Origin of the sequence: Exiguobacterium sp. J17977 (genome assembly GCF_018616375.1) — a bacterium.
In the GTDB taxonomy this organism is placed as follows: Bacteria; Bacillota; Bacilli; order Exiguobacteriales; family Exiguobacteriaceae; genus Exiguobacterium; species Exiguobacterium mexicanum.
Genome location: NZ_JAEQBB010000001.1, coordinates 516,491 through 573,960, shown reverse-complemented (window position 1 = coordinate 573,960; position 57,470 = coordinate 516,491). Strand labels below are relative to the sequence as shown.

At 50.7% G+C, this 57,470-nt stretch carries 56 protein-coding genes, 1 tRNA gene and 1 other RNA gene (2 of these 58 running past the window's edge); 9 read left to right on the top strand and 49 right to left on the bottom strand.

Translation table 11 applies throughout. The features are described 5' to 3' along the window. Nucleotides 1–48 carry the 5' end (the start) of an accessory Sec system translocase SecA2 gene (secA2, locus tag KNO58_RS02870; protein ID WP_214751781.1) on the bottom strand. Its footprint begins 2,322 nt before the window's first position, so only the first 48 of its 2,370 coding nucleotides appear in the window; the start codon lies at nucleotides 46–48; its stop codon lies beyond the left edge, outside the window. A gap of 237 nt (nucleotides 49–285) precedes the next feature. On the opposite strand from secA2, the gene KNO58_RS02865 reads away from it, so the two are divergent. Beyond that, nucleotides 286–1,581: a Y-family DNA polymerase gene (locus tag KNO58_RS02865; protein ID WP_214751780.1), complete on the top strand. Its 1,296-nt coding sequence runs from the start codon at nucleotides 286–288 to the stop codon at nucleotides 1,579–1,581. Further along, nucleotides 1,578–1,907, top strand: coding sequence for a YolD-like family protein (locus KNO58_RS02860; RefSeq protein WP_214751779.1), 330 nt, complete (start codon nucleotides 1,578–1,580; stop codon nucleotides 1,905–1,907). Before KNO58_RS02865 ends, KNO58_RS02860 begins: the two co-directional genes overlap by 4 nt. On the opposite strand, the gene KNO58_RS02855 is transcribed toward KNO58_RS02860, so the two are convergent. Continuing rightward, nucleotides 1,904–3,460, bottom strand: a complete 1,557-nt coding sequence (locus KNO58_RS02855; RefSeq protein ID WP_214751778.1) for a SulP family inorganic anion transporter — start codon at nucleotides 3,458–3,460, stop codon at nucleotides 1,904–1,906. The two genes, KNO58_RS02860 and KNO58_RS02855, sit on opposite strands and share 4 nt — an antisense overlap. A gap of 219 nt (nucleotides 3,461–3,679) precedes the next feature. Here KNO58_RS02855 and KNO58_RS02850 point away from each other — a divergent pair, with 219 nt between their 5' ends. Continuing rightward, complete coding sequence (locus KNO58_RS02850; RefSeq protein ID WP_214751777.1) at nucleotides 3,680–4,051, top strand: hypothetical protein; 372 nt, start codon at nucleotides 3,680–3,682, stop codon at nucleotides 4,049–4,051. 79 nt (nucleotides 4,052–4,130) lie between these two features. Here the strand turns inward: KNO58_RS02850 and KNO58_RS02845 are convergent, their stop codons facing one another. Continuing rightward, a complete protein-coding gene (locus KNO58_RS02845) occupies nucleotides 4,131–5,543 on the bottom strand; it encodes an NAD-dependent epimerase/dehydratase family protein (RefSeq protein ID WP_214751776.1) in 1,413 nt (470 codons plus the stop codon). Between the two features lie 139 nt (nucleotides 5,544–5,682). On the opposite strand from KNO58_RS02845, the gene KNO58_RS02840 reads away from it, so the two are divergent. Further along, nucleotides 5,683–5,874: a hypothetical protein gene (locus KNO58_RS02840; protein WP_214751775.1), complete on the top strand. Its 192-nt coding sequence runs from the start codon at nucleotides 5,683–5,685 to the stop codon at nucleotides 5,872–5,874. Nucleotides 5,875–5,921: 47 nt separating this feature from the next. On the opposite strand, the gene KNO58_RS02835 is transcribed toward KNO58_RS02840, so the two are convergent. The 7 genes from KNO58_RS02835 to KNO58_RS02805 form a co-directional block, all read right to left on the bottom strand. Next, complete coding sequence (locus tag KNO58_RS02835) at nucleotides 5,922–6,569, bottom strand: hypothetical protein (protein ID WP_214751774.1); 648 nt, start codon at nucleotides 6,567–6,569, stop codon at nucleotides 5,922–5,924. A 177-nt stretch (nucleotides 6,570–6,746) separates the two neighbouring features. After that, on the bottom strand, nucleotides 6,747–7,706 hold the full coding sequence (locus KNO58_RS02830) for an HNH endonuclease signature motif containing protein (protein WP_214751773.1): 960 nt from the start codon (nucleotides 7,704–7,706) through the stop codon (nucleotides 6,747–6,749). 72 nt (nucleotides 7,707–7,778) lie between these two features. Continuing rightward, a complete protein-coding gene (locus tag KNO58_RS02825; protein ID WP_214751772.1) occupies nucleotides 7,779–8,387 on the bottom strand; it encodes a hypothetical protein in 609 nt (202 codons plus the stop codon). Nucleotides 8,388–8,588: 201 nt separating this feature from the next. Beyond that, nucleotides 8,589–8,747, bottom strand: coding sequence for an alcohol dehydrogenase (locus tag KNO58_RS02820; RefSeq protein ID WP_214751771.1), 159 nt, complete (start codon nucleotides 8,745–8,747; stop codon nucleotides 8,589–8,591). 486 nt (nucleotides 8,748–9,233) lie between these two features. Then, nucleotides 9,234–9,923, bottom strand: coding sequence for a hypothetical protein (locus KNO58_RS02815; protein ID WP_214751770.1), 690 nt, complete (start codon nucleotides 9,921–9,923; stop codon nucleotides 9,234–9,236). Between the two features lie 61 nt (nucleotides 9,924–9,984). Continuing rightward, nucleotides 9,985–10,953, bottom strand: coding sequence for a hypothetical protein (locus KNO58_RS02810; RefSeq protein ID WP_214751769.1), 969 nt, complete (start codon nucleotides 10,951–10,953; stop codon nucleotides 9,985–9,987). Nucleotides 10,954–11,191: 238 nt separating this feature from the next. Then, nucleotides 11,192–12,226: a hypothetical protein gene (locus tag KNO58_RS02805; RefSeq protein ID WP_214751768.1), complete on the bottom strand. Its 1,035-nt coding sequence runs from the start codon at nucleotides 12,224–12,226 to the stop codon at nucleotides 11,192–11,194. Nucleotides 12,227–13,361: 1,135 nt separating this feature from the next. Between KNO58_RS02805 and KNO58_RS02800 the strand changes: the two genes are divergently transcribed. Continuing rightward, nucleotides 13,362–13,931, top strand: a complete 570-nt coding sequence (locus tag KNO58_RS02800; protein ID WP_214751767.1) for a tyrosine-type recombinase/integrase — start codon at nucleotides 13,362–13,364, stop codon at nucleotides 13,929–13,931. A gap of 89 nt (nucleotides 13,932–14,020) precedes the next feature. On the opposite strand, the gene KNO58_RS02795 is transcribed toward KNO58_RS02800, so the two are convergent. The 22 genes from KNO58_RS02795 to KNO58_RS02690 all read right to left on the bottom strand — a co-directional run bounded on the left by KNO58_RS02795 (nucleotide 14,021) and on the right by KNO58_RS02690 (nucleotide 37,612). Further along, nucleotides 14,021–14,383: a hypothetical protein gene (locus KNO58_RS02795; protein ID WP_214751766.1), complete on the bottom strand. Its 363-nt coding sequence runs from the start codon at nucleotides 14,381–14,383 to the stop codon at nucleotides 14,021–14,023. 425 nt (nucleotides 14,384–14,808) lie between these two features. Beyond that, entirely contained in the window at nucleotides 14,809–16,110 is a 1,302-nt protein-coding gene (locus KNO58_RS02790; protein ID WP_214751765.1) for a DEAD/DEAH box helicase family protein, read from the bottom strand. Between the two features lie 187 nt (nucleotides 16,111–16,297). After that, complete coding sequence (locus KNO58_RS02785; RefSeq protein ID WP_214751764.1) at nucleotides 16,298–17,275, bottom strand: tyrosine-type recombinase/integrase; 978 nt, start codon at nucleotides 17,273–17,275, stop codon at nucleotides 16,298–16,300. A 160-nt stretch (nucleotides 17,276–17,435) separates the two neighbouring features. After that, nucleotides 17,436–17,791, bottom strand: a transfer-messenger RNA (tmRNA) gene (gene ssrA, locus KNO58_RS02780). Nucleotides 17,792–17,840: 49 nt separating this feature from the next. Then, on the bottom strand, nucleotides 17,841–18,311 hold the full coding sequence (gene smpB, locus KNO58_RS02775) for an SsrA-binding protein SmpB (RefSeq protein WP_029595066.1): 471 nt from the start codon (nucleotides 18,309–18,311) through the stop codon (nucleotides 17,841–17,843). A 49-nt stretch (nucleotides 18,312–18,360) separates the two neighbouring features. Further along, complete coding sequence (gene rnr / locus KNO58_RS02770) at nucleotides 18,361–20,775, bottom strand: ribonuclease R (protein ID WP_214751763.1); 2,415 nt, start codon at nucleotides 20,773–20,775, stop codon at nucleotides 18,361–18,363. Nucleotides 20,776–20,791: 16 nt separating this feature from the next. Further along, nucleotides 20,792–21,532, bottom strand: coding sequence for an alpha/beta hydrolase (locus KNO58_RS02765; protein WP_138859079.1), 741 nt, complete (start codon nucleotides 21,530–21,532; stop codon nucleotides 20,792–20,794). A 102-nt stretch (nucleotides 21,533–21,634) separates the two neighbouring features. Further along, complete coding sequence (secG, locus tag KNO58_RS02760; protein ID WP_012726902.1) at nucleotides 21,635–21,859, bottom strand: preprotein translocase subunit SecG; 225 nt, start codon at nucleotides 21,857–21,859, stop codon at nucleotides 21,635–21,637. Nucleotides 21,860–21,932: 73 nt separating this feature from the next. Beyond that, nucleotides 21,933–22,820: a YitT family protein gene (locus KNO58_RS02755; protein WP_131472337.1), complete on the bottom strand. Its 888-nt coding sequence runs from the start codon at nucleotides 22,818–22,820 to the stop codon at nucleotides 21,933–21,935. 55 nt (nucleotides 22,821–22,875) lie between these two features. Then, on the bottom strand, nucleotides 22,876–24,216 hold the full coding sequence (locus tag KNO58_RS02750) for a glycosyltransferase (protein WP_214751762.1): 1,341 nt from the start codon (nucleotides 24,214–24,216) through the stop codon (nucleotides 22,876–22,878). Further along, nucleotides 24,213–25,421 (bottom strand): glycosyltransferase family 4 protein, encoded by a 1,209-nt coding sequence (locus KNO58_RS02745; protein WP_251026058.1) that lies wholly within the window; start codon nucleotides 25,419–25,421, stop codon nucleotides 24,213–24,215. The genes KNO58_RS02750 and KNO58_RS02745 overlap by 4 nt, the downstream gene beginning before the upstream one ends. Before the next feature lie 21 nt (nucleotides 25,422–25,442). Beyond that, on the bottom strand, nucleotides 25,443–26,324 hold the full coding sequence (gene galU, locus KNO58_RS02740) for a UTP--glucose-1-phosphate uridylyltransferase GalU (RefSeq protein ID WP_021065453.1): 882 nt from the start codon (nucleotides 26,322–26,324) through the stop codon (nucleotides 25,443–25,445). 320 nt (nucleotides 26,325–26,644) lie between these two features. After that, nucleotides 26,645–27,778: an RNA-guided endonuclease TnpB family protein gene (locus KNO58_RS02735; protein ID WP_214751760.1), complete on the bottom strand. Its 1,134-nt coding sequence runs from the start codon at nucleotides 27,776–27,778 to the stop codon at nucleotides 26,645–26,647. 222 nt (nucleotides 27,779–28,000) lie between these two features. After that, nucleotides 28,001–28,798: a phosphotransferase gene (locus KNO58_RS02730; protein WP_214751759.1), complete on the bottom strand. Its 798-nt coding sequence runs from the start codon at nucleotides 28,796–28,798 to the stop codon at nucleotides 28,001–28,003. A gap of 285 nt (nucleotides 28,799–29,083) precedes the next feature. After that, complete coding sequence (eno, locus tag KNO58_RS02725; RefSeq protein ID WP_214751758.1) at nucleotides 29,084–30,376, bottom strand: phosphopyruvate hydratase; 1,293 nt, start codon at nucleotides 30,374–30,376, stop codon at nucleotides 29,084–29,086. 37 nt (nucleotides 30,377–30,413) lie between these two features. Further along, on the bottom strand, nucleotides 30,414–31,952 hold the full coding sequence (gpmI, locus tag KNO58_RS02720; RefSeq protein ID WP_214751757.1) for a 2,3-bisphosphoglycerate-independent phosphoglycerate mutase: 1,539 nt from the start codon (nucleotides 31,950–31,952) through the stop codon (nucleotides 30,414–30,416). Continuing rightward, nucleotides 31,953–32,705 (bottom strand): triose-phosphate isomerase, encoded by a 753-nt coding sequence (tpiA, locus tag KNO58_RS02715; protein ID WP_131437841.1) that lies wholly within the window; start codon nucleotides 32,703–32,705, stop codon nucleotides 31,953–31,955. Nucleotides 32,706–32,723: 18 nt separating this feature from the next. After that, a complete protein-coding gene (locus tag KNO58_RS02710) occupies nucleotides 32,724–33,908 on the bottom strand; it encodes a phosphoglycerate kinase (RefSeq protein ID WP_214751756.1) in 1,185 nt (394 codons plus the stop codon). 98 nt (nucleotides 33,909–34,006) lie between these two features. Then, nucleotides 34,007–35,014 (bottom strand): type I glyceraldehyde-3-phosphate dehydrogenase, encoded by a 1,008-nt coding sequence (gap, locus tag KNO58_RS02705; protein WP_214717731.1) that lies wholly within the window; start codon nucleotides 35,012–35,014, stop codon nucleotides 34,007–34,009. 58 nt (nucleotides 35,015–35,072) lie between these two features. Then, complete coding sequence (locus KNO58_RS02700; RefSeq protein WP_251026025.1) at nucleotides 35,073–36,101, bottom strand: sugar-binding transcriptional regulator; 1,029 nt, start codon at nucleotides 36,099–36,101, stop codon at nucleotides 35,073–35,075. A gap of 109 nt (nucleotides 36,102–36,210) precedes the next feature. Beyond that, nucleotides 36,211–36,468 carry a glutaredoxin family protein gene (locus tag KNO58_RS02695; protein WP_214751755.1) on the bottom strand — a complete coding sequence of 86 codons (258 nt, stop codon included), beginning with the start codon at nucleotides 36,466–36,468 and terminating at the stop codon, nucleotides 36,211–36,213. Between the two features lies 1 nt (nucleotide 36,469). After that, entirely contained in the window at nucleotides 36,470–37,612 is a 1,143-nt protein-coding gene (locus KNO58_RS02690; protein ID WP_214751754.1) for an RNA polymerase factor sigma-54, read from the bottom strand. A 123-nt stretch (nucleotides 37,613–37,735) separates the two neighbouring features. Here KNO58_RS02690 and KNO58_RS02685 point away from each other — a divergent pair. Continuing rightward, a tRNA-Arg gene (locus KNO58_RS02685) sits at nucleotides 37,736–37,808 on the top strand. Between the two features lie 154 nt (nucleotides 37,809–37,962). Beyond that, complete coding sequence (gene clpP, locus KNO58_RS02680; RefSeq protein ID WP_024370422.1) at nucleotides 37,963–38,538, top strand: ATP-dependent Clp endopeptidase proteolytic subunit ClpP; 576 nt, start codon at nucleotides 37,963–37,965, stop codon at nucleotides 38,536–38,538. Between the two features lie 42 nt (nucleotides 38,539–38,580). Here clpP and KNO58_RS02675 read toward each other — a convergent pair whose 3' ends face one another. From KNO58_RS02675 to hprK, 13 genes are all read right to left on the bottom strand, one after another. Further along, on the bottom strand, nucleotides 38,581–39,276 hold the full coding sequence (locus tag KNO58_RS02675; protein ID WP_214751753.1) for a MerR family transcriptional regulator: 696 nt from the start codon (nucleotides 39,274–39,276) through the stop codon (nucleotides 38,581–38,583). A 57-nt stretch (nucleotides 39,277–39,333) separates the two neighbouring features. Continuing rightward, entirely contained in the window at nucleotides 39,334–39,774 is a 441-nt protein-coding gene (locus KNO58_RS02670; RefSeq protein WP_214751752.1) for a hypothetical protein, read from the bottom strand. A gap of 63 nt (nucleotides 39,775–39,837) precedes the next feature. Next, entirely contained in the window at nucleotides 39,838–40,353 is a 516-nt protein-coding gene (locus KNO58_RS02665; protein WP_214751751.1) for a DUF2179 domain-containing protein, read from the bottom strand. Between the two features lie 95 nt (nucleotides 40,354–40,448). Beyond that, entirely contained in the window at nucleotides 40,449–40,685 is a 237-nt protein-coding gene (locus KNO58_RS02660; protein ID WP_021065439.1) for a hypothetical protein, read from the bottom strand. An 87-nt stretch (nucleotides 40,686–40,772) separates the two neighbouring features. Continuing rightward, nucleotides 40,773–41,726 carry a DNA-binding protein WhiA gene (gene whiA / locus KNO58_RS02655; RefSeq protein ID WP_021065438.1) on the bottom strand — a complete coding sequence of 318 codons (954 nt, stop codon included), beginning with the start codon at nucleotides 41,724–41,726 and terminating at the stop codon, nucleotides 40,773–40,775. A gap of 31 nt (nucleotides 41,727–41,757) precedes the next feature. After that, a complete protein-coding gene (locus tag KNO58_RS02650; RefSeq protein WP_214751750.1) occupies nucleotides 41,758–42,753 on the bottom strand; it encodes a gluconeogenesis factor YvcK family protein in 996 nt (331 codons plus the stop codon). Nucleotide 42,754: 1 nt separating this feature from the next. After that, nucleotides 42,755–43,627, bottom strand: a complete 873-nt coding sequence (rapZ, locus tag KNO58_RS02645) for an RNase adapter RapZ (protein ID WP_128124256.1) — start codon at nucleotides 43,625–43,627, stop codon at nucleotides 42,755–42,757. A gap of 125 nt (nucleotides 43,628–43,752) precedes the next feature. Then, entirely contained in the window at nucleotides 43,753–44,706 is a 954-nt protein-coding gene (trxB, locus tag KNO58_RS02640; protein ID WP_214751749.1) for a thioredoxin-disulfide reductase, read from the bottom strand. A gap of 68 nt (nucleotides 44,707–44,774) precedes the next feature. After that, the gene (locus KNO58_RS02635) at nucleotides 44,775–46,247 is read right to left on the bottom strand and encodes a tetratricopeptide repeat protein (protein ID WP_251026024.1); all 1,473 of its coding nucleotides are present in this window, start codon (nucleotides 46,245–46,247) and stop codon (nucleotides 44,775–44,777) included. A gap of 295 nt (nucleotides 46,248–46,542) precedes the next feature. Beyond that, nucleotides 46,543–47,025 (bottom strand): acyltransferase, encoded by a 483-nt coding sequence (locus KNO58_RS02630; protein WP_214751748.1) that lies wholly within the window; start codon nucleotides 47,023–47,025, stop codon nucleotides 46,543–46,545. Then, entirely contained in the window at nucleotides 47,018–47,668 is a 651-nt protein-coding gene (ppaX, locus tag KNO58_RS02625) for a pyrophosphatase PpaX (protein WP_214751747.1), read from the bottom strand. The genes KNO58_RS02630 and ppaX overlap by 8 nt, the downstream gene beginning before the upstream one ends. Continuing rightward, nucleotides 47,668–48,486, bottom strand: a complete 819-nt coding sequence (gene lgt / locus KNO58_RS02620; RefSeq protein ID WP_214751746.1) for a prolipoprotein diacylglyceryl transferase — start codon at nucleotides 48,484–48,486, stop codon at nucleotides 47,668–47,670. Before lgt ends, ppaX begins: the two co-directional genes overlap by 1 nt. Further along, a complete protein-coding gene (gene hprK, locus KNO58_RS02615) occupies nucleotides 48,486–49,424 on the bottom strand; it encodes an HPr(Ser) kinase/phosphatase (RefSeq protein WP_214751745.1) in 939 nt (312 codons plus the stop codon). The genes lgt and hprK overlap by 1 nt, the downstream gene beginning before the upstream one ends. A gap of 153 nt (nucleotides 49,425–49,577) precedes the next feature. Between hprK and KNO58_RS02610 the strand changes: the two genes are divergently transcribed. Continuing rightward, entirely contained in the window at nucleotides 49,578–49,934 is a 357-nt protein-coding gene (locus KNO58_RS02610; protein ID WP_214751744.1) for a hypothetical protein, read from the top strand. A 49-nt stretch (nucleotides 49,935–49,983) separates the two neighbouring features. Here KNO58_RS02610 and KNO58_RS02605 read toward each other — a convergent pair whose 3' ends face one another. The 4 genes from KNO58_RS02605 to uvrB form a co-directional block, all read right to left on the bottom strand. Continuing rightward, entirely contained in the window at nucleotides 49,984–50,340 is a 357-nt protein-coding gene (locus tag KNO58_RS02605; protein ID WP_214751743.1) for a hypothetical protein, read from the bottom strand. A gap of 63 nt (nucleotides 50,341–50,403) precedes the next feature. Continuing rightward, a complete protein-coding gene (locus KNO58_RS02600) occupies nucleotides 50,404–51,582 on the bottom strand; it encodes a DUF4097 family beta strand repeat-containing protein (protein WP_214751742.1) in 1,179 nt (392 codons plus the stop codon). Nucleotides 51,583–51,648: 66 nt separating this feature from the next. Next, nucleotides 51,649–54,522 carry an excinuclease ABC subunit UvrA gene (gene uvrA / locus KNO58_RS02595; protein WP_214751741.1) on the bottom strand — a complete coding sequence of 958 codons (2,874 nt, stop codon included), beginning with the start codon at nucleotides 54,520–54,522 and terminating at the stop codon, nucleotides 51,649–51,651. Then, nucleotides 54,523–56,493 carry an excinuclease ABC subunit UvrB gene (gene uvrB / locus KNO58_RS02590; protein ID WP_214751740.1) on the bottom strand — a complete coding sequence of 657 codons (1,971 nt, stop codon included), beginning with the start codon at nucleotides 56,491–56,493 and terminating at the stop codon, nucleotides 54,523–54,525. A 110-nt stretch (nucleotides 56,494–56,603) separates the two neighbouring features. On the opposite strand from uvrB, the gene KNO58_RS02585 reads away from it, so the two are divergent. Then, on the top strand, nucleotides 56,604–57,470 hold the 5' portion of the coding sequence (locus tag KNO58_RS02585; protein ID WP_214751739.1) for a sulfite exporter TauE/SafE family protein. Its footprint extends 18 nt past the window's final position; 867 of the gene's 885 nt are visible here — the first part of the coding sequence; it begins with the start codon at nucleotides 56,604–56,606; its stop codon lies beyond the right edge, outside the window.

The following is a 57,470-nucleotide window of genomic DNA, read 5'->3' as shown; positions in this document are numbered from 1 at the left end:
CAATCGTCGTGCCTGATCATTGGTCAATTGCTTCACAAAATCAATCACAGGATAGCCTCCATCGTCCGAAACCATATTTGTCTAGCTACCCTCTCATTATACCGGATTTTGTTTCCGTCTCGCTTTATTATTTCGGTAAATCCCAAAAAGTTGGAATTTCACCATTCATCCCACCCTTTTTTTGACTTCTTTCAAATTTCTTTTCATTTTTCTATTTGAGACGGCGTGAGACCGTGATACGATGAAAAAAACAGAACGTTTGTTCGTAAAAAAGGAGAGGTGGCTATGCGACGTCGGATTTTTTGTATCGACAGCGTCTCGTTCTACGCCAGCTGCGAGTGCGCCGCCCGAAAGTTGAACCCGTACAAGACGAAGCTCGTCGTCTTATCGAACCTGCAAGACCACGGTGCCCTCGTCCTCGCCGCGACACCGCCGATGAAGCAGCTCGGCATCAAGACCGGCTCCCGGCGCTTCCACATCGACCGCTTGCCGTGGCACGAGCGGCGGCACGTCATCTACGCCGAGGCCCGGATGAGCCATTATTTGAACGTGTCCGTGCAAATCGTTCATATTTTGCATCAGTTCGCGCCTCCGGAGGCGATTCGCGTCTACTCAATCGATGAGACGCTCGTCGATTTGACCGGCACGGAGCGGCTGTTCGGGAACGATGCACACGTCGCCCGGCTCATCCGCTCGACCGTCTTCCGCTATACCGGCATCCCGGTCACGATTGGCATCGGTCCGAACAACGTCCTCGCCAAGCTCGTTCTCGACCTGCATGGGAAGAAGACAGGCGTCGCCAGCTGTTTCCTACACGATGTCGAACGATTAATTCACCCGGCCCCAATCGGCAAGATGTGGGGCGTCGGTGCGAAGATGGAAGTCCATCTCCATCGGCTCGGCATCGACACGATTGGCGACCTCGCCCGCTATCCGCTCGAGACGCTCCATGAGAAGTTCGGCGTCATCGGTGCCGAGCTGTGGCATCACGCCTGGGGCATCGACGAGTCGCCGACGATCCTCCCGCCGAGTTCCCTGTTCGGGGCGAAGCGGCAACGACCCCGGACGATCGGCCACGGCATCACGCTCATGAAAGACTATGCGACGTATGCGGCCATTCGGCTCGTCTTACAAGCCATCGCCGTCGAGGTCGGGATGCGGACGCGACAGGCCGGTCTCGTCGGCGGCAGCGTCCATCTCGGCGTCCGCTACACCCGGACGAGCGAGCGGCGCGGGTTCAGCAAACAAAAAAAGCTCGCCCGCTTCACAGCGGACGAGCGCGAGTTCTTGCCGGTGTTGTTGACGCTTTTCCTCGACGCCTGGGACGAGACGGAGGCGGTCCGTTACGTCTCGGTCGCCCTCGGCAAGCTCGAACCCCGGAGTGACCACGTTCAGCTCTCCTTCTTCGAGGACGAGTGGGCCCGGGCGCGCCGGTTCGACTTCCTCGACCTCGTCGATAGCTTGAACGTCCGCTTCGGACGCGGCACGATCCGCCCGGCATCGAGTTTATTGAAAGACAGTCCGCTCCGGACGCGGCAACGCCTCATCGGTGGACATAAACAAGGAGGTGAATCGTCATGAGCCAGACCCGCTACAAAGACCGCGGTGAATTGAAATGGATTCCGTTCCTCATGCCCGAGCACGTGGCGCTCCTAAAGAAATATTACGCCCACGTCCAAAAGATCGAGCTGCCCGATTTGGATGAGCAGCTCCTCTACTTGTGGCAGACCGAACTCGAACGCGCCATCCGTGAAGGTGACGCCGTCGAGCTGACGCTGTTTGACAACGGCATGACCCATACGGTGCACGGTTACGTCCACGCCATCTATTACGCCGAGCGCGAAGTCGAGCTGTTCGACACGGACGTGCGCCGCATCCCGTTCGGTCAGATTCTGTCCGTCCGTTAAGACGCGTCAATCGCTTCCTGCGTCGTCTCGAACGTATCGACGTGGTCGAGCACGCCGTAATGCGTGAGCGTCTGGCGCACCGGTGCCGACAAGTGGGCGAAGACGACACGACGGTCGGCCGCTTTCAACTCGCGGACGACGCGGCGAATCTCTTCGACGGCCGTCACATCGATGACCGGACAGCGGTGGAAGTTGAAGATGAACACGTCAGGCTCGTCATGGATATGATGCAGGACGTGCTCGAACATCTCGATCGCCCCGAAGAAGAGCGGCCCCTCGACGCTGAAGACGACCTGTCCGTCGCGCGTCACGTACCGTTCCGTCTGTTCGCGGACGTCAATCGTATCGGCCATCCGTTTCGCAAACAAGGCGAGCGCACAGATGACCCCGACCTCGACGGCGACGACAAGGTCGACGAACACGGTCAGACCGAGCGTGATCAGCAGGACGAGCGACTCGGCCGACCGATGCTTGAGCATCTCGAAGACGTGGTGCCGCTCCGACATGTTCCAAGCGACGCGCATCAAGATTGGGGCGAGCGCGGCCAGCGGGACGTAGCTCGCGAGCGGTGCCAACACGAGCACGGCGAGGAGCACCGTCAATCCGTGGATAACACCGGAACGGCGGCTGACCGCTCCCGCTTGAATATTCGTCGCCGTCCGGGCGATGGCGCCGGTCGCTGGAATCCCACCGAAGAACGGGACGACGACGTTGGCGAGCCCTTGCCCGAACAGTTCCTTGTCCGGGTTCATCTTCGTGCCGGCCATGCCGTCTGCGACCGCACCCGACAATAGCGACTCGAGCGCCCCGAGGAAGGCGATGGCGAACGCCGACGGCATGAGCGTCGCAATCATATCGAGGTCAATCGCGAGCCAGTTGAACTCCGGCAGTCCGCTCGGGATGCCGCCATAGGCACTACCGATCGTCGCGACTTCCCCTGGGATGACGAGACTGACGAACGTCGGCACGAGCATCGCCATCAAGAGGAGCGGCAACTTGACGGGCAGCTTCGGCACGAGCCAGAGCGTCAAGAAACCGATGGCCGCAATGAAGACGGGCCAAAGACTCGCCTCCGGCAATGACGTCACGAGCTGAAGGAAGTTCTCGTGGAAGTGCGGCGCCTTCTCGAACGTGATGCCGAACAGTTCATCGAGCTGATCGACGAAGATGACGACGGCAATCCCAGCCGTGAACCCGATTGTGACGGCGCGCGGCATGAAGCGGATCAGTCGTCCGACGCGGAGCACGCTCATGAGGAATAAGAGCAGGCCGGCAAGGAACGTCGTCACGAGCAACCCTTCATAGCCGTGTGCGAGCATGACGCCCGAGACGATCGGGATGAAGGCGCCGGTCGGTCCGGCGATTTGAAACGTCGAGCCCCCGAACAGGCTGACGAGGATACCGGCGATGATGGCCGTGTACAGGCCGTACACCGGTCCGACGCCCGAGGCAATCGCGAACGCCATCGCGAGCGGCACGGCGACGACCCCGACAGTGATTCCGGCCGAGATGTCTTTCTGCCATCTTTGGCGTGGTGTCATGAAGTTGTCCATTCTTGTATTCCTTCTTTCCATGATGTCGAAAACGAGTTCAGTGTACGCCTGTCCCTGCCCTTTGTAAACGACTCCGGCGAAACGTTAACACAATCGACAAAACAGAAGAATATTAGTAACTAGACAAGTAGTGAAACCAACTATATCTATCAATCGTAATAATACTTTAAAAATGTTTTCATGGAGGAATAAATAATTATGAAACTATCGAGGAATCGAATGGAAAAAACATTGCGTTGGTCAGTACTAAGAACAGTGTTATTTTGTGCGTCTCTGACCTACATTTTCGGTATGCCATATTATCTCGGATTTATTTTTTATAACCAATTTTCCATAGAGTTAAAAGATTCATTGGCTCTCGGTATTGCACTCTTCGCCATTCTCACACCAATCATCATAAAAATAAATAATGATTTAGATCGTATTATCAAATCGAAGATATATAAGCCTATGAACCTTCGAATCAAACGAGTAAAAGAAAATTCATTCCCAAAAGAGGTTGAATTAATGATTAATAATAAAGACATAGAAATCGTAGATTATATGTACGTGGGTAAAACAGAAATCGCAATTAAATATTATAAGAATTAATTTCATTCTAGATTAATTTTAGTAAGGTTCAATTCAAAACTAATAAAGACGCATCCATCATGCGATGGATGCGTCTTCGTTAATTCGTCGGTGCCTCGACGACTTGATCGCCCTCATCCGCATCTTCACCAAGCAGACGGACGTGACGGCCGAACAGCCACATGACGACAAGGTGGGCTTTCGCCTGCGTCTTCGTGTAGAACCACCACGGCAGCGCCGGCACAAACTCATGGATGGCGACAAGCCCTTCTTCCGACTCCGGCAGCCGTCTGAACTCGAGCCGTCCCGTCTTGTCGTCCTCACTCAGCTTCGTGAACAGACCACCATCGATTTCATACGATGCCATATCATCCGTCGCCTCGTCCTCGAGCGACAGATGGAGCGCGACGAGTGATGGTCGCAGGAGCGCAATCTCCCAGTCATCGTCTTCTTTCGTCGTCTGGATAAGCGGATACGCGAGCCGGCCGAGCCACTCGAAGTACGTGTCGGCCATCCAAAGCGCCGATTTGTTCTCGGGCAGACCGAACCGTTGAATCGAGCGGACGGTATACTGTTGCGGTGCATTTTTCTTCTTGCCGCTACCTGACTTCTGTTTCTCTTCTTCCTCGAGCGCGTGCTCGACCGCTTCCTTGAACGGGATTTCCCCTTGTTTGACGCCGGTCGTGTCTTTCGCGACCATGGCGTGGCCCATGCTCTCGACGAGCGGATAGACGGTGTCTTTCGGCTCGCCCGTCACGGCCATGACCCAAAGGCGGGACAGCTTGATTGTCGGGAACGGGAAGTCGATCATGACGCGGCGTTTACCCATGACGTCAGCCGTATCTTCAATCATCTTGCGATACGTCATTACTTCGGGTCCACCGATATCGATATGATGGTCGTACAGCGCCTCGGCCCCGACGACCGAGATGAGCGCTTGGACGGCTTCACGCAAGTCGATCGGATGCGTCTCCGTCTTCGTCCAGTTCGGAAGAATCATGACCGGCAACCGTTTGACGAGTTTCGCGAGAATCGGAAACGACGAGCCTTCCGGACCGATGATGAGTCCAGCTCGAATTGTCGTCACCGGCACCCCTTGGCCACCGAGAATCCGTTCGACCTCAAGCCGGCTCTTCAAGTGACGGGACAACGTCTTCGACTCTTTCGGTATGATGCCGCTCAAGTAGACGATCTGTTCAATGTCGTTCGCTTTCGTCGCCCGGGCGAAGTTGTCGGCGATGAGCGCGTCCATGTCTTCGAACGTTGCCTGCGTCAATCCGCCGTCCGGAATCATCGAGTGGACGAGGAACATGGCGTAGTCCGCCCCCTCGCACGCCTCGCGTGTCTGTTCATACGAGAACAAGTCACACGACCGCCACGTGATGTGTTCTTCGTCTTCCTTGTTCTTCGTCGAGCGGGATAAGGCGATGATGTCATATTCTTCTTTTAAATGGTCCATCACGTTCGAGCCGATATAGCCGCTCGCGCCCGCGATGACGATCGTTTTCCGCATAGTGGTCACTCTCCCCTTTATTTACACATAAAGGTACTGTACCCGTCTTGGGCTTAGATTAAATCAGTCTCACGCCCTACAGTATGTATTGGAAAATTTATGTAAACTAGATTCAACTACAGGCGGAGGAGGAATGGCTATGGGGTTTTGGTATTTCTTGATGCTATTGATCGGTGGAGGGCTCGTGATTCGCGGTCTATTCAAAAAGAACACGAACGGACTGATGCGGTTCGGCACACTCATCATCGGAGGTCTGTTAATCGCCCTCGGCTTGTTCATGTTCCAAGATGGCAGTGATGCGATTGTGGCGGATTTGTTTAACTTGTGGTGACGATGAACCAAACAAAAACACTTTCTGCGCGCAGAAAGTGTTTTTCATTAGAACGATAGAATTAACGGGGTCCTATCATTAAGAATCTCCCCGTTTTTAGCGACATAGTCGACATGAACTTCCGCATGGCGTAACATGTCACTCTCTTGTAGCGCCGTCATCCAAGTACGGACGAGTGCCTCATCCCCTGACACTGGCTCCCGATGAATCGTCACTAAGATTGTCGGTACGACGTCGGCTGTTTTATAGGCGAGCGGGTTCGCCGCCGAAACATCGAGTTCTCGCACGGCTACTTCATCGTAAAAAACATCGAACGTGACGTCGCGACCAAACGCCGTCATGACCGAATCCTCGATGACATCCGTCACGTCATCTTCCCATTTCGATGCCAGGAACGTGTCGACGACCTCCCCTGTCGTCTCGTCCGCGTAGACAAAGAACTCGGTCCCTGTCACGGAATCAACTGCAGTCGCTGCATATTCGAATGGGAAATTGCCCATGTTGTCGAACGTGACCTCTGTCATCAATTCGGCATTTTTAAAACGCTCCGCTACGTACGGTTCAGCGAGTTTGATTGCTTTAGCTTCTTCATCCGGATCGGACTGCATCGACTGATTGAACGCAAAAACAAGTCCTCCTATCCCGACGACAAGCACTCCGATCACAATTAATGCCCATTTCCAAAAGCGCTTCACACCAATACCTCCTCTAAACCGTCTATGTACCACCAAAAAAAGTATCTCAGCTTCTTTCTATCAGTGTATCAGACAATTTATGGAAGGGTTTATTTTATTCAAAGGTATAGTTTTAAGGGTAATGAGTTTCTAGTTTTCTAAGCTCCCGAATTTTTGAACATCACCTATCCCACAAATCTATCCCTTCGGTGCCCAATTGGCTTCAAACCCGTTCTGTACCGCATACTCGTACAGGTGAATCAATTTCGTCTCTTTGTATGTCCCCATCTGCTCTGCCACTCGCAATTCATCATTTCTTTCCACGAGTGCATAAAGATAATCCACCTTCGCCATCCGATTATTCTTGCTGGTGTTGCAACTCGGGCATGCCAATACAAAGTTCCATAATACATCGTTCTGCATATACGACCACGGAATGAAGTGATCGACGTGAGTCTGTCTCAACGGTTTTATGCAATAAAAACAGACGGAATGACCGTGACTCAGTAAAATCTGCTTGAACTCATCGAGCGATTGCCGGGACGAGACAAACTCGAGTTTGCTCAAAATTTGCTCCATCGCATCACGTGTATTGTATTTCTCTAAAAAGACAGCGAGTTGGTAGTTCGTGACGTTCATCAGTACCCGCTTGTACTTCTCAAAAAAGACGATATAACCAGGCACGAGTTTGACCCACTCTTCTTTCCGGTTGAATGAATAGACGGTCCCCTCGAACGAAGCATAGAACGAGCCGTACACATACTTCTTATAGAACTGATTCACGTTCCGAATCAATTGTTGTTGCTGAGAAACAGGCAGACGGTCAAAGTTCCATGTGGACGGAATCTCATGTGTCGCTTGGAATGTAAGCATCATTTTCTCGACCGAACTCAATTTTCCGAGTTGATTCACTTGTCGTAAGCCGTGCGTCACAATCAAATTCCAATACATCTTCGTCACATGTCTCGCAATTTGCTGGAACGTCAATATACCAGAATCACTCAGTTCGGTCGTACATTCGAGCAACGCCTTCATGAGCATATGCTTGTACGTCGTCGTATGTGTCGCGTTCATTAAAAATTGTTGTGTATAGCGCCATAAGTCAGTTTCTGTTAAGTAGACGTCTTTTGCCTCAGCAACACTCAAATCCCACCCCAATGACCTCACCCCCCACTCATTCGTCACATCATCGATTATAACGAATGAGGAACAAAAACGGATAAAGGTGAATCAAACAGGAGCCGAAAACTCTTTTTTGATTTGTTCTATATCGATATTTGTTTTTTCATGAATATAACGAACTAACTTATCATACTGTTCAACAGTATTTAGCTTTTTAAATTTCTCAACATCGCCTTCAAAGTCTTTAAAGTACTCACTTTGATATTCAGGATTGTTAAAGAGCTTTAGATATTCCATATAATCTTTTACGGTCATCTGGCTCACGATTTGAGAAAGGATTGCATCCCACTCTTTTATCCGACTCTCATGAAGCTGTTTTTTGATGACGCTGTCCTGCGCCTGTTCGAATTTGATTTGTTGAATGCATTGCTCCACTTCCAGCTTATACTGGAACAGTTCATCTCGATTTTGAGTGTTTAACGAGGGAACAACCTCTGCTAAATAATATTGGTATCTCTTCTTTCGAGGATGCATAATTTTGTCTTTTGGTTTTTTAGGGTTCGATTCTTTATTCGAGCGATTTTTGAGTCGTTCCGTTACACCAAATGCACCAATTGCTCCAACAATTTCTTTTTTATGTTCAAGTGCAAACTTTCCTACTGCCGGACCATACTTCTTGACTCCATTTATAATTAATTCCGTAGATTTTTTTGACATGAGGATTCCTCCTATGATAGTTATGTACATTTTAATGGTGATTTTTTAAAAACAGCTCATAATTTATATTCAACAAAGTAATATTCAATCCTTTGATTCCGTTCAAAAACCCAAATAATGGTGTCGTCCATTCAAGTTATCCATTCACAAAGAAAGGATTATTGAGCAAACACTCAATAATCCTTTTACTATAATGCTTCCTTATCCTTGACCAGATTGCTTCTTCCCATTTTGCTTCTGCAAATATGCTTCTCGAAGCTGATTGATCTTATCTTTTTTATTCGACACAGCTGGCTTCTTACCGTCTTGATACTTGGCAGCAGCCACTTTACTTTTCGTATCCAATTGATATTTCCCCATTTGATTCACCTGCTTTCATTTCATTGTGGTTGACCTACTCCGTTAACATCAAAAGACCTTCTAATCTCAATGAAATTAGAAGGTCTTCATTAAAAATCATTGATTGCAGTCGTTGTAGACTGCTTAAAAATGGAGACGGCGGGAGTCGAACCCGCGTCCGAAGGCATCGTAACTTCCAAATAATTTAAATGGAGGTTTACATTTCAAGGTTTACTCAAAAGGGAGTCCTACAAATTTATGAACTCGGTTCAAAGACCTTCTTTCAAGAATTATACCTTAATATTCATAGTAATAATATAAGAAACTGTTTAACAATCCCTTATTCAAGGTGTTATAAACTAATACCATCTTAAACAACCAAATTCGTAATTATTTATTTTATAGTTGAGGGATTTTACAACTGGACTCAATTGTTTTAGCATTAGTTAAAGTAGCTTAGCACTTCAACTTACATACAAAGTATGACTAACGATATTGAAGCTATTCTTATATCTCACTTTCACGATATTTTATCATTTTAAAGATTGCTTCATACATATTAACGTCACTAGCATTTTCAGCATATCTATACTTATCAGTTTCGTTTAGTTCTTGCCACTCTGGCAAAGTCGAAGCATCAATACCTTTAAAATTTAATAATTGTTCAGGAGTAAACTCTACAATATTGATTTCAATGGTTTGGATTTCTTTATCCAAGTCTATCTCAATTGGTTCTGAGAAACTATAACTTACTAATCTTAGTATCAAGTTAAAAAGAACATTTGACACGTTTTCGTAAAGTTTTAAGCAGTTTTCATTTTCTGTTAAAGGATAATAAATTTCTCTTCCATCTTCAATCATTGAAAAGCTAAACTTTGATAGATTCGCATGTGCTAACAAATTTCGTAGTTTTCTTATACTATTATTCTTATCATTAAGAAATCTATATTCTATCTCAGTAATTACCTTTTGAGTTCTAAGTTCGTTAATCACATTCATAAAACTCGCTTCATAGTTTTTTGTTCTATCTTTAAAAATATTTTCTGTGAGATTGAATAGAAAAATCAATGCTACGAAACCATTCCCAGATTTTCCCCCTGCTATTTGATCACAGTATGAAAGTAAGTTCCCATGATATCTAGAATGAAGCCATACCTTTTCAATAACTTCTCCTTTTGAATATAAATAGCCCTCCATAAATCACCCTTCTATATAAAGAGAATAATTCTTATACTTTCTATTAAGATTCAAAGAACTCTTATTCATAATTTTTCATTGCATTTCGAACTTTATTTTTCCAATTACCCGTGTGTGTGACTCTTTCAAAATTCCTATTTTCACTATTAAGAAGTTCTGTTCTACTCATCTTACTAAGTTCCTCCCACTCTTCAAAAAGAATGTATATAGCATTACCATAACTCGCACTCTCTAGTACAACTAAGTTTTCAGTTATTTGAGCCCCAAAATATGAACTAAAGCTATTTGTTCCCGAGATATATCGTATAGGTTTCAGTTCTTCAAAAAACTCCATACGATCAGAATAAATATCTATAATTTTTTTTAACGGGTTTCTATGCTTGCTAATCAATCGTTGTATATTCTTTTCAAAATTCTTTTGACCGGGAGGAAAAATTTCCCACTCTACTTGTAATGTTTCTATGTAATCTTTATCTGTAGCTTCTTTTGTAAATACATCACAATGACCAGTATTCTCCATAAGAAGATTACATTGGTACAATAATTTATCCATAAATTTTTCATCGTTTTTTAAAAGATGTACATCTATTGAAAACTTAAAATCAAAGGCTTCTTCTTTTTCTCCTAATAAGTTTATTTTGATTGTATAGTTTTGGGGTAACCAATATTCTTTAGGGAAGACAAGAATCGTTCTAGTTACATCAACAGACCCTTTTCCCCAATCCCCAAAAATAGGGACAGTGTTTGTAAAAGATTTTGGAACTTTAGGTAAGCCTTTTTTTGTAATAGTTCGACCGTTAGCATTATAGTTTGAATATCTACCAACAGAGGGATTTGGAAAAACCTCATCCTCATATGAAAGTTCACCATCATATGAGATCAACAAGTGTTTGTATTTACCTTGAATAATTTCATCTTTTGTAATTTCTATTACTGTAGCTACTATTACTGATTCGGACTGCATTTCCTCAATTTTTCTTATGATTTTTTCAGGTACTTTTCGTACATTCTTTTTCCACGGCATTTTCATTTATATTCCCTCCAAAATTAGTGTACGTATTGATAATTACTTTAAATCTCTTTTATAAATTTAATAATTACATTATTTCTAATTCATTCTCGTTTTAATTATATCCTATTTTTACTTTTAAATGTATCTTATACCCTTTTAGAAAGTTAATTATTCGATATGGAAATTCTTTAGGAATATGCATGTATGTAAAAAGAGAAACCCTTTGGGTTCCTCCTAGAAATTTTAGTACACTCAATTATTTGTTTTCATGAAATTCTTTATGCCATTCAAAATAACTCTTGGTGTCACTTGTCCAATAGCTACATTGCTTCCCTTCTATTGCCGATACTAGTTCTTCTATTCTAGTGGTAAGAGTGAGACTATTATTTTTTAACTTTTTGAATTTCCCGGCTTCAACTCCAATATAACCGTCCTCAAACATTACATCACATCCATATTTACACATGGGCATAACAATTCTAGTATCTAGCTTTTCTTCTACATTACAAAACTTTCTCTTTTTGATGTGGGCTGCATAAAGTTGGGTTACAGGATAGTCGAAACCACAACAAGCACACTTTTCGAACAACCTTTTTCCAAATAACTTATTCCTAAGATATCTTTGTTCAACTCGACCTTTACTATTTGTTGAAGTATCTAATGAACCTTCAATATTAAGCCGAACTGCTTCTTCAAATTCATTTGCACTAACTTCTACAAAAGGATTAGTATTTTCGATATCTAAAAAATCAAGTGCAGCTTGACTTTGCTTTTCTTTTAACACTCTAACTCCAAACAAGGGATAGTCATAGTTTGAACTCATCTTCTCAATATCGATAACTTCATTCATCATGATATTTGAAATGTTTATTGATTCAATCCAACCTATAAAATAGATGTTTTTAAACTCTAACGTACCCCAAAGATCTTCAGACAATTTTTCACTAACAGCTTTAAAAGTGACAACACCTTTGGCGAAGTAATTTTTGGATTTATTGAATAAGACTACATCGCCTACTTGCATATCTTTATAACTAACTTTAGTACGCTTAGTGTCTGTTATTCCCCAAACTTGAGGTGAAACACCATTGTAAATTTCTTTAAGTTTCTTAACTTCTTCTTTAGTCAACCTTTTTTCTATTAAGTTAAATGGTACTGATTTTTCAATTGTTTTTTTATAGTTAGATTCATCGATGGGTTGAAGAATCACACAAGAAGTACGTGCTAAAGGATTCGTTGTTGCTGAAGACCCTTTAAGAACATCTTTAATATCGGATTGATTCTCAATCATTTTAATAACACCTCCGCTACTTCACTAAAACTTCTACCTTGGTGTCTACTTAAATATTCTAAAATTGTCATATAACCACTCCTAATTAGTATAATTTTATTTTTAAAACCACTATAATTACATCTTATACCAAATTATTATTTTTTTACAATATTGAAAAAAATAATTGTTATATTTTATAATTTAAACTTAAAATTTTACGGAGTATTATATTATGCGGAATTTTCTTACGTTAAAAAGCACAAAATGAAATTGAATAATGAACTTTAAAAATAAGGTTTACCTCCACTAAAGAGTATCTTTGGCTAGAGAAGTGATTCGAAGTAAATCAACTAATTTCCTCCAACAAATAATAAAAACCGCTTATGTCACTAAAAGATATAAGAATAATTTTTTCTTCACATTAAGAATTTATAGTAACTCAATAATCTTTTCTGATACGTACATTTTAAACTAGTAAGTTGGATAACATATCCTTACTTGTTTTCTTTTAGTGGAATAAAGAAGGTTAATTAAATCATTTGATTCAGTGTTAGAATGCAAAGTATGTTCGCATATCTTTTATTGACTTAAAAATCTATAAATCATTATTACAAAAAGTTTCTAGATCACTGCTTATATATTCTTGATAACGGATGGAGGATAGGACACCACCTATCCCCCTTGTGTACCCTTCCTACTTCTGTATAATCTTTCTTTTTAAATACTATTATTCTTTTTGACTACGATTCTCTATATCAGAAGTCAATTTAATCTGATATTACTCTTCTTAATCTTTGCCAACGCTTATATTACTATCGGTCTTTTTAATCTGTCGTATTTCTTTCAGCGTTTATTTCCTTATTTATTTCTACAGTATCCTAATGATGGTTCATTAAACTGTTTAGTTCTTTTCTTCATAGAAACACCAATCAGTGATAATCGAAAATACTAGTTGTGATCAGCTTAAAGGTGCATTTTATAGATATGGTTTTCTTAACTATGAATAAATTTAAAGTAGAAAAATGTAACAAAATACATATAAAGTTACATTCATTTCTTTTAAAATGAAGCATTCTTCATATATCCATGATATATTTAAATCAGATTAAAAAATGTTACATTCAAAACACCTAAAATAAAGGGGTTAGAAACCATGAAAAGCGAAAAGCAACTAGAGATAAAAGACGTACAACCAATTCGATCAAAGGAAAAAATAGAAGATATGAAATGGTCTCTAAAAAAATGGTGTAGTGAACGAGACTATATCATGTTTCTTTTAGGTATTAACACGGGGTTGTGTATTAGCGATATATTGAAACTAAAGATCAATGATGTAAAAGGGAAAAAATCGTTCATTATTTTCGAAGGTAAGACGAAGAAAAAGAGGACTGTTTACTTAAATGGCATCTATGATGAATTAAATTCTTACATTAAAACATTAGAAGAAACTGAATGGCTGTTCCCAAGTCGCAAAGGCAATCAACCTATTAGTCGTATTCAGGCATATCGACAACTTAATAAAGCTTCATACATGGTAGACATTCCTGATGGGATTGGTACACACACGCTAAGGAAAACATATGGTTACTGGCACTACAAACAGTTTAAGGACATTGCAGAACTACAACTAATTCTTAATCACTCGCATCCTAGAATCACTTTAAAATATATAGGCATCACTGATGAACAGATTGAGAATAACCTTAAGAATTTCTGTCTATGATTTTTCCCAAATTGAATAAAGCTAGCGGTCATTCAATATCTCTCTATTCACTTTAAGAGATAAATTAGACTGCTAGCTTTTTTTATACCTTAGCTTGCTAAAACTTTTCGATTCTTTCCGTTCTGTAATGCAATTTTATGATCCTTTGATAAAACACGCTTTCGCTTAAAAAAACTACTGTTAAAAAGGTAATCTGGCACTGACAACTTGATACTAGAAGGTTTATCTTCATAGACTGTAAGCACCTCTAGATTCTCCTTCTGTAGAAGCGGATTATTGAGTAAGCGTTTGATATGTGATGGCACACAAGTATAAATTGACCATGTAGACGTTACTGGATCAAAATTTATAGTAGTTTCTTGTTCCCATTTAGAAATCTTCATTGTCACTACTTTCTTCATTCCATATTCTTTAATACCATTTGATGATTCATTTTCTAATTTCTTCAACATTATTTCTTCCTCCTAAATGTATGTCACAAAGTTGATTTAGAATTTTATTCGTCTTATCACTCATTGTGCATAGTTTTATTTAATAAACTAATTACTCTTAGATGTTGTTGAAACTCAGTGTTGGTACTATGCCATTTATAAGCTATTTAAAGAGAAGTCGTATGCACTAACTCCCTTTTACAAATAAAAATAACGAACAAATTTGCATAATATATTTCGCTTATATACTCGGCATTCGCCTCGTGTGAGGGAAAATCGCCCTCACTTAATAGGACAAATAGACAATCTCTTAAGTTGTCTAAGTAACATGGAGAGGGATAACGTTTTTTAAGTTATCCCTTGTAGTGTTGCTTAGGGTATATCTTTACTCCTTGTTATCTTTCTTATAAGGAAAAATCCTTGAAATCCAGTCGTACCAATGCTTTTCAGCCCTCTTTACTAAGTTTAAACAGTAGTGGATTTTCATTTGAACCTTCAAGATAGCCCTCAAGTAAACTTCTCATTCTCTCAGATGGAATATACACATCGATTGGTTCTCCTTTTCTCACTCTACTTCTAAACAGCCATTGCAATAGTTCTGATAAGGCAAACAGATCTTCATCGACAGTTATACCTTTTGAAGCAAAAAACTGTTTTGTGACAGGATTCATATAACGATTAGCTATATAGATACAAACGGACTTATCCGCATAATCGTTTGTAGCCCTAGCATTTACTGAAACAAATTCTTTTTTCAAACCTATCGGTGACACCTTAGTCCGAAATTCTTTGAATGTTGTCCACATTACTTGATCAGATTTAACTTGTACTTTGTTTCGATAGAAGTTGTACGCATTGTTTTTAAGGATTTTTCGGGTTGTATTCCTCCGTGTCAAATCTTTTAAATTACTTTTACTTAAGGCATATCTCCCTTCACCCATACGGTTCAAATCAATCTTGTCGGATGATTTAGAGTAATGGATTTTAATCAAATCTTTTAAATGTGTTCTATCCTCAGTTTGCAATTCCACATAATCTACTAATGTGTATTTGCCATTAAGATTAGAAACTGAACGGTACTCATAAGTCAGATTAAACAAATCATAATAATACTTCTGAATCTGTCCACTAAACATATAAGTCATAATAAACACTTCATCGAATCCCTTAAAAGCTTCAATCGGAAATAGCCAGTACATAGCAACGTTATTGAAAAGCATTAAGTTACCCGCTTTAGCCACGTTACGAATATTTGTGAAGTTTCCTTCCGAATAAGTTTCGTCATTCCAACGTACAAATCCGTTTTCGTTGACTGTGATTATACTCTCCCCTCTTTTATTTTTTGCGGATAAAAGAACTTTCAAGTCATCACTTGATAACTTCACTGGTTCTAATACATCCATGACTTCGTCTAAAATTAACGTATAGCCTTGAAGCTGAATCAGAGTAATCAATTCTTTATCCATTCTCTGAAACAGTGCGTGTGTTGAGACAATATCTTTTCCTTCAGTAATTAGTTTTTTCAAAGATTCGAGTTTAGTGCCATCTTTAGTATTCTCTGGTTGTACAAAATCTCTGCTTAGAGAACCTATGACCCGTTCAATTTCTGATTTAAAAGGCGTAATATAAATAAACCTGTTACTTGAAGAAGCTTCATCCATATGTTGAATCGCCCAACTGGTCTTTCCACTTCCCATAATAGAATTCACTACTGTGATCTTCGTTTTCTTTCTACAAATTGTTTTCATCTAAAAATCTCCTAAAAGTTTTTATTTGTAACGGTGTGTTACAAAGTAGTACTAGCAAAGGTAGTTACTTTTAGGACAAGTTAGCGAAATTTATTTTGAGAAGAAGAAATTTAAATCCGCAAAATAAAAAAGCACTTAATTAACTAACAATTAAGCACTTAAAAAAAATCTCTATACATCAAACCTTTTATAAATAATTTCTTAAGTCCGTCGCAACTTCCTCTACATCTAAATCTAGGTATTGGGTCGTGACAGCTAAATCAGAATGCCCTAATGCTTTACTGATAAGAGTTACACTCGCACCTTTCTTCAAAAGATTCTTTGCAAAACCTCTTCTGATAGCATGTGCATTGATGTTCTTTAAATTGTATCGTTTAGAATACTTGTGTAGTTGCTTAGATACAGCACAGTTAGACGACTTCGTATTGTTCATAGGATGCCCATTTTGAGTGATAAATACATGAGTGTTCTCTACCTCAAAGTGATCGCGAATTCCGTTATTAAGTTGAACCAATACTCTTAAGATCATAGCAATTTCTTCAGTTATCGGTAACTTCAAAAATTTATGGTTTTTAAGCGTAGAACCGTCTAAATTTAAGCAAAGATTTTCGAAGTCAATGTGTCTTTCCCTTAACTCTCCAAGGGTACGAATACGAATCCCTGTAGCATACATTAGACGGACAGCGGTTGCATCACGAAAACCAATAAAAGTGCTTTGATCAATCAATGACAGCAAGGTTACGATATCAGTTTCTTCCGCACCTTGCTTTACTTCCTTATCAATTTTGATATGGATGTTACTCCAAAACTTCTCATGAATCCATCCATTATCAAAGAATTTACTCAACACTGCTTTCAAAGTCTTGAGTCTTATCAATTTCGTATTAGCTGAAACATTTAATGAATCCAAATAATGATATATGGAATCAATAGAAATATCTTCTACGAATTTTATAGAACTAGTTTCTTTAAATTGATTAAATACGTATTTGTAACTCTCAATAGTACGGGGGCGGTTCCCGCTAATTCTCATTTGTTGATAAACCGTATCAAGTGCTTCCTCAATCTTTGGTGAATCTTTCTGTATAGCAACTTTATTGATTGATACTGGAACAATCAAACTTTCATCTACAGCAAATACCCCGTGCTTTCTACTCTTGAACATAAAAAAGTCCTCCAACTCATCATTTGAATTAGAAGATTTAAGAACAAAGTTGAATAAATATGTAGGGATGCAAAAAGGGATATTCAACAAGAGTTTAACTCCCGTTCAATACCCCTAATGTCGTAAAACCTTGATATAGCTACGTTTCCAGCCATTTCATAAATGGAGACGGCGGGAGTCGAACCCGCGTCCGAAGGCATCGTAACGTATGCTTCTACGTGTGTAGTTTATCTATTGAATCTCAATGTGACACTGCCGATAAACAGGCGTTGTCGCATCCAGTCTGATTCATCTCTTCTTCGCGCCCTCAGACGGCGAGGTTGAAGCGTAGCTTGCTTAGTTTGAGACCCTGATAATCATCCACACAAGCGATGGATGTCAGGATCCGCAGGGCACTTAGGCTGCTGCGAGTTGTGTGTTAGTTTTGCCAGTTATAGGCGTTTGCGTTTTAACGAGGCCGACCCCTCGACACGCCACATACGACCGACCTACCCCCGTCGAATCCATAACGTCCCCGAGGTGGTAATTGGTACTACAACAACTATACCACAATCAGGTCTCGCTGTCAGTATTTTTGCCGGTCCCGGAGTGCCCGGTCGACATCGCGCTTCGCATCTTTCTTCTTCAAGTCGTCGCGCTTGTCATACTTCTTCTTCCCGCGCCCGATGCCGAGGAGACATTTGGCGAAGCCGTTCTTCAAATACACTTTGAGCGGGATGATCGTATACCCGTCACGGCCTTGCGCGCCGATGAGCTGATTGATTTGCTTCTTATGCAACAATAGCTTTCGGACACGGAGCGGCTCATGGTTGAACCGGTTCCCTTGCTCGAACGGGCTGATATGACAGTTGTGAAGCGTCGCCTCGCCACCGTCAAAGCGCACATACGCATCGGCGATGTTGATTTTTGACTGGCGCACCGATTTAATTTCGGTCCCCGTCAACACCATACCGGCTTCAATCGTATCTTCGATCGCATAATCGAAGGACGCTTTTCGGTTTTGTGCGAGCGCGTTCGAATCTTTCTTCTTGGCCATAGACATTCAGTCCTTTACTTCAATATAGAGGAGGGGTCGCCCCCTCCCGTCAGCGACGTTTCTTCGCTCCGCGTTTCGCGTCGCCTGTTCGTTTTTGACCGTCTTTCTTTTTCAAGTCGAGTGCCGAACGTCCTTGCGACGACTTCGGCTTCTCGCCTGGTTTAGACGGTTTCCCGGCTTGGCCAGGTTTCCCTGGTTTGCCTGGTTTGCCCGGCTTGCCACGTTTCGGACGTTTGTCATCGCGACCGCGTCCCCCACGCTTGTCATCTTTCTTCGGACGACCTTCCGTCGCTTTAATCGTCGTCGGTTGGCGACGGCGCGACTGTTCCCGTTTCGGCATGCCGACGACGGTGAAGTCGATCGTGCGCTCGTCCAAGTTGACGGCGTCGACCTTGACGCGCACCGCGTCACCGATCCGGAACTGACGTTTCGTCCGCTCGCCGAGCAACATGAGCTGCGACTCGTCGAAGTGGTAGTAGTCATCCATCGACTGGAGACGAACGAGCCCTTCAATCGTGTTCGGAAGCTCGATGAACATCCCGAAGTTCGTGACACCGCTGACGACACCGTCGAACTCTTCACCGAGACGTGATTCCATGTACTCGGCTTTCTTCAAGGCTTGCGTCTCGCGCTCGGCATCGACCGAACGACGCTCGCGTTTCGACGCCTGTTCGGCAATCGAGTCGAGACGGTCCTCGTACTTGGCAATCGTCTTCTCTGACACGTCGCCGTTGAAGACGTACGTGCGCATGAGACGGTGGACGATCAAGTCCGGGTAACGACGGATCGGCGATGTGAAGTGCGTATAGAAATCGGTCGCGAGGCCAAAGTGACCGAGCGAGACATCATCGTACTTCGCCTGTTGCATCGAGCGGAGCATGATCGTGCTGATGACCGGCTCTTCCGGTTCACCTGAGATTGCCTTCAAAATCTTCTGCAGCGTCTTCGGTTCGACCTTTTGGCCTTTGAACCGCTCGATGTGCACGCCGAAGTTCGCGACGAAGTCGAAGAAGAAATCGAGCTTGTCCGGTTTCGGGTTATCGTGGACACGATAGATGAACGGCACGTCCATCTTGTGGAAGTGTTCGGCGACCGTCTCGTTGGCCGCGAGCATGAACTCTTCAATCAACTTCTCGGCGACCGAGCGTGGACGTAAGACGATGTCGGCCGGTTTGCCTTCCTCATCGACGACGACTTTCGCCTCGGCGAAGTCGAAGTTGATGGCACCGCGCGAGTTGCGGCGCTTACGGAGCACTTCCGCAAGTTCGGCCATGAGGTCGAATAACGGGATGTACGGCTCGTACCGTTCGAGCGTCGCTTCGTCATCACGTTCGATGATTTCACGGACGTTCGTATACGTCATCCGCTCCGTCGTCTTGATGACACTCGGGAACAGCTCGTGGTGGACGACCTTCCCGTTTTGCGGGGAGATCTCCATGACACAGCTGAGCGTCAACCGGTTGACGTGCGGGTTGAGTGAACAAATCCCGTTCGAGAGACGGTGCGGCAACATCGGGATGACGCGGTCGACGAGATACACACTCGTCCCCCGTTCGAACGCCTCGACGTCGAGCGGTGACCCTTCCGTCACGTAGTGTGACACGTCAGCGATATGGACGCCGAGCTCATAGTTGCCGTTGTCGAGTTTTTTGACATGGACGGCATCGTCCAAGTCTTTCGCGTCTTCGCCATCGATTGTGAAAATCGTCTCGTTACGAAGATCGACGCGGCCCATGAAGTCTTTCTCGTCGGCCTCGTCCGGTACAGCGTTCGCCTGATCGATGACATCTTCCGGGAACTCCGTCGGGATGCCGTGCTTATAGACGATCGACAGAATGTCGACGCCTGGGTCGTTCTTGTGTCCGATGATGCGGACGACGTCACACGCTCCGGCGAAACGTCCGTCCGGATATTTCGTGATGCGGACGACGACTTTATGGCCATCGACGGCACCGAGCGATTTGTCCGGGTTGACGACCGGCCAGAAGTTGATGCGCTTGTCATCCGGCTCGATGAAGGCGAACTGGTCGAGGCGTCCGCTCGGGAGCGTATACGTCCCGACGAACTCCGACAAGCCGCGCTTCAAGACTTTGAGGAGCACGCCCTCGGTCTTGCCGCGGTTGTCCTCACGTTTTTTGACGAGAATCGTGTCCCCGTGGTAGACGTCTTTCAATTGGTCGGGCGGAAGGAACACGTCCTCCGTCTCCCCTTCGACCGATAAGAAGCCGAAGCCGCGTTGGTGAATCGAGATGATTCCCGCTGCTTGGCCGAGCACGGCGAGCGTCCCGTAACGGTTCGTCCGTGTGCGGCCGATTAAGCCCTCTTCTTCGAGGGTATTCAAGGTGCGGATGAGCTCTTTAAAGGCATCCGTCGACTCGAGCGCAAGACGCTCAGTCAACTGGTCCACTGTCAGTGCTTTATCACTGGCTTGGATCATTTCTAGTAGTTGGTCACGTAAATTCAACGTGACACCTCCTTTTTCAAACTGACCAGTCTAACGTTTCGAGAAAATCGAGCACGTCCTGGTGCAGTTTCTCTTTTTCTTTATCGAGCGTGATCACGTGTCCCGACTCCTCATACATGAGCAGTTCTTTTTGGAACGCGTTAATCGCCTCGTAAATTTCGTGTGCAGATTCAGGATCGACCATTTGATCTTTCGCCCCTTGGACGACGAGCGCCGGGACGAAAATATCTTCGAGCTTTGTCGTCGTGTCACGGACGAAGGCACGGAGGTCCTTGAGCGTCGGCATCGGTTTGAAGTCCGCCATCTCCTGTTCGATCTGTTCAGGTGATTTGTCTTCTCGAGATTTATATTCTCGAGCGTAGGCTTTGACTCCTTTGTATAACCGGTCCTCGGCATCGATTCCGGTCGGGGCGCACATCGGGATGACGCCTTTGACGTTCTCCTGTGAAGCGAGGCGAAGCGACATGACGCCGCCGAGCGAGAGGCCACAGACGGCAATCTCCTCATAGCCTTTCTCTTTCAACGACTGGTAGGCGTTCAAGACGTCCTCCCACCAGTCCGCCGGTCCGTATTGAAGCAATTCTTCAGGCGGGACGGCATGGCCCCGGTACTGGGGACCCATACACGTATAGCCTTCTTTTTGCAGGAAACGACCGAGCATGCGGACATCCGCGCTCGATCCGGTAAAGCCATGTAACATCAACACGGCACGTGGTCCGCCTTCGAAGAAGAACGGTTTCGGTGCTGTAATCTTCATTGCTAACGTCATCTCCTCATACAATCCATTATTCCCAAAAAATAATTGAAAAAAACAAAAGCCGACCGCCTCACGTAAAAATCGAGAACGATCAGCCTTTCATCATAATGATGCGACTAGTAATCCTAAAATGAAAAACAATGTGCCTAGTACAGCTGCAGTTCGGTTCAAAACAGCGTCGAAGCCGCGCGCTTTCTGGCGGCCGAACAACTGCTCCGCGCCACCTGCAATCGCCCCAAGACCTTGCGACCGACCTGACATGAGCAGTACGACGACAATCAATAAAACAGCCACGACGAGTAGGCTGATTGTAGCGATCGTTTGCATAGTAGTCAGTTCCTCCTTCTTTTTACACGCTTCTTATTATATAGAAGTTGGCATCAAAACACCAGCTTTCAAATTATCGGGACGGGTAGCTAAACCCTTCCCCGATGACCTCTTTCACTTGGTGGATGACGACGAAGGCACGGGGGTCTGTCACTTCGACGATTTTCTTGAGTGGACCGACTTGGCGCTTGTCGACGATCATATAGAGCATGTTCTTATCTTGCTTCGTATAGTAGCCGTGACCGTGGATAATCGTCGCCGAGCGGCCGAGCGTCTCCGTCAACACGACGGCGAGCTCTTCTTGCTTGTCACTGATGATGGTGACGGCCTTGCGGATGTTGAGCCCTTCAGCGACGAGGTCGATGACCCACGAGCCGATGATGATGGCGATCAACGTATAGAGCACGACCTGTTCCCCGAGGATGAAGCCTGACGCCCCGACGACGATGGCATCGATGATGAACATCGACACAGCGACGCTCATATGCAAATATCTCTCCATGAGACGGGCGATGATGACCCCGCCCCCGGTCGTCCCGCCGACGCGGAGCACCATACCGATGCCGACACCGATCATGATCCCGGCGTAGACGGCCGCGAGCAGTTTGTCCTCGGCCGGGCTGCCCCAGTCATGGGTCAAGCTGAGGAAGAATGACGTCGCGATGACGGCGACGACCGAGTAGACCATCGTCCGGCGGTCGAGCAGCTTATAGCCGACGATGAATAAAATCCCATTCCCGATAATCGACGTGACCCCGAGGTCCCAGCCGAACATGTAATACAGGATGATGGTGACCCCGAGCAGGCCGCCTTCCGAGAAATCGTTCGGGACGGTGAAGTAGTTCACCCCGAACGACAGAATGAATGAGCCGGCGACGATCCAGGCGATATCCTTCAAGGAAATCGATTGGAGCTTCTTCCAGACTTGTTGACGCAATAGGTGTTGTTGTTGACGTTTCATTGGTTGTCCCCCTTCCATATAAAAAAGACCGCGGCACAAAGCCGCAGTCTAAGTCTTACTGTTGAACTGGCTTTGGCGCACCGTCTTTCATAATCGGCAACTTGCGGTCCACGACGTTCGTGTAGACGTTCAAGAGTGCCTCTTTTTCCAAATCCCAGTTATATTGCTCACGCGCCGTCTTCGTGTTTTCTTTGACACGGGCGTAGAGTGCTTGGTCGTCGAGCAGGCGGTTGACGCCTTCGGCGATTGATTGTGGGTCGTGCGAATCGACGACGACACCGACATCGTTGCCGGCGACGACCCGTTCGATTTCCGGGAAGTCACATGACACGACCGGTACTTCGGCCATCAAATATTCGAACAGCTTGTTCGATGACGCCGAGTAGTGGTTGAAGCAGACGTTGTTCAACACTTGGAAACCAAGATACGCGTTCATCGTATAATACGGTAACGCCTCGACCGGTACTTTGTCAATCATCTTGACGCGGTCGCTGACGCCCTCGTCCTCGATCATCTGTTTAATCACCGGCTTCAGTTTCCCGTCCCCGATCATGACGAGCGTGCCTTCCTTGAAGTCCTTGACGGCGAGGATGAGCTGCTCGAGTCCGCGGCCGGCTTGGATGCCGCCTTGATACAAGAGAATCTTTTCATCCTTCGGCAAGTCGAGGAGCGCATGCAAGTCTTTGCGGAGCGTGAAGTCGAGCGGACGATAGAACGGATAGTTGTGGAGCACGTACGGATAGAAGCCGTAGAGTTCCTCGTTGTGCGCCGCGCGCGTGTGGTTCTCGACCATCATCGAGTCGACGTACGGCAAGAGCCAGCCTTCGAGGTTACTTTGGATATAGCCGTAACCGGTCCGGTCCGTCTGGACTTCGTGCGAATCGTAGACGATTTTGCCTTTGTTGACGAGTTTCCCGGCAATCAACGCCTGCGGGAGCGTATTCAAGTCGTTGGCGTGATAGAAATCGTACGACTTCTTCGTCGAAGTGAACACCATCTCGAGCATCGCGCTCGCGTTGACGATGTTTTTACGCACCGGCGGGAACAAAATCGCACCCGCTGCCACACCGAGTCCAATCATCGTCAGTGGTGCGAGGACGAGCAGTCCCGCGCCGACGAGTCCGGCACCGAGTTGACGCGTCTTCTTCGCGCTGACCCATGTGCGGACCGACTTGAGCGCCTTCATCCCGTTGGCGAGAATCGACGGCTGCCGTTTGACGCGAATGACGCGGAAGCCTTCCGGACGCATCTCTTCTTTCGGGAGCGACGGATTTTTCGGGTCTTGGAGCGCGATCAAATCGACTTCATAGCCCGCTTCGGCGAGTGCCGAGCATTCGCGCAAGACGCGCGCATCATTCGTAAAATGATTCCATACAAACATACATACTGACTTCATCGTGTTTCCTCCATCGTTACTTTTTCTACCACGCCTTCGAGGACGTGTATATTGTTTTCCCAGCACAGATTGTCTTTCACATAACGGATCCCGTTGACGCCGTACTTCTCACGCAAGTCAGGACGTTCGAGCAGTTTCCGGAGCATGAGCTCGATTTCGTTGATGTCACGCTTCCGTGACACGTAACCGACCTCGGCCGCTTCGATGACATTCGCCGCATGGCCTGACACCGCCGCGACGATCGGTTTGCCGACCGCCATATAATCGATCAGTTTGCCCGGGATGACCGTATCGAACACTTCTTGCTCGATCAGGCTGACGAACGCGACGTCCGCGTTCTTGATGGCTTGGAACGCTTCCGTCCGAGGCATCGCCTCGAGGAACAGGAAGTTCTTGAAACCGCGGGCTTTAATCATGTCTTTCAACTCGTTCTTCCGGTACCCGTAGCCGATCAATTTGAAATGGACGCGCGGCTCGTCACGGAACCGCTCCGCGAGTTCGAGCAAGAGCGATACGTCTTGGGCTAGGCCCATGTTCCCGGCGTACAGAATCTCCATCCGGTCGTCCTCGGGGACGGTCCGCTCGAGGTTGCGCTCGCTCTCGCGAATCGAGTTCGGCATGTAATGAATCATGTCGTTGTCGACGCCACGTTGGCGCAAATAGCTACGGAACCCTTCCGAGTTGATGATGATTTCATCGGCCGCCTTATACAACCGCTTCTCAAACCAAAACGCCGGGGCGAGCATCCAGTCGTGTTTGAACACGCCGACGCCTTTCACCGACTCCGGCCACAGGTCACGGACGTCCAAGATGAACGGGACGCCATACTTCCGTTTCGCATACACACCGACGAACGCCATAAAAAAAGACGGGGTCGTCGCAAAGACGACATCCGGTTTCGAGTCGAGCTTTTGGACGGCGGCTACGCCTTTAATCATCTGTTCCAAAAACAAAGCGAGCCGGCTCACCATGTTCGAAGTATGCTTGCGCTTCTTCGTAATGAGACGCTTGATGAACGGTTGGTTGTTGAGCGCCTTGTCGTTCCAGAAGCGGTCGTCTTTATACAAGTTGAAGTTCGGATACGACGGGGCGGCCGTGATGACCTCCACCTCGTAGCCACGTTCTTTCATGAGATGCGTAATATTTTGCATCCGGTTACCGGCACTGCCGATCTCCGGATAATAGTTTTGACAGACCATTAACATTGTTTTCAAAAATAACACACCTTACTGTTGTTCGAGTTCGTCCACGAAGCGCTTCAAGAGCGTGTGGACGTTGGCTTTTAAATCTGGGTCGCAGAGCGCATGGGCAATCGTCGCTTCGATGAAGCCGATCGGTTCCCCAACGTCATAGCGACGCCCGTCAAATTCATAGGCGAAGACGGTCTCCACCTCGTTCAAGCGGGCGATGGCGTCCGTCAGTTGGATCTCGCCGCCCGTCCCGATTTCTTGCGCCGACAACGCCTCGAAGACGTCCGGCGTCAAAATGTAGCGACCGAGGATGGCGAGGTTCGATGGGGCTTCTCCGACGGCCGGTTTCTCAACGAACGTCCGGACCGGGATGAGCTTCCCTTCGACGGCAAGCGGGTCAATTATACCATATCGATTCGTCATTTCATACGGGACGCGCTGTACCCCGATAATCGAACGTTCATACTGCTCGTACTGGTCGATCAATTGCTTCGTCGCCGGCACGTCCGCCTCGATGATGTCGTCCCCGAGCAGGACGGCGAACGGTTCGTCGCCGATGAACTTGCGGGCACACCAAATCGCGTGACCGAGCCCTTTCGGCTCCTGTTGCCGTATGTAGTGGATGTTGGCGAGATTCGACGAGTGGCGCACCGACTCGAGGAGCTCGGTCTTACCTTTTGACTCGAGGTTCTGTTCAAGCTCGATGGCCCGGTCGAAATGGTCCTCGATGGCGCGCTTGTTCTTCCCGGTCACGATGATGATGTCCTCGATGCCGGAAGCGACGGCTTCTTCCACGATGAATTGAATCGTCGGTTTGTTGACGATCGGGAGCATCTCTTTCGGCATCGCTTTCGTCGCCGGCAAGAAGCGGGTGCCGAGCCCGGCGGCCGGGATGATGGCTTTCCGTACGCGTGTCATGGACGTCTCTCCTTTTTATATGCTGTATCTGATTATACCCAATTTTCCAGCGTTCACGCACACAAAAAAACGGCCGTGACATACGTCACGACCATTTCCGGTCGTCCATATACTTGTACAGGAACCAACCGCCGACACCGAGCGCGATGAGAAGAAGGAAAAAGCCGCTGAACATCATGACGAACGCCTCCTTTCACCTACACTAGTCTATTCCCGGAATGAGCACTCGACAAGCGTCCGTCGTGAACTACTCACCACTTGCTTGCTTCGTAACCTGAAGTGGGAGCTTCTTGGGAAGACCGTGCTTTGACCAGCCACGGTTATGAGCCAAGCTCGTCGGGCAGTCCCTGCCCTGAGGTGTTTCGGTCGGCGAGGCGCAACAGGTTGAGGCTCGCGTTGACGTCGCGGTCGTGGTGCGCGCCGCACGCGGCACATGTCCACTCCCGAGTTTGTAAGTCCTTCTTGCCGCCGTTCTCGCCGCAGGCCGAACAGACCTGGGTCGAGGCGAACCACGGGTCGGCCTTGATCAGCGTCCGTCCGTAGAATTTACATTTATATTCGAGTTGGCGGACGAACTCGCCCCACCCGGCGTCCCCGATCGATTTCGCCAGGCGGCGGTCCTGCATCATCTCCCTCGGTTTCAGCGTCTCGACCACGACGACTTGGTTCTCGTCGACGATGCGTCGCGACAGCTTGTGGAGGAAGTCGTGCCGTCGGTTCCTGACCTGCTCGTGTCTCTTCGCGAGGAGGAGCCGGGCCTTCTCGCGGTTCTTGCTGCCCGGCTTCTTGCGGGCGAGCGCGCGCTGCGCCCGTTTCAGCCGTGCCTCGGCCTGTCGCAGGTTGCGCGGGTTGGGGATCTTCTCCGTGACGAGGCCGTCGTTCGTCATGGTGGCGAAGTGTTCCAGCCCGAGGTCGATCCCGACCTTGTGCTCGGCCGGGACCCACGGCTCGTCGTCCTGTTCGACGAGGAGCGACACGAAGAACCTCCCCGTCCTCGTCATCGACACGGTCGCCGACCGGATCTCCCCGTCGAAGCCGCGATGCTGTGTGAACCGGATGAACCCGACCTTCGGCAGACGGACTTTTCCCGCCTCGATACGGACCGTGCCGTGCTGGTTGTTCGTCGTGTAGGACGCGCGCGCCTTCCGTCTCGACTTGAACACCGGGAAGCCGGCCGTCCCGGCGAAGAACTTCGCGAACGCCGCGTCGAGGTGCAGCTTCGCGTTCGCGAGCGCGAGGCTGTCCGCCTCGCACAGGAACGGGAACAGCGGCTTGTAGGAGGCCGGTGTCGGCGGTTTCCGCCTCGGCCCGCCGCCCGCCTTCGCCTCCTCGTGGATCTTGATGCGGTCCTCGAGCAGCTTGTTGTAGATGAAGCGGGCACAGCCGATCGTCTTGATCAGGAACTCGGCCTGTGCCGCGGTCGGGTGGAGCCGGTATTTGTAGCCCTTCAGCATATCCGCCCCTCCTTTGCCCAGTGTCAGGATGATGCTCGTCTCATTCCGATACCCGCGAAGGGGGGAGGGGAATCTGACGAAATCACGAACTTTCGTTCGTTATATTTGTCACAGGGACATCCAAAGGGTTCGCAAGCAGGCGATTCATCCCCCACCTACGCTGGGCTTCGTCCCGGACGCTTAGAGGAGGGAGAATTTTCGCCTAAATCAGTTAAACCTTTCTTAGAACCACTTCCGTCCATGCACCTCGATGAACCTATACTCTTCTTGATAATGGCCATAGTGCCCTTCATCGATCATGTGTTGGAACGCCGCATCCCCTTCCGCCGCTTTCCGTTTCATCAATCGACAGAGCGCATCGATTCGTAACAGTAACATCGGCAGCAACTCCGTTGTCAACCCTTCCCAGCCATACGCCTCCAAGAAGAGCGCGACTCGTCGTTTGTACGTCCCATCATCGCGCTCCGCCTCATAGTGGACGACTTCACCGGACTCGGCTTGATGACGCCGGCTGAGCGGGACGAACGTATAAAGGGCATACACGATATCCCAGGCTCGTGGTCCGGGCGCCGCCAAATCAAAGTCGATGACCCCTGCCACTTTCCCGTCATGAAAAATCGTATTGTAGACGGCGAAGTCGTTGTGGCAGATTACTTCAAATGGTTCTGGCGTATTGTCGAGTGGTTGCCAGTCAGACGGCCACTCGACATCCGCTGTCGCGTCATGCAGCCGACGCATCAATCGAGCTGCATCTTGAATCGCCTCATCGGACCACATGTACGCTTTCAGCGGATAATCGGCCGTCTCCCCTTCGAGGTACGTCAACACCTCTCGGCTCTGTTCATCCACCCCGACAAATCGCGTAACGCCCGATATCCCCTTCGCCTCTAAGTGCCTTAACAATTGATGGACGTGTTCACTGCCGTCTTTCAACGTTCGATAGACATGATTCCCCTTTTTATAGACGGTCGACACGTTCCCCCCGCTTAACCTCTCCTCTTGCTCATTCGATTGGTCCATCCAATCCCCCCATTCTTCATCAGTCACGTTCAGTATACAATACGATGATATACGACACGATTAAGTACCGATGACGGATTCTAAAGCTTTGATGAAATCAACACAGATCGTCCGCTCCCGTCAAAGCGGCACCGTGACTCTTGCAGGAAAGCAATCTAACGGAGACCCCGCAAGCACGAAGTGCGAGGAGGCTCCGTGGATTGCCTGCAGAAAGCATCGGTGCCGCCGAGACGGGTTTAACCACAAAAAAACAGGCCCGCACGAGGCGGACCTGAAAACAATCAATTATTTTTTGAGGTTGTAGAACGACTTGATGCCGTCGTATTTCGCTACATCGCCGAGCATGTCTTCGATGCGGAGAAGTTGGTTGTACTTCGCGATACGGTCTGTACGCGAGAGCGAACCAGTTTTGATTTGACCAGCGTTTGTCGCAACAGCGATGTCCGCGATTGTCGCATCTTCTGTTTCACCAGAACGGTGTGAGATAACTGCTGTGTAACCAGCTTTTTTAGCCATTTCGATCGCGTCGAATGTTTCTGTGAGCGTACCGATTTGGTTAACTTTGATGAGGATCGAGTTCGAGATTCCTTTTTCGATACCTTCAGCAAGTTTCTCAGTGTTCGTTACGAAGAGGTCATCCCCAACGAGCTGAACTTTGTCACCGATTTTGTCAGTGAGCAATTTGAAGCCGTCCCAGTCGTTTTCGTCGCAACCGTCTTCGATTGAGATGATTGGGTACTTGCTTACGAGCTCAGCGTAGAAGTCTACGAGCTCAGCAGTTGTCATTGACTTGCCTTCGCCAGCGAGTTCGTACTTGCCAGTTGACTTGTCGTAGAACTCAGAAGACGCAACGTCCATTGCGAGGTAGATGTCTTCGCCAGCTTTGTAACCAGCTTTTTCGATCGCTTCGAGGATAACTGTGATCGCTTCTTCGTTCGACTTAAGGTTTGGTGCGAAACCACCTTCGTCACCGACAGCTGTGTTAAGACCCATACCAGAAAGAACTGATTTGAGGGCGTGGAATACTTCTGCACCCATGCGGAGCGCTTCACGGAACGTTGGCGCGCCAACAGGCATGATCATGAACTCTTGGAAGTCAACGTTGTTGTCAGCGTGCGAACCACCGTTGATGATGTTCATCATTGGAGTTGGAAGCGTCTTCGCGTTGAATCCACCGAGGTACGTGTAAAGTGGAAGGCCAAGCTCGTCTGCTGCTGCGTGTGCTGCTGCCATCGAGACACCAAGGATCGCGTTTGCGCCGAGTTTACCTTTGTTTTTCGTACCGTCGAGCTCGATCATTTTACGGTCGAGTGCGTTTTGGTCGAAGACATCGTAGCCGATGAGTTCTGGTGCGATTGTGTCGTTTACGTTAGCAACGGCTTTGAGTACGCCTTTACCAAGGTAACGTGACTTGTCGCCATCACGGAGTTCAACTGCTTCGTGCTCACCAGTTGATGCGCCTGATGGGACGAGGGCACGGCCGAAACCGCCGTCTTCTGTGAAGACTTCTACTTCGATTGTTGGGTTACCGCGTGAATCCAAAATTTCGCGTGCGTAAATTTCTGTAATCATTGACATGAAAATTCGCTCCTTTTTGTTTGGAAAGTTTTTTGAGTTACTTCGTGACGATTGATGAGCCAGTCATTTCGGCCGGTTGCTCTCCACCGAGAAGGTGAAGGAGCGTCGGGGCGAGGTCGCACAAGGCGCCTTGGAGAACTGGTTTCAGTTCCACCCCTTCTTTCGTGACGATACATGGTACAGGTTCCGTCGTGTGGGCCGTCATCGGTGAGCCGTCCGGGTTCGTGACAAGGTCAGCGTTCCCGTGGTCCGCCGTGATAATCGCCGCGCCGCCTTTGGCAATGAGTGCGTCCACTACTTTACCGAGGCATTCGTCGACGACTTCGACAGCTTTCTTCGTCGGTTCGAGCATACCGGAATGGCCGACCATGTCCGGGTTCGCGTAGTTGATGATATACGCGTCGTATTGATCCGATTCGATGCGCTCGAGAAGACCTTCCGTGAGCTCGTATGCGCTCATTTCCGGCTTCAAGTCGTACGTCGCCACTTTCGGTGACGGTACGAGGAATCGATCTTCACCTTCGAACGGTGTTTCTTGTTGTCCGTTCAAGAAGAACGTGACGTGCGGGTATTTCTCAGTTTCCGCGGCGCGGAGCTGTTTGTACCCTTGCGCGGCAAGCGTTTCGCCGAGCGTGTTTTTCAAATCTTCTGGCGGGAAGACGATGTCCGTGTCGATTTCATCTGAGAACTTCGTCATTGAGACGAGCAAGATGTTCTCTGGATGAGTGCTCGAAAGTTCGAAGCCTTTGAAGCCGGTCTTCTCTTTGAACACTTTCGCCAGTTCAATCGCCCGGTCCGGACGGAAGTTGAAGAACATGATTGCGTCGTTGTCTTGAATCGTCGCAATCGGTTGACCGTCTTTCTCGATGACCGTCGGAAGAACGAATTCATCCGTCAAGCCGTCTGCATATGACTGTTTAAGAACGTCGACTGCATTCGTACCGACTTCGCCTTTCGCGTTGACGAGCACGTCGTATACTTTCTCGACGCGTTCCCAACGGTTGTCGCGGTCCATGGCATAGTAACGTCCAGACACGCTAGCGACTTGACCGAGTCCGAGTTCAGCGAGCTTCGCTTCCGTCTGTTCGAGGAAGCCAGCGCCTGATTTCGGATCACAGTCACGGCCGTCCGTGAAAGCGTGAATGTAAACTTTTTCGATGCCGTGGAGTTTCGCGAACTCGACGATGGCGTACATGTGGTTGATGTGTGAGTGAATCCCACCGTCTGAGACGAGGCCCATGATGTGGAGACTCGAGTCATACTTCTTCACATGTCCGGCCAAGTGATTCATCGCTTGGCGGTCGAAGAGTGAACGGTCTTTGATGGCGTTGTTGACGCGTGAAAGTGACTGATAGACGACCCGGCCGGCACCGATATTCAAGTGACCGACTTCCGAGTTCCCCATCTGACCTTCCGGAAGGCCGACGTACTCGCCTTTTGCGTTCAAGAGCGTATGTGGATACTGCTCCCAATAGCGGTCGAAGTTCGGTTTGTTCGCCGCAGCGACCGCGTTACCGAACGTCTCGTTCCGCATTCCAAAACCATCTAAGATGATGAGGGCGACTGGTCTTGCCATTTAAATCGCCTCCAACAACTTGAGGAACGAAGCAGCTTCAAGTGAAGCACCGCCGACGAGCGCGCCGTCGATGTCTTCTTGTGCCATATACTCCTTGATGTTCTCAGGTTTTACAGAACCGCCGTATTGGATGCGAACCGCAGCCGCCACGTCTTCACCGTAAAGACCTTTTACCACGTCACGAACATATTTGCATGAGCTTTGCGCGTCTGCTTCGTCCGCTGATTTACCAGTGCCGATCGCCCAAACTGGCTCGTACGCGATGACGAGTTGTTTGACTTGGTCAGCAGAGAGGTCCGCGAGGCCACCTTCGACTTGCGTCTTGATGACGTCTTCGAACTTGCCGCCTTCACGCTCTTCCAATGTCTCACCGACACAAACGATTGGCGTAAGACCGTGTTCGAACGCTTTTTTCGTTTTGCTGTTGATGAACGCATCTGATTCGCCGAAGTATTCGCGACGCTCTGAGTGTCCAAGGATGACATATGTCACGCCGAGGTCAGCGACCATGGCCGGGCTGATTTCGCCTGTGTATGCCCCGCTGTCTTTGTCGTACATGTTTTGTGCGCTGAGCTTCAAGTTCGATCCTTTAGCCGCTTCTACCATTGGGGCCAAGAATACTGCTGGTGCACCAATCGCCGCGTCAACTTTGTCCGTTGACGGGATATTGTTTTTAACTTCCTCTACGAAAGCGACGGCTTCCGAGAGTGTTTTGTTCATTTTCCAGTTACCTGCAATAATCGGTTTACGCATCGATAACCCTCCTCTGTTTTACTTGTCGTTCAACGCTTCGACGCCTGGAAGTTTCTTGCCTTCCATGAATTCGAGTGAAGCGCCGCCACCAGTCGAGATGTGGCTCATTTGGTCAGCAAGGCCGAATTTGGCTGCTGCCGCTGCTGAGTCACCACCACCGATGATTGAGTATGCATCGCTGTCTGCGAGTGCTTGAGCGACACCTTTCGTTCCGTTGGCGTACTTATCAAGTTCGAATACGCCCATCGGTCCGTTCCAAACGACAAGTTTCGATTCGCGAATCGCTTGCGCGTAAATTTCGACTGTCTTCGGTCCGATATCAAGACTCATATGATCCGCTGGGATCGAGTCGATATCGACTGGTCCGACGTAAGTCTCTTCGCCGAATTCTTTTGTGATGATGCAGTCGACAGGCATCAAGAACTTCACGCCTTTGTCTTCTGCTTTTTTCATGAACTGACGAGCGAGGTCGAGCTTGTCTTCTTCAAGGAGTGACGTTCCGACTTCGTGACCGTTTGCTTTCGCGAACGTGTACGAGAGACCGCCTCCGATGATGAGTGTATCCACGATGTCAAGAAGGTGGTCGATGACCCCAATCTTGTCAGCAACTTTCGATCCGCCGATAATCGCCGTGAACGGACGGTCTGGATTCGAGAGTGCCTTGCCGAGGACTTCAAGTTCTTTCTCCATCAAGAAACCAGCAACCGCGTGGTCGACGTGGTGCGCGATGCCTTCTGTCGAAGCGTGGGCACGGTGAGCCGCACCGAACGCGTCGTTGACGAAGAGATCAGCGAGTGCCGCGAAACCTTTCGCGAGTTCTGGATCGTTTTTCGTTTCACCAGGGTAGAAACGGACGTTCTCGAGAACGACGACGTCACCTTCACCAAGTTTAGAAACGGCTTCTTCTGCGACTGGACCGTACGCCTCTTCGACGAGGGGTACATCTTTGCCGAGAAGTTCAGCGAGACGTTTTGCGACCGGTGCGAGTGAGAACTCGAGGTTCTTCTCGCCTTTTGGACGGCCGAGGTGGCTCGCCAAAATGACTTTCGCGCCGCCGTCGATCAAATGCTTGATCGTTGGAAGTGCCGCTTGAATCCGCGTTTCATCTTGAATGACGCCATCTTTGAGTGGAACGTTGAAGTCAACGCGGCAAAAGACGCGTTTCCCTTTTACATCGATGTCACGAATAGACTGTTTGTTCATAACCTTCGCCTCCATATGTCGTGCGTGTCAATTTCATAAATAGAGCGGAGAACAATCTCTTGTTTCCGCTCCTATTTGATTCTATTTAGTTCACGAACTTACTTCGCGATTTCAGCGAAGTGCTTGAGTGTGCGAACCAATTGTGCAGTGTAAGACATTTCGTTGTCGTACCAAGAAACTGTCTTAACGAGTTGCTTGTCGCCAACTGTCATTACTTTTGTTTGCGTAGCATCGAAGAGTGAACCGTAAGTGATTCCGACGATGTCAGAAGATACGATTTCGTCTTCAGTGTAACCGTAAGACTCGTTCGCTGCTGCTTTCATTGCTGCGTTGATTTCGTCAACAGATACAGTTTTCTCAAGAACTGTTACGAGCTCTGTGAGTGAACCTGTAGCAACTGGTACACGTTGTGCCGCACCGTCAAGTTTACCTTGAAGTTCTGGGATAACGAGGCCGATCGCTTTAGCCGCACCAGTTGTGTTCGGTACGATGTTTGCTGCTGCTGCACGCGCACGACGGAAGTCGCCTTTCGGGTGTGGAGCGTCAAGCGTGTTTTGGTCGCCTGTGTAAGCGTGGATTGTCGTCATGAGACCTTCAACGATTCCGAACTGATCTTGGAGAACTTTCGCCATTGGCGCCAAGCAGTTTGTCGTACAAGAAGCACCAGAGATAACTGTCTCTGTACCATCGAGGATGTCGTGGTTTGTGTTATAAACGACAGTCTTCATGTCACCTGTAGCTGGAGCCGAGATGACAACTTTTTTCGCGCCAGCTTTCAAGTGAAGCTCCGCTTTCTCTTTGTCTGTGAAGAATCCAGTACATTCGAGTACGATGTCAACACCGAGCTCGCCCCATGGGAGTTCTTCTGGGTTGCGGTTAGCAAGTGTGATGACTTTCTCGCCGTTTACGAGGAAGTGATCGTCATGTACTTCAACGTCTCCGTCGAAACGACCTTGAGTCGTATCGTACTTGAGAAGGTGAGCAAGCATCTTCGTGTCAGTCAAGTCGTTGATTGCAACAACTTCGATTCCTTCGTTTTTGATGATCTCGCGGAAAGCCAAACGACCAATACGTCCAAATCCGTTAATACCAACTTTTACTGCCATGTTAATTTCCTCCTTAGGGTAGAAGCTATTTATTGAAGAGCCAACGGGGGTCAACTCTTTAATAACGATTTAATAATTCTGTCGCCGCACCTTCGTCTGTGACGAGGATGATGTTCGGCGTGTGTTTCGCATATGCGGCGATTGCCTGTGCCTTCGATTTCCCTCCGGCGACAGCGATGACGGTGTCCATGTCGTCGAGCTCCTCCAATTGGATCCCGACCGTCTTGACCCGGTGCACGATTTCACCTTCCGCGTTGAAATAATAGCCGAACGCTTCGGCGACGGCATCGTGCCGTTCAATCATCCGCAAATGCTCTGGTGACGCGTGACGGCGTTTCGCCATCGTTTCGGCCTCACCAATTCCATGTACCACAATTCGCGCCGCTCTAATCATTTCCAGTACATTTTTTATGCTAGGTTCCTCCACCATCCGCTCGAACGTCTCTTGCGAAACCTCGTCCGGAATGTGGAGTAAATGATAGTCGGCATGGGCCCGGTCGGCCATCCGAGAACAGACGGTGTTCGCCTGTAACTCGAGCGTCTCTCCGAGTCCGCCGCGTGCCGGCACGAAATGCATCGGCCGTTCTTTTTTATCGGGCGACATCATGGCCGCAACCGATGCCATCGTCGTCCCGCCTGTGACCGCGATGATATTGTCGTCCGGTGCCAGTCGCGCTTTTAGTTGCGTGACGGCGGCCCGTCCGATATCTCGCTGGACCCAGAACGTCTCGTCGGAATCACCCGGTACGATGACGACTTGGCGAACGCCTAGTTTACGCTCGAGTTCTCGTGCGACTTCCGAGATCCCTAGGATTTCTCCCATGACCTCGTGCAAGTCCCGAAGAACGTTTCGGCCCGATTCCGTAAGGGAAATACCTTGAGTAGCGACCATCAACAGACCTTGGTCTTTCAGAAAGTCGACTTCTCGTCTTAGGATTCGTTCCGTCAGCCCGAGGCTTACGGCCAATGTCCGTCGGCCAATCGGCTGCATCAAACGGACATAATGTAAGATATCGTAACGATGTCGGAGCGTATCGAGCATGTCGGGAACGATTTGCTTCTGAACTTGGATCAGCTGCTGGATCATACTCATTCCCCCTCGACTTAAAGCATGGACGCTATGCGTCCCACTTTTCTATTTGCGTCCCACCGCTACGACTTCATCTTATCAATCACCTTTCCGTCTTGCAACCCCTTCAAACGTTTTTTTTCGATGTAAACGTATACTTAACAAATTCTTCAACTTTACTGTCATCGTATCGACCTTGACTAATCACCTGTCCTTCGTGTAAGACGACCGGGATTTCGAACAAGTATTTCGCCTCAAGTTCCTCGTTTCCAGTGATGTCAATCTGTTCGAGCTCGAACGGATAGTCTTCCATGAGCCATTCGAGCATGACGAGCGCCTCCTCACAGAGCGAACAGTTGGCGCGGCGGTATAACGTCAGGACCATGTCAGTCCCCTCCTTTCCAATATTGTCGTTCCCGCTCCCGTGAGTTTCCAAAACCGAGCGCCTCCCGGTAGTTCGCCACCGTCCGGCGTGTCACCGTATAGCCGAGCCGGGCCAGTTCACGCATGAGGGCGGCATCGCTCAACGGCGACGCCTCGCGTTGAATCAGTTCAGCGAGCGCCTTTTTCACCATGAACGGGGATTGCCCATGCGTCGCTCGCACGAAAAAGTGACGCCACGCCATCACGCCGCCCTCGGTCGTCACGTACTTCCCTTGAATCGCCCGGCCGACGGTCGACTCGTGCTTGCCGATCTGTTCGGCGACTTCTTTTCGCGTCAACGGATGCAAGACGAGCTTTCCGTCCAACCAATCGCGTTGGCGTTCGGCGATGACGGCCCAAACCGATCGAAGTGTCGCGTTCCGCATCTCGAGCGTCTCGTGCCACCACTTCGCCTCGCGGTCGTCCCCGATTCGAGCCGCATCGATCGTCGGGCTGAACCATGTCGTCACGAGCTCGCCGTCGCGACGGACGACTTCAAGTTCCGGCACGACGTGTTCGGTTCCTTCATATAATAATGGTGTCTTCGGGAGTGTCGCCACGATACGCGTCACCCGCTCGTACTCGGCAACCGAGATATCGAGTCGCTGGGCGATGTCATCGAGGTGTGCGTCGAGCGCCTCGAACACGTCCAAGACGAGCGGATCGTCATGCTCAATCGCATGCCGATATTGGCAGTCACGTTCATTGCGGGCCCCGACGCCCGTCGGTTCTAGAAACAAGAGCGCCTGGCGCGCCGCCTCGACGTCTGCCACATCGACTTCGAAGCGATGGGCGAGCACGAAGTCGCTGTCCGGTAATAGACCGCGATGGTCGAGCGCGAGCACGAGCCGCTTCTGGAGTGCGCGTTGAGACTCGCTCCCGCTCCCCTCGTCAATTTGCTCAAACAATCGTTCCTCGAACCCGCTTGCCGTATCGGCCACCCATTCGACCGCACCGCTCCCCGTGGCGATACATGGATTGCGTCGGGCCAACCGACCAAGTTGAAAGGCGATGGTCGTCCGGTCCGCCTCGAGAATCGGCAACCGCCGGACCATGTCCTGGGTCAGCTGTTGTGTTTGGAGTTGTTGCTGTTCTTGCCGTTGCATCGGTCACACCCCTCTCGCTTCCTATTGTAGCGAACAGCGCGAAATCGTGCTCGAAAAAAAGTGAGACGAACAGGATTGCTTTTTTAAAAAAACAAATGTATAATAAATCGTGTCAGAGAACATGCACCCGTAGCTCAGGGGATAGAGCACTGGTTTCCGGTGCCAGGTGTCGGGAGTTCGAATCTCTCCGGGTGTATCACAGCAAGAGGTCAGGCAGCATATGCCTGGCCTCTTTTGTCGTTTTAGAATCATCAAACCGTGGAATAGGTCAAAAACGATGACTATCGTTTGACCAACATTGACTATAGCGGTATGATATGTTTACAACCTACATAAAGGAGGCAGATTCAATGTTAATTCCAACAGTTATCGAACAAACAGGTCGCGGGGAACGCGCGTACGATATTTACTCACGCTTGCTCAAGGACCGCATCATCTTGCTCGGAAGTGCAATCGACGACAACGTCGCCAACTCGATCGTTGCCCAGCTTCTCTTCCTTGCAGCCGAGGACCCAGATAAGGACATCTCACTTTACATCAACAGCCCGGGTGGTTCGATCACTTCCGGAATGGCGATTTATGACACGATGAACTTCATCAAGCCGAACGTGTCGACGATTTGTATCGGAATGGCCGCATCGATGGGTGCCTTCTTGCTCCAAGCCGGTGAAAAAGGCAAACGCTTCGCGCTTCCAAACGCGGAGATAATGATTCACCAACCGCTCGGCGGTACGCAAGGTCAAGCATCGGATATTAAAATCCATGCCGAGCGCATCATCAAGATGCGTGAGAAATTGAACCAAATCATGGCCGACAACACTGGCCAGCCGCTTGAAGTCATCGAGCGCGACACTGAGCGCGACTACTTCATGTCAGCAGACCAAGCGAAAGACTATGGTCTCATCGACAAAGTCATGACGCGATAATCCAAAAGTGCCTTTCCCTACTTCGGGAAAGGCACTTCTTTGTTATTGGACGGGCAACCAAATTTCAATCAAGTCGTCGGCTCCGTCTTGTCCATGAATATAGCGCTCAAAATCGAGTGCATCTCGCAACATTACATCCGGCAATGATAGAAGTTGATTATATGTCGTAGGGATGGCTGGAATTCCCCCTTCGACCGTGGCTACAAGATACCGTCCTGCCGACAGTTCAACCTGTCTTCTGTCTTCACCTATCACAGGATTAGTCATCCCTGCTAAATAGGCTTCTTCTTTCGCTAAACAGACGCCATATGATTCGTCTGTTGTCAGCTCTGGTTGCAGTTTTTTCCAAACGAATGGGATTTTGGTGAGTTCGGATACATAGCCGTTTACGATTTTCGGTTGGTCCCACTGCTCATAACGTACTTTCATTGAATCTCCCCCTGTTTGCATCCATTTAATTTGTTGCTCGACTTGTCGCAACGCCTCGATTTCACGTTGAACCTCATCAAGTCTGCTGTCGAGTAAACCGCTCACACTTTCTGCCGCTTGAATTTGTTCGAGCGAGATGCCCATTTGACGTAGCAACTTGATTTCGTTCAGGCGCCTTATTTCTTCCATCCCGTATAACCGATACTGATTCTCTAAACGAGTCGGTCGGACAAGTCCTTTTGCTTCATACCATTTTATTGCTTTAGTGGACAACCCCGTTAGATGGACCACTTTTCCGATTTGAATCATTGGCGTCCCCCCTTCTCGTTTATCATAAAGCCGGCCGTAGCGGACAGGTCAACATCTTTATTCTTTGACCTCGACCCCGAACACATAACGGCTATCGCCTTGCGGCCAATCCCCGCCCGTCTCGAACACATAGACACCCGGTGCGTCGGGCACGACCGGTTCGGCCGGGACGAGTTCTCCGTCAATCACTTGATGGAACGAGGCGTTCGATGGCTCGGCGTGGAACTCGACATCAATCTCGGCGCCCGCTTCGACCGGCACGAGCTGTAGGTCATCCACCTCCGGCAGACCGTGGTCCTCACATACCGCCTCACCCCCGTCCGACCAACAGTACGTCGACTGTTTCACTTCCGCGGTCACCGCGCCGACCCGGACCGTCGGGAGCGGCGGTTTGAGCGACGTCTCCGACTTCCAAAACGAGGTGGCGTATAAAATCCCGCCGACCACAAGCAATCCAATCACGACCATCCATAATCCTTTTCGTCTCAACCCGCTCATCCCCTTTGTACGTCTATTCCCCGTTCCACGAAAAAAACGACCCACTTCCGTGAGTCGTTCCGTTCATTTCGGGCGTCGGAGCCCTTTCATCATATAGCCGCCTTTAAAGTCGATCGGGTCGAACGCGACGAGGAACGCCTTCGGTTCATACTCCTCGACCATTTGGCGCAAATCCTTCATCCGCGTCCGCGCCGCCAAGACGTCGAGACGATAGCGGATGCCATCACGTCCCTGACCTTGGTAGTGCGTCACCCCGTAGCCGCTGTCGCGCATCTTTTGGATGAGCTCGGCCGGGAATTCTTGCGTGTGCACTTGAATCATATTGTAGCCGATCGCAAGCTTCCGCTCGACGTAACCGCCGACAAGAATCCCGAGCCCGAAGCCGACCGCATAGACGATCATCCCGAGTGTCGTCAAATCTTGGAACACGATGCCGAGCGCGAAGATATAGATGAGCGTCTCGAGCGTACCAAATAGCCCCGCAATCATCGTTTTTCCTTTGACGAGCATGATGGTCCGAAGCGTCAGCACCGGTACATAGACGAGTTGTAAGATTAGGATGAGCAAGATTTGCCCCATTGGAACGACCTCCATTCAAATTCAATACAACCACTATTTCAAATTTCACGGCCGGATGCAACCAAAAAAGGCTGACCGGAGTCAGCCTTTCGCAATTATTTGTCTAAGTTATCAACGCTCGTGAGCAGTTCATAGTCTTTACGGATGACCTGATAGATGGCGTTCGTGTCGCCTGACAATACTTCTTCGGCCCGCAATTGGTTGAGGAAGAGGCTTGTCGCGAACGTGACGAGGGCGCTTTTCGGGATCCCGATTTGTTTCGCACGCTCCGTGATGACCTGGTCTAAGTCAGCGTCAATCGTGAGCGAGATTCTTTTCTTTGCATTCGACATAATCATGAAGCTCCTTTAAGTTACATTTCTAAAGTCCTATACACAATTGCTAATTATATAGGAAGAATGGTTTTGGCGCAACCAGCGTCACGATGAGCTGATTTCTTCTCCGTTGCGCACCTTGTCCGCGATCTGGTCGATTTTACGGAGCCGGTGGTTGATGCCTGACTTCGAGATTGGTCCCGTCTCGAGCATCTCGCCGAGTTCTTGGAGCGAGACGTCTTGATGGGTGACCCGGAGTTCGGCGATTTCCCGGAGCTTGACCGGTAAAATCTCAAGCCCGACCGTGCGCTCGAGGAACTTGATGTTCTCGACTTGACGGAGCGCCGCCCCGACGGTCTTGTTCAAGTTCGCCGTCTCACAGTTGACGAGCCGGTTGACCGAGTTGCGCATGTCCTTGATGATGCGCGCGTCCTCGAAATCGAGCATGCCGCGCGTGGCGCCGACGAGTTTCAGGAAGTCCGAGATTTTCTCGCTCTCTTTGATGTAGAGGATATGCCCTTTCTTCCGCTCGAGCGTCTTCGCGTTCAAGCCGAAGCGGTTGGCGAGGTCCCGGAGCGCCTGGTTATGGTTCTCGTACAGGCTGTATACCTCGAGGTGATACGATGACGTCTTCGGATGGTTAATCGACCCGCCGGCGAGGAACGCCCCGCGCAAATACGCCCGGGCAAGGTTCTCGTCGCGCGTCATATCCGAGTTGAGCGTCCGAATCATCTCGTAGTTCTCCCCGAGAATCTCGAGGTCCTTCAACATCGTCTCGGCGCGCTGGGCGACCCGGACGATATAGACGTTGTTCTTCTTCAACCGCATTTTCTTCCGTACGAACAAATCGAGATGATGGTCGTACAGCCGTTTCATGAGGGAATAGATTCGGCGTGCGATGGCGGCGTTCTCGGTCGAGACGTCGAGCGTCATCCCCCGCCCTAAGGCGAGCGAGATGACCCCGTTCATCCGGACGAGCGCGGACAGTTCCGCTTTCGCCTCGGCATCGGTCACGACGAGTTGCGTCAGTTCTTTTTTGACGTCAGAGGCAAAGCTCATGTCAGTCCCCTCCTTTCTGTTCAATCACAACTTATTTCAGCTCGAGCTCTTGGAACGAGCGTGGTTTCTTGATGCGCAGCACGCGCTGCATGACGAGCCCGGCGATGGCGTCCGAGTCGTGGCGGATATAATCGCGGTTATAGTCGACGATGTCACCGGCGAGCACGTTCGTGCCATAGTTCCGGAGCTTCTTGCGGTCGAACCGGACCTCTTCCGAACCGTCCTCGAGGTAACGCTCTAAATAGATGTCCTCGATCGGCTCGTTGTTGACGACGATCGTGTCGACCGTCGACTTGCCGAGATACGCCTCAATCGATTTCAAATGCTTCATCGCGTCGTACCCTTTCGTCTCGCCCGGTTGCGTCATGACGTTGCAAATATAGACGACCGGCTTCCCGGAGCGGACGATGGCGTCGCGCACTTCCGGAATCAACAAGTTCGGGATGATGCTCGTATATAAGCTCCCTGGCCCGAGCACGATCAAATCCGCGTCCTCGATCGCCTCGACGACACCGGCCGCCGGCTTGATGCCCTCTTCGAGCAAGAACAGACGTTTGATCGGTTTCTCGACGAGCGGGATTTTTGATTCGCCTTTGACGATCGTCCCGTCCTCGAACTCGGCCGCGAGCGTCATGAGCGTCTCCGTCACCGGGAGCACCTTGCCTTGGGCGTTCAACAGTTGCGACAAGACGTCGACCGCCTTGACGAACGAGCCTTCACAGATGTGCGTCGCCGCTGTCAACATGAGGTTACCGAGCGAGTGGCCTTCGAGTCCGTAACCGCTGTCGAACCGGTACTGCAAAATCTTGTCCATGAGCGGCTCGACCTCGGACAAGGCGAGGATGACGTTACGGATATCGCCCGGCGGCAACATGTGGAACTCGTCACGGAGGCGTCCCGAGCTGCCCCCGTCGTCCCCGACCGTGACGATGGCCGTGATATCGAGCGGATAGTGCTTCAAGCCCCGTACGAGCGTCGAGAGGCCCGTACCGCCACCGATGGCCACAACTTTTCTGTCGCGTCTCATCTTACTTCTCCTTCGTCGCATGTGCGAGGTCGCGATGGACGGTCTTGACGTTATAGCGCTCGGCGAAATGGGCCGACACTTTCTCGGCGAACGTGATCGAGCGGTGCTTCCCGCCGGTACAGCCGAAGGCGACGACGACTTGCGTCTTCCCTTCGCGCTTGTACTGCGGCAACAGGAATTCGAGCATGTCGATCAGCTTCTTATAGAACGCCCGTGCCTCGGGATGCGACATGACGTAAGTCTGGACTTCTTCCGTCTGCCCGGTGAGCGGACGGAGCTCCGGGATATAGAACGGGTTCGTGATGAAGCGGACGTCGAACAACAGATCGATGTCGAGCGGGACGCCGTGTTTGAACCCGAACGACATGAAGTTGACCGTGAACGGGATCCGTTCCTCGTTGAATTGGAGCAGGATGCGGTCTTTGAGCATCTGCGGCTTCAAGTCGGTCGTGTCATAGAGCGTATGGGCCCGGTCACGGAAGCCTTCGAGCAATGAGCGCTCGAGACCGATGCCGACGAGCGGCGCGTCTTCCGGGGCGAGCGGATGCGACCGGCGCGTCTCTTTGTAGCGGCGCACGAGCACTTCGTCCCGTGTGTCGAGATAGAGCAAGTGCGGGTGCACGTTCTTCTGTTCCAAGTCGTCGATGACGATGAACAGGCTGTCGATGAAGTCGCGCGTGCGCGTATCGATGGCAACGGCGATTTTCGGCCGGACCGAGCTGATGACGTCAATCAATTGCGGCAATAGTACCGGCGGCAAGTTATCGACGCAAAAATAGCCGAGGTCCTCAAAGCTGTTCATCGCGACCGATTTCCCGGCCCCGCTCATCCCGCTGATGATAATCAATTCTTCTAATCCTTTAAAGTCTTCCATGTCACTGACGCCCCCTTAAAATTGACAACCGAGCCGTGTGTGTAGCTCTCTTCTGTCTTTAGTATAACGAACGCCTGAAAAAAAGAGAAGGGATTGCGGTCGCCCGCAATCCCTTCTGTCTCTAGTCACGCGTTTTGTTCGTGCAACGCCTCGAGGAGTCCCTCGATATAATGTTGCGCGTTTTGAGCGGCGATCGATCCGTCGTTCGTCGCGGTGACGACTTGGCGGAGCGTCTTGTCGCGAACGTCTCCGGCTGCGAAAATCCCAGGGATTGTCGTCTCCATCGCTTCGTTCGTGACGATATAGCCTTGCTCATTCGTGATGCCGAGGTCTTTGACGAAACCGGTGATCGGGTTCATGCCGATATAGATGAACACGCCGTCGATCTCATAGTCCGACTCCGTCCCGTCGACCGTGCTGACGAGACGCGCCCCACCGACTTTACCATCCGCTTCCACGATCTCTTTGAGCGTGTGATTCCAGATGAAGTCGATTTTCGGGTTGTCGAACGCCCGTTTTTGAAGAATCTTTTGTGCGCGAAGCTCGTCGCGACGGTGGACGATCGTGACTTTGTCAGCGAAGCGCGTCAAGAACACGCCTTCTTCGACTGCCGAGTCACCGCCACCGATGACGAACAAGTTCTTGCCTTTGAAGAACGCTCCGTCACAGACCGCACAGTACGAGACACCGCGGCCGCCGAGCTCTTCTTCGCCCGGGACACCGATTTTCTTGTATTGCGCGCCTGAGGCGAGGATGATGGCCCGCGCTTTATAGTCGCGGTTGTGGGCGTGGACGATTTTATACTCTGTCTCGTCCGAGATGCTTTGGACGTCGCCATAGGCGTACTCCGCACCGAACGCTTTCGAGTGGTCAAACATTTTTTGAGACAAGTCTGGGCCGAGGATGCTGTCATAGCCCGGATAGTTTTCGATATCTTCCGTGTTCGCCATCTGTCCACCCGGGATGCCGCGTTCGATCATCAATGTCGATAAGTTGGCACGCGACGCGTAAAGTGCCGCCGTCATTCCGGCTGGGCCGGCCCCGATGATAATGACGTCATAGATTTTTTCTTCTGTCATAATGTTTCCACCTCTGCATGAAATTGATTGACTTCAGTATAAGAAACCTAGGGAGGTATCGTCTATCTTTATGCTTGTTCGAGTGTCTGTTTGAACGAACGGATCGTCTCCGTGAGCGTCGCGACATCGATACCGAACGCGTCGGCACAGTCGTCGAGGACGAGAGCGTCCCGTTTCGCATAGAACATCCAGACGAGGGCAGCGGCCGATGCCGTTGTGTCCTCGAATGATGCACCGGTGAGCAACAAGCGCGCGAAGCGCTCATAAAAGTCGCCGTCGAGGCTCATCTGTTCTGCTTCCGACACTTCCGTCTCGGCGAGCAGGAGCGCGTCATACGCCCGAGCGATGCGGACATCGCCTGTGAACGGGGCCTGGCAAATCTCGGCGCGACACTTCTCGGCGAACGCAAGAACCGTCTCGTTGTCGGTGATGCCGTTCGTCAATGCGAGCGCTTCGAACGCCTCGTCATCGGCGAGCTTCGAGATGATTCGGATAATCTCGATTCGAGCCGCGTCTTCTTCTTGGCGCAATCCTTGGACGAGCGCCGAACGGAACTCGAGATTGTCGCGGATGTCGTACGGGCTCTTCTCTTCGAATCGTTTCAACTCGTCACTGTTCAAATAGGTAGCCGCTTCTTCAAGACGCCCGGTCTTGTAGGCGGATACGCTGAGCCAATGCCCGAACAGTGAATCCCCACGGAATCCGCGTTCTTTCAACAGGCGGAGTTCTTCGTACGCGCGGTCATATTGACCGACGAGCGCGAGCGTCGTGGCGAGTTTGTAGCGTAAATCGAACTGGAGCGGACGGACACGTGTCAGCGGGACCGACAGTTGGAGCGCCGCGTCCGATTGTCCGGCTTCATGCAACAACAGAATCGTGTTCAAGAGCGCATGCAAGTTGCCCGGGTTCTCATCGAGCACGTACTCGAGCGTCTCGAACGCCGCGTCATCGTTGCCGAGATAGAAATTGACGACGGCCAAGTTGTTGAATGCCGGCCAAAAGCGCGGATAGCGGTCAATCAACCGTTCGAGCGTCGACTTGGCGGCGAACAGGCGGCCTTTGTCGATATGCTGCTGGGCCTCGGTGTGCCACGTGATCAGCTCGTCTTCTTCGTCATCCTCAAGCTCTTGCTCGAGTTCAATCAATTCTAACAGGGATTGGACCGAGTCCGCGTAGCGTCCGTGCGCCTCGACTTCGAGGTAACGGTTCGCATACATCGCTGCTTCTTCATATAAAGAGATATAAGCGCAGTTGCTCGCAAGGTGATACAAGGCCTCTGTTGACGTTTCGTCGAGTTCAAGCACCCGTTTCCACACGTCGTTGGCGTGGTAGATCTCCCCTACTTCAAATAACAGTTCAGCGTACTGTTTGTGATAGTCGACGCGGTGGGCTGCAGCGGCAGTGGCTTCAGCCATGAAAAAAGTCGCTTCATCTAGGCGACCTTCACGTAACGCACGACGACCTCTATAGTAGTGGAGCTCCGCGGCGAGCGGAGATTCTGGTTCGGGTAGCGTCATTACTGCTTCATAGTTCGCTTCCATATTCTAAATCCTCCACATCATCTCTAAATCTTTTTTTAGTTGCAGGGTTAAGAATACCGCACTCAATCAGTGAGGGCAACTGAAAAACTTAAAAAAAATCGGGACTATATTCCTTCTATAATGAATATATTTTGCTAGGTCAGCTAAATGCTTTTTAACAAAAATATGAGCGTTTCGTGTCAGCGCCCATAGACACAAAAAAGCGGCATCCCCTTTAAAAAAAGTGATACCGCTCTAGTAATTTTATGAGGACGCACATGTCTTGACCTCAAAATGATTTCGCACTAAATTGTGTCTATTTTGTGTCGACGGTTTGGAGCTTTGCGCCAACGACGCGCTCTCCGGGTATAACGTCCCGATGCACGACGGCACCGGCACCGATGACGGCCCGGTCGCCGATTGTGACGCCCGGAAGGATCGTCACGTTCGCCCCGATCAACACCTCGTCCCCGATGCGGACATCCCCGATCCGATACTCGTCGACGAGATACTCGTGACAGAGAATCGTCGAGTTGAACCCGATGACCGTGTTGCGGCCAATCGAGATTCGCTCCGGGAACATGACGTCCGGCGTCACCATGAGGGCGAGCGCGCTATACTCCCCGATCTCCATGCCGAGGAACGTCCGGTACAACCAGCGTTTCGCTTTGACGGATGGGAAGTAGCGGCCAATCAAGACGACGGTCGTGTTCTTAAAGACGCGCAGGAATCGGATCGTCCGATACATCTGCCAGAGCGGGTTCGGCCCGTCGAGACGAAACCGTTCCGTCTTACGCATGGACCGTGACCTCGTCGAGCCACGCCTCGAAATGTTCCATCGAGTCGATGATGACGTCCGGCTCGAGCGCTTCTAAGAACGCGCGGCCTTTGAGCGCCCATCCGACGGCGACCGTCTTCGTGCCGGCGTTTTTGCCGCTGAAGATGTCCGTGTCGTTATCTCCGACCATGACGGCGCGGTCCGCCGTCGACCCGAGCGCGTGGAGCGCCCGCTCGACCGGTTCGGCGTGCGGTTTCTCATGCACGACATCGTCGGCCGTGATGACGACGTCGAACAAGTGGTCGATGTTGAACAAGCGCAAGCCTTGCTCGACGACAGGACGGCCTTTCGACGTGACGACGCCCATCTTGTATCCTTTCGCGTGAAGGCGGTACAGTCCCTCGATCACACCCGGATACTCGGCGACGAGCTGGTCGTGCATCGCGATGTTGAAGCTGCGATAGAACGCCTGCATCTCTTTCCATTCCGGCTCATTGAGCGCCTTGAACGACTTCTCGAGCGTCGGTCCGATGAACGGGAAGATGTCCTCGTCGCGATACGTCTCGTCCGGGAAGTAATACTCGAGCGTGTGACGGAAGCTCGCGATGATGAGCGGGTTCGTATCGAGCAACGTGCCATCCAAATCGAATAGAAGTGTATCCATCAATCAAACAGTCCTTTCTCTGAAGGGTCGTCGTATCGTTTCGCTTTGCGGCGGACGATCATCATGACGACACCGAACACGATCATCGCGATCGAGACGAGTTGTGCCGTCCGCAGGTCGCCGGCCATCAAGCTATCGGTCCGCAGTCCTTCGATATAGAAGCGACCAATCGAGTACCAGACGAGATACGATAAGAAGATATAGCCGCGCGGCGGGTTACCGACCATACGCCATACGACGAGCAAGATGACGCCGATGATGTTCCAGACGCTCTCGAACAGGAACGTCGGTAAATAGTAGGCTCCGTCGATATACATCTGGTTGACGATCCAGTCCGGAAGGAACAGCGTCTCTTTCAAGACACGGCTCGTCGTCTCGGCCCCGTGCGCCTCTTGGTTCATGAAGTTGCCCCAGCGTCCGACCGCCTGTCCGAGGAGAAGCGACGGTGCGAGGATGTCCGTGATTTTCCAGAACGACATCGACTTGCGCATGCAATAGATGACGACGACGAGCAGCGCCCCGAAGATGGCCCCGTGAATGGCGATGCCGCCTTGCCGGATGTCGATGATTTGACCGAGGTTCTGACTATAGTAGTCCCATTGGAAGGTGACATAGTAAATCCGGGCAAAGACGATACTGATCGGAATCGACCAGATGATGACGTCGACGACCCGTTCTGAATCGTAATTGAGTCGTTTCGCTTCGAACAAGGCGAGGATGAGGCCGAGCATCGCCCCGAAGGCGATAATCATGCCGTACCAATAAATCGGGAGCGACCCGATTTCAAACGCGACGCGGTCAAATGTTGGCTCTACCATTATTCCACGTCCCCTTCGTTGTCATGGATAGCGTTCGCGAGCCGTTCCGCGAACTCTTCGGCCGTGTTGATGCCCATGTTCTGCAGGCGGTAGTTCATCGCCGCGACTTCGACGATGACGGCCAAGTTACGTCCCGGACGGACCGGAATCGTCAAAATCGGCACTTCACTGTCGATGATTTTCATCGTGTTGTGATCGAGCCCGACGCGGTCATACACTTTGCCCGCATCCCAGTTCTCGAGGTTGATGATCAAGCTGATTTTCTTGTGGGAACGGACGGCGCCGGCGCCGAACAACGTCATGACGTCGATGATACCGATTCCGCGAATCTCGAGCAAGTGGCGAATCAGCTTCGGCGCTGAACCGACGAGCAATTGGTCCCCAGTCTGGCGAATCTCGACCGAGTCGTCGGCGACGAGACGGTGACCCCGCTTGACGAGTTCGAGGGCGGTCTCGGATTTCCCGACGCCGCTCTGCCCTTTGATGAGGACGCCGACGCCGTAGATGTCGACGAGCACGCCGTGCATCGCCGTCATCGGTGCGAGCTCCATTTCGAGGAAGTTCGTGATTTGTGACTCGATGGACGTCGTCACCGCGTTCGTGCGCATGAGCGGTACGTTCGCCGCCTCGGCTTCTTGTTCAATCTCTTTCGGGATGTCGAAGCCGCGCGTGATGAGGATGCCCGGCGTCAATTCCGTGCATAAAATCTTCGCTCGCTCGCGGCGGCTCTCTTCCGACAAGCTCGCATAAAACGTGAGTTCCGTCTTGCCGAGTACTTGAAGCCGATTTTTCGCATAGTGGGTATAGTAGCCGGCAAGGACGAGTCCCGGTCGACTGAGGTCCGGTGTGGCGACAGGACGGTGCAGTCCTTCTTCCCCGGCGATGACTTGAAGTTTGAAGCGCTCAACGAGTTGAGCCGTGCGTACGATATTTTGCATGAGTAATCTGCCCCTTTCACGCTCATTATTGTATCATAGCTCTTCTTGAGAAGCGTCAACGAAAGTGAGCCGAAGCGTGTCGAAAAAATGCGATGAAACTAAATTGTGGCAATTCCGTAGAACGGGTATAGACGAATAGGGAGGTGAAAAGAAATGAATTCACTATTTTGGATTGCCATTGTTTTTATTTTTATCGTCGGGATCGCGGCGCTCGTCTACTTGGTCAAGTCACTGTTTGACATGTGGCGCGAGTATGCGGCGACGAAGAACGAGACGATCTTGCTGTTGTTCATCTTGAACATCGTCGGCTTGTTCTTGTCCGGGTCGCTGTTATCGATGATCGTCGCCATCATCTTCTATTGGAACCGGTCGAAGTCGATGCGCTACCTCGGAATTTTCTTGCTCATCGCCGGACCGGTCCTCTTCATCCTGTTCATCATCGGCTCATTCACGCTGTATGATGGTCAAATGATGGATTGGGAACAGATGGAGTATCAAATGAATCTATGACATGACAAAAACCCGGAGGCTGTCGCCTTCGGGTTTTTCAATGGAACTATCATTCACCCGGTAAATAGCCGATCACGGTATCCGACTCCGGTGCGACCAAAATCGTCGGGACACCGACGCTACTGTTCGGGTCCGCCTCGAACGAGACGGCGAGCGCCTCGGTCCCCGCATACGCATCGTTCAACAATTCATAACCGTCATCGACCGTGACACGCTGTACTTCGGCACTCGCTCCTGCATCGAGTGCAGGTTCTTGCCAGTTTCGTGCGGTCACATACGCCCAGGCGACGGCAATCGCTTCGTCGCCAGCCGGCTCGTTCCCGTTGACGACGCGCTGTTCGTCGTCACACCCACTGAGCAAGAGCATCGCAATCATCCATCCGGACGCTGACGCTAATCGCCTCATCCCATCCCTCCTCATCTATCGGCTGAAAAGAAACCCGAAGGCGAGAGGCCTTCGGGTTGTCGGTCATTGCTGATGGAACGGGTTGTTCAAGTCGGCCGGGTTGACCGGGTCGACTGGGTCGATCGGTTCCACCGGCTCGTGCTTGTCTTCCTCGAGGAACGTCGACGGCGTATGGAGCGAGCCGTGTTCGAGGTCGATCGTACCGGTACGTGTCCCGGCCTCGACTTCGATGCGCGGCGTCTGACCGCGTCCCGATAGGAACTCAAGACGACGCTGGGCGACATCTTTCCGGTCCCGGATCAACTCGAGCTCGTCCAAGTTACAGTGAAGACCACCGAAGTTCGTCTCGAGTTCCCCTTCAATCTCGACGCCGTGCGGCAAGACGAGACGAATGTTTCCGGCGAGCGAGACGAGCTCGAACTTGGCCGGACGGGCCGTCGCGAGTTCGGCCCGGATATTCCCGTTGCCGGTCTTGAGCGACGCCTTGTCATATTTCCCGTTCACGATGACGGCACCGTTGCCGGTCCGGACGTGGACGAGTTCTGACTCGACCGCTTCGACCTCGACCGTGCCGTTCCCCGTATTGAGGAGCAGCTCCGAGGCGTGTACCTCATGGAGCACGACCCGGCCGTTCGCCGTTTGGATGCGGACGCTCTCGACGTCGAGGCCGTCCGCGCGGACTTCCCCGTTGAGCGTCTGTACGTGCAGGTGATCGAAATGATGATGTGGGACGTACAGTTCGACGTGGGCCCGGACGAGTTTGTCACGGAGCGACACGACGAGACGGTCGCCGATGACCGAGTGTTTGACCGCCGACTGGAGCTGTTCGAGCGCCTTGTCCGCATCTTGTTGACGGAGCGGACGGCCGGTGACGATCAATTCGCACTCGTCGTGGTCCGACGAGACGATTGTCGCCGAGGCGTTGAACAAGTCGAGCGAGATGTCTTTCCCGGTGAACGGGAACGATTTCGAATACGTCACTTCCGGTCCGAAGTTCGAGCTGAAGCTGAAGTCGCTGTCGCGAAGTTTCGTCACGAGCCCTTCGACGGCCGATGTCAGTTTCGTCGTGAGCGACTCGACTGAATAGGCATCGACCTTCTCCGTCTCTTGACGCTCCTCGAGCGCTTGGACGCGCTCCGGTTCGAGCCGTTCGAGTCGTTCGAGTTGGGTCATCCCCTCTTCAATCGTCAGCTTCCCATCTTTCACTTGCTGGAGAATCAGTTCACGCATTTCTTGTTTCACTGTTCGTTTCCCCCTTCGATTTGGTTACACGTCAATCTTGTTCCCGTTTCTCATCATTTCTATACCTTACTTCCGTTTTCCTGCTTTTGGTTTCGCTCGGGCCGAATCCCGTTCCAACACCGGCTTCAAATATTTGCCGGTATACGAGGCCACCACTTCAGCGACTTCTTCCGGGGTCCCGGTCGCGACGATCGTCCCGCCGCCGTCCCCGCCTTCAGGTCCTAGGTCAATCAAGTAGTCGGCCGATTTGATGACGTCGAGGTTATGCTCGATGACGAGCACTGTGTCCCCGTTCTCGACGAGGCGTTGGAGCACTTTCAACAACCGAGCGATATCATCGACATGAAGTCCTGTCGTCGGCTCGTCCAAGATGTAAATCGTCTTGCCGGTCGAACGTTTGTGCAGCTCAGAGGCGAGCTTGACGCGCTGCGCTTCCCCGCCCGACAGTTCCGTCGCCGGTTGCCCAAGTTTCATATAGCCGAGACCGACGTCATAAATCGTCTGAATCTTGCGCTTGATTTTCGGAATCTTGTCAAAGAAGTCGAGCCCTTCCTCGATCGTCATATCGAGCACGTCAGCGATCGTCTTCCCTTTATACTTCACTTCGAGCGTCTCACGGTTATAGCGTTTCCCGTGACACACTTCACACGGGACGTAGACGTCCGGCAAGAAGTGCATCTCGATTTTGATGATTCCGTCCCCGCGGCACGCCTCGCAGCGTCCGCCCTTGACGTTGAAACTGAAGCGGCCTTTCTTGTACCCGCGCATCTTCGCTTCGTTCGTCGAGGCGAACACGTCACGAATATCATCGAACACGCCGGTGTACGTCGCCGGGTTCGACCGCGGCGTCCGTCCGATTGGAGACTGGTCGATATCGATGACTTTATCGATTTGGTCGAGTCCTTCAATCTTCTTGTGCTTCCCTGGCTTCGCCTTGGCCCGGTTGATGTGATGGGCGAGTGATTTATACAGAATCTCGTTGATGAGCGTCGACTTCCCGGAACCGGAGACACCGGTGACGGCGATGAACATGCCGAGCGGGATGGAGACGTCGACCCCTTTCAAGTTGTTCTCTTCCGCCTTCAAAATCTTCAAGAAACGTTCGTCCGGCACTTTGCGTTCGGCCGGGAGCGGGATGAATTTCTTGCCGGACAAGTATTGGCCCGTCAATGAGTTCTTGTTTTTCATGAGTTGCTTCGGTGTGCCGGCAGCGATGACTTGACCACCGTGTTCCCCGGCACCCGGTCCGATATCAATCAAGTAGTCGGCTTCCATCATCGTGTCCTCGTCGTGTTCGACGACGATGAGCGTGTTGCCGATGTCACGCATCTGTTTGAGCGTGGCGATCAAGCGGTCGTTGTCGCGTTGATGCAACCCGATTGACGGTTCATCGAGGACGTATAGGACGCCCGTGAGCCGCGAGCCGATTTGTGTGGCGAGACGAATCCGCTGCGCTTCCCCGCCCGAGAGCGTACCGGCGGCGCGAGAGAGTGTCAAATAGTCGAGTCCGACATTATTCAAGAAGCTGAGCCGCTCGCAAATCTCTTGCAAGATGAGACGGGCGATGGCGATGTCTTTCTCGCTCAGTTCCGTCATGATCGAATCGAATAACTCGATGGCGTTGACGACCGACAAATTCGTCACTTGGCCAATATGGTGGCCCGTGATTTTGACGGCGAGCGTCTCTTCTTTCAAACGGTAGCCGCTACATGTCGGACAGGCGTGCGTCGCCATGTACGTCTCCATCTGTTCACGGATATAATCGGACGTCGTCTCTTTATAGCGGCGCTCGATGTTGCGGAGCACCCCTTCGAAGAAGATCGTGTTCGTCCGGACTTGTCCGAAATCGTTCTCATAACGGAACAAGAACGACTCTTCGTCCGTCCCGTGCAAGACGAGGTCTTGGTCCCGCTTCGACAAGCGTTCGAACGGCACGTCCATATCGATGTCGAAATGTTTACACATCGAGGCGAGCAGTTGCGGATAATATTGCGAACTCGTCGGCTGCCAGGCGACGACCGCGCCTTCTTTCAGCGTCTTCGACGGGTCGGGGATGACGAGTTCCGGGTCGACGTCGAGTTTCGTGCCGAGGCCGTCACACGTCGGGCAGGCGCCGAACGGCGAGTTGAACGAGAACATGCGCGGCTCGAGTTCGCCGATCGAGAACCCACAAATCGGACAGGCGTGATGCTCGCTGAACAAGAGCTCGGTGCCGTCCATCTTATCGATGATGGCCCGACCGTCGGCAAGGCGCAGCGCCGTCTCGAGTGAGTCGGCGAGACGACCTTCGACATCAGCGCGGACGACGAGACGGTCGACGACGACTTCAATCGAATGTTTCTTATTCTTATCGAGCTCGATCTCATCGGTCAGTTCAATCGTCTCCCCGTTGACACGGACGCGGACGAACCCTTCTTTTTTGAGCGAGTCGAATACTTTGACGTGTGTCCCTTTGCGGCCTGAGACGATTGGCGCCAAAATTTGCAGGCGCGTCTTCTCTGGGAGTTCCATCACTTGGTCGACCATCTGTGAGATCGTCTGGCTCGAGATCTCGATGCCGTGACGCGGACAGACCGGTTTCCCGATGCGAGCGAACAAGAGGCGTAAATAGTCATAGATTTCCGTGACCGTCCCGACGGTCGAGCGCGGGTTACGGCTAGTCGTCTTCTGGTCGATCGAGATGGCCGGGCTGAGACCTTCAATCGTATCGACGTCCGGCTTGTCCATCTGTCCGAGGAACTGGCGGGCGTAGGCCGATAGACTCTCGACGTAACGGCGCTGTCCCTCGGCGTAGATGGTGTCGAACGCGAGTGACGATTTCCCGGAACCGGACAAGCCCGTCAAGACGACGAGCTGGTCCCGTGGAATCTCGATATCAATGTTTTTCAAGTTGTTGACGCGCGCCCCTTTGATGACGATCGCATTTTTCTTTTCAGCCATTTAATTCCCTACCTTCAACTCCAAGATTAAGTCACGCAATTCGGCCGCCCGTTCGAACTGGAGGTCGCGGGCCGCTTGTTTCATTTCTTCTTCTAACTTGGCGATGGCTTCCTCGCGCTCGGCCGGTTTCATCGAGCTGAGTGATTCGAGCACATCTTCCTCGGCGTCCACCGTCGCCCGGATGACGCCACGTACTTCTTTGCGGATCGTCTGCGGGGTGATACCGTGTTCTTCATTATAAGCCTGTTGAATCGAGCGACGACGGTCGGTCTCTTCAATCGCGCGCGTCATCGAGTCGGTCATCTTATCAGCGAACAAGATGACGTGCCCGTTCGAGTTCCGGGCCGCTCGGCCGATCGTCTGAATGAGCGACCGGTCTGAACGCAGGAACCCTTCCTTGTCGGCGTCGAGAATCGTGACGAGACTCACTTCCGGGATGTCGAGCCCTTCCCGTAGCAAGTTGATACCGACGAGGACGTCGTATTTGCCGAGACGGAGGTCACGGATAATCTCAATCCGCTCGAGCGTCTTGATTTCCGAATGCATATAGTTGACCTTGATGCCCGCTTCACGCAGATAGTCCGACAAGTCCTCGGCCATCTTTTTCGTGAGCGTCGTCACGAGGACACGTTCGTCCTGTTTGATGCGCTCGCGGATTTGGTCCATCAAGTAGTCGATTTGCCCTTTTATTGGATGAATCTCGATTGTCGGGTCGAGTAGACCCGTCGGTCGGATAATCTGTTCGATCATGTTCGGTGTATGCTCGAGCTCGTAAGGACCCGGTGTCGCCGAGATGAAGATGGCCTGTGACAACTTTTTCTCGAACTCTTCGAACTTGAGTGGACGGTTATCCTTGGCCGATGGCAAGCGGAAACCGTGGTCGACGAGCACTTGTTTTCGGGCTTGGTCGCCGTTATACATCCCGCGCACTTGCGGGAGCGTGACGTGCGACTCGTCGGCGACGAGCAAGAAGTCTTTCGGGAAGTAATCGATGAGCGTATACGGTGTCGCGCCCTCCTCCATCAAGTTCAAGTGGCGCGAATAGTTCTCGATGCCTGAACAATAGCCCATCTCGCGCATCATCTCGAGGTCGTAGTTCGTCCGTTGTTCGAGGCGTTGCGCTTCGAGCAGCTTGCCTTCTTCGCGAAACTTCTCGAGCTGTTGTTCGAGCTCGGCTTCGATGTTGCCGATCGCTTTTTGCAGCTTCTCGTCGCGAGTGACGAAGTGGGATGCCGGGAAGATGGCGACGTGGTCACGGTCGGCGACAATCTCGCCGGTGAGCGGGTCCATCTCGCGAATCCGGTCAATCTCGTCTCCGAAAAACTCGATGCGCATACAATGTTCGTCCCGGGATGCCGGGAAAATCTCGACGACGTCACCGCGGACACGGAACCGTCCCCGCTGGAAGTCGATATCATTTCGTTCATATTGAATGTCGATCAGTTTGCGGAGCATCTCATCGCGCCCCATCTCTTTGCCGACCCGGAGGCTGAGGACGAGACTCCGATATTCTTCCGGGTTACCGAGACCGTAAATGCAGGACACGGAGGCGACGATGATGACGTCGTCCCGCTCGAAGAGGGCCGATGTGGCCGAGTGGCGAAGTTTATCGATCTCATCGTTAATCGAAGCGTCTTTCTCGATGAACGTGTCAGTCGATGGCACGTACGCCTCTGGTTGGTAGTAGTCATAGTAACTGACGAAGTATTCGACGGCGTTATTCGGGAAGAATTCTTTAAACTCCGAATAGAGCTGACCGGCGAGCGTCTTGTTGTGGGCCAACACTAGCGTCGGCTTCTTCACTTCTTGGATGACGTTCGATACGGTGAACGTCTTCCCGGTGCCGGTCGCCCCGAGCAACGTCTGATAGCGGTCACCGCGATTGACGCCTTCGACGAGTTGTCGAATCGCCTCCGGTTGGTCGCCGGCCGGCTTATATTCTGATTGTAATGCGAACGGAATCGATTCCATGAAAACTCCTCACCTTCTGATTCATATTGAGTTGATTATAGCACATACACGAACAAATATTCGCTTCTAACACGCTTCCCAAATCGTTCCGCTTTTCGTTATCATGGAGAGTGAATCTAAACAGAAACGAGTTGGTCGTCATGTGGTCGCTTCTCTTTATCCCGCTCGGTGCCATCGTCGGCGCCTTGTCCGGTTTCTTCGGCATCGGCGGCGGGGTCATCATCGTCCCGGTGTTGCTCTTTAGTGGCTATTCGGCGGCCGAGGCCGTCGCTACGTCGCTCCTGTTCGTTGTCGGGACGAGCCTGTCCGGGGCGCGAAAACACACGTCGCTCGGTAACGTGTCCTGGCCGACAGGCGTCACGGTCGGCTTGGCCGGTGCCGTCACGGCGCAACTGTCGAGTCGGCTCGTCCTCTCGATTTCCGGCTCGTACGACTGGTTGCTCAATTTATTTTATCTGGCTATCCTATCTTATTTTGCCGTTACGCTATTAAAGAAAACATCGAAACCGCAGAAGCCGAAAAAATCATCTCTTCTTGCCGCGCTCGTCATCGGGATGATGGCCGGGCTGTTGTCGGCCTTGCTTGGCATCGGCGGCGGCTTCATCATCGTCCCGCTGCTCGTCAGCTGGCTCGGTTTCTCGACGCATCGCGGGGTCGGCACGAGCCTCGCTGCGGTCCTATTCATCTCGCTCGGCGGACTCGTCGGCTATCTGCCGTCGCTGTCACTCGACTACGTGACGCCGCTCGCGTTGGTGATCGGTGCTTTCATCGGGGCCCCGTTCGGCGCCTCGCTCACGGATCGCTATCACGATAAAGAGATTTCCAGCCGACTCGCCTGGTTGTATATGGCCGTCATCGTCTCGATTGTACTTGATCTAGGTGCCGCCATCTATGCGCCGCTCGCGTACGTCAGTTTGGCGGTGTTGCTCGCCTTTCTTGTCGGGATTGGGTTCGACTTCAAACGACGTTTTGTCAAT

Excerpts from the sequence above, each read along its gene's own strand:
- uvrB (WP_214751740.1), bottom strand. The coding sequence starts at position 56,493 with ATGGAATCGATTCCGTTCGCATTACAATCAGAATATAAGCCGGCCGGC.
- KNO58_RS02675 (WP_214751753.1), bottom strand. The coding sequence starts at position 39,276 with ATGATTCAAATCGGAAAAGTGGTCCATCTAACGGGGTTGTCCACTAAA.
- KNO58_RS02695 (WP_214751755.1), bottom strand. The coding sequence starts at position 36,468 with ATGGTCCTGACGTTATACCGCCGCGCCAACTGTTCGCTCTGTGAGGAG.
- KNO58_RS02865 (WP_214751780.1), top strand. The coding sequence starts at position 286 with ATGCGACGTCGGATTTTTTGTATCGACAGCGTCTCGTTCTACGCCAGC.
- ppaX (WP_214751747.1), bottom strand. The coding sequence starts at position 47,668 with ATGGATACACTTCTATTCGATTTGGATGGCACGTTGCTCGATACGAAC.
- KNO58_RS02755 (WP_131472337.1), bottom strand. The coding sequence starts at position 22,820 with ATGAAACGTCAACAACAACACCTATTGCGTCAACAAGTCTGGAAGAAG.
- KNO58_RS02815 (WP_214751770.1), bottom strand. The coding sequence starts at position 9,923 with ATGGAGGGCTATTTATATTCAAAAGGAGAAGTTATTGAAAAGGTATGG.
- clpP (WP_024370422.1), top strand. The coding sequence starts at position 37,963 with ATGTTAATTCCAACAGTTATCGAACAAACAGGTCGCGGGGAACGCGCG.
- KNO58_RS02735 (WP_214751760.1), bottom strand. The coding sequence starts at position 27,778 with ATGCTGAAGGGCTACAAATACCGGCTCCACCCGACCGCGGCACAGGCC.
- hprK (WP_214751745.1), bottom strand. The coding sequence starts at position 49,424 with ATGCAAAATATCGTACGCACGGCTCAACTCGTTGAGCGCTTCAAACTT.
- KNO58_RS02855 (WP_214751778.1), bottom strand. The coding sequence starts at position 3,460 with ATGGACAACTTCATGACACCACGCCAAAGATGGCAGAAAGACATCTCG.
- KNO58_RS02790 (WP_214751765.1), bottom strand. The coding sequence starts at position 16,110 with ATGAAAACAATTTGTAGAAAGAAAACGAAGATCACAGTAGTGAATTCT.
- gap (WP_214717731.1), bottom strand. The coding sequence starts at position 35,014 with ATGGCAGTAAAAGTTGGTATTAACGGATTTGGACGTATTGGTCGTTTG.
- KNO58_RS02635 (WP_251026024.1), bottom strand. The coding sequence starts at position 46,247 with ATGGAAGCGAACTATGAAGCAGTAATGACGCTACCCGAACCAGAATCT.
- whiA (WP_021065438.1), bottom strand. The coding sequence starts at position 41,726 with ATGAGCTTTGCCTCTGACGTCAAAAAAGAACTGACGCAACTCGTCGTG.
- gpmI (WP_214751757.1), bottom strand. The coding sequence starts at position 31,952 with ATGGCAAGACCAGTCGCCCTCATCATCTTAGATGGTTTTGGAATGCGG.
- KNO58_RS02710 (WP_214751756.1), bottom strand. The coding sequence starts at position 33,908 with ATGAACAAACAGTCTATTCGTGACATCGATGTAAAAGGGAAACGCGTC.
- KNO58_RS02690 (WP_214751754.1), bottom strand. The coding sequence starts at position 37,612 with ATGCAACGGCAAGAACAGCAACAACTCCAAACACAACAGCTGACCCAG.
- KNO58_RS02750 (WP_214751762.1), bottom strand. The coding sequence starts at position 24,216 with ATGAAGTCAGTATGTATGTTTGTATGGAATCATTTTACGAATGATGCG.
- uvrA (WP_214751741.1), bottom strand. The coding sequence starts at position 54,522 with ATGGCTGAAAAGAAAAATGCGATCGTCATCAAAGGGGCGCGCGTCAAC.
- KNO58_RS02765 (WP_138859079.1), bottom strand. The coding sequence starts at position 21,532 with ATGAAGATTACAGCACCGAAACCGTTCTTCTTCGAAGGCGGACCACGT.
- KNO58_RS02800 (WP_214751767.1), top strand. The coding sequence starts at position 13,362 with ATGAAAAGCGAAAAGCAACTAGAGATAAAAGACGTACAACCAATTCGA.
- KNO58_RS02820 (WP_214751771.1), bottom strand. The coding sequence starts at position 8,747 with ATGGGGAAATATCAATTGGATACGAAAAGTAAAGTGGCTGCTGCCAAG.
- KNO58_RS02840 (WP_214751775.1), top strand. The coding sequence starts at position 5,683 with ATGGGGTTTTGGTATTTCTTGATGCTATTGATCGGTGGAGGGCTCGTG.
- secG (WP_012726902.1), bottom strand. The coding sequence starts at position 21,859 with ATGCAAACGATCGCTACAATCAGCCTACTCGTCGTGGCTGTTTTATTG.
- KNO58_RS02730 (WP_214751759.1), bottom strand. The coding sequence starts at position 28,798 with ATGGACCAATCGAATGAGCAAGAGGAGAGGTTAAGCGGGGGGAACGTG.
- KNO58_RS02860 (WP_214751779.1), top strand. The coding sequence starts at position 1,578 with ATGAGCCAGACCCGCTACAAAGACCGCGGTGAATTGAAATGGATTCCG.
- KNO58_RS02670 (WP_214751752.1), bottom strand. The coding sequence starts at position 39,774 with ATGAGCGGGTTGAGACGAAAAGGATTATGGATGGTCGTGATTGGATTG.
- KNO58_RS02795 (WP_214751766.1), bottom strand. The coding sequence starts at position 14,383 with ATGTTGAAGAAATTAGAAAATGAATCATCAAATGGTATTAAAGAATAT.
- KNO58_RS02605 (WP_214751743.1), bottom strand. The coding sequence starts at position 50,340 with ATGAGGCGATTAGCGTCAGCGTCCGGATGGATGATTGCGATGCTCTTG.
- KNO58_RS02630 (WP_214751748.1), bottom strand. The coding sequence starts at position 47,025 with ATGCGTAAGACGGAACGGTTTCGTCTCGACGGGCCGAACCCGCTCTGG.
- KNO58_RS02700 (WP_251026025.1), bottom strand. The coding sequence starts at position 36,101 with ATGATCCAGCAGCTGATCCAAGTTCAGAAGCAAATCGTTCCCGACATG.
- KNO58_RS02845 (WP_214751776.1), bottom strand. The coding sequence starts at position 5,543 with ATGCGGAAAACGATCGTCATCGCGGGCGCGAGCGGCTATATCGGCTCG.
- trxB (WP_214751749.1), bottom strand. The coding sequence starts at position 44,706 with ATGACAGAAGAAAAAATCTATGACGTCATTATCATCGGGGCCGGCCCA.
- KNO58_RS02665 (WP_214751751.1), bottom strand. The coding sequence starts at position 40,353 with ATGGGGCAAATCTTGCTCATCCTAATCTTACAACTCGTCTATGTACCG.
- KNO58_RS02650 (WP_214751750.1), bottom strand. The coding sequence starts at position 42,753 with ATGAGACGCGACAGAAAAGTTGTGGCCATCGGTGGCGGTACGGGCCTC.
- KNO58_RS02785 (WP_214751764.1), bottom strand. The coding sequence starts at position 17,275 with ATGTTCAAGAGTAGAAAGCACGGGGTATTTGCTGTAGATGAAAGTTTG.
- KNO58_RS02825 (WP_214751772.1), bottom strand. The coding sequence starts at position 8,387 with ATGTCAAAAAAATCTACGGAATTAATTATAAATGGAGTCAAGAAGTAT.
- KNO58_RS02805 (WP_214751768.1), bottom strand. The coding sequence starts at position 12,226 with ATGATTGAGAATCAATCCGATATTAAAGATGTTCTTAAAGGGTCTTCA.
- galU (WP_021065453.1), bottom strand. The coding sequence starts at position 26,324 with ATGACACGCGTACGGAAAGCCATCATCCCGGCCGCCGGGCTCGGCACC.
- rapZ (WP_128124256.1), bottom strand. The coding sequence starts at position 43,627 with ATGGAAGACTTTAAAGGATTAGAAGAATTGATTATCATCAGCGGGATG.
- KNO58_RS02850 (WP_214751777.1), top strand. The coding sequence starts at position 3,680 with ATGGAAAAAACATTGCGTTGGTCAGTACTAAGAACAGTGTTATTTTGT.
- KNO58_RS02660 (WP_021065439.1), bottom strand. The coding sequence starts at position 40,685 with ATGTCGAATGCAAAGAAAAGAATCTCGCTCACGATTGACGCTGACTTA.
- KNO58_RS02745 (WP_251026058.1), bottom strand. The coding sequence starts at position 25,421 with ATGTTAATGGTCTGTCAAAACTATTATCCGGAGATCGGCAGTGCCGGT.
- smpB (WP_029595066.1), bottom strand. The coding sequence starts at position 18,311 with ATGGCCAAGAAGAAAGATTCGAACGCGCTCGCACAAAACCGAAAAGCG.
- tpiA (WP_131437841.1), bottom strand. The coding sequence starts at position 32,705 with ATGCGTAAACCGATTATTGCAGGTAACTGGAAAATGAACAAAACACTC.
- eno (WP_214751758.1), bottom strand. The coding sequence starts at position 30,376 with ATGTCAATGATTACAGAAATTTACGCACGCGAAATTTTGGATTCACGC.
- KNO58_RS02810 (WP_214751769.1), bottom strand. The coding sequence starts at position 10,953 with ATGAAAATGCCGTGGAAAAAGAATGTACGAAAAGTACCTGAAAAAATC.
- lgt (WP_214751746.1), bottom strand. The coding sequence starts at position 48,486 with ATGGTAGAGCCAACATTTGACCGCGTCGCGTTTGAAATCGGGTCGCTC.
- KNO58_RS02610 (WP_214751744.1), top strand. The coding sequence starts at position 49,578 with ATGAATTCACTATTTTGGATTGCCATTGTTTTTATTTTTATCGTCGGG.